The following is a 47,002-nucleotide window of genomic DNA, read 5'->3' on the forward strand; positions in this document are numbered from 1 at the left end:
CTGGAACGCCACGCCGCACGCACCACCGAGGGCCTCTGGACACGCCTGTGCCAGCGCATCTGCGCACTCAACGCCGCCATCTGGCACAACTGGCTCATCGGCGCCCCGATCAAGCGATCACTGACCGCCTACGACCACTGACCGCCACACCCAACAACCCCCATCAACGATCTAGGGGGCGTAGCGGCGGGCGAGGGTGCGGAACGCGAGCTTCGGCTCGAAGTGGCCGGTCTTCTCGTAGCCGAGGCCCGTCTCGGGAGCGAGCACCTTGACCAGGGAGAACCCGGCCATGTCGAGGTCCCTGGCGGGGTCGGGGGAGTAGGGGCCGTCGGGCTCGATGAAGTCGTAGACGAACGCGCCGTACACGCCCTCGGCCTCGTAGACGTCCAGCAGCTCGGAGATGTAGCGGGCCTGCGTCCGCTCGTCCCGGACGAACCCCGGCGGGATGGCGGGCGGGTCCTGCGACCAGTCGACGATGTCGAACCCGTCGCCGCCGCGCTTGTCCGCGCCCCGGTAGGTGCAGCACCCGAACTCGGTGATGACGACGGGCTTGCCGAACCGGTGCAGGGCCCGGACCTCCTGGGCGTAGGTCGCCTCGTTCGTCTCGTCCCGGTACAGGTCGACGCCCACGACGTCGAAGCCGCGCCAGGCGACCTCCTCCCAGACGCCGGAGGTGTAGGTGAGGCGGCCTCCGAACAGCGGCCGGACCGTCTTGAGCGCCCGTGCGAGGAACGCGTTCAACCGCTCGTTGCAACCCTCGCCCGCCGGGGTCCCGAGGTTGGCGGCCCGCTCCCGCCAGTCCTTGCCGGGCACCAGCCCGGCCATGAAGATCGTCAGCTCGCAGCCCACCGAGATGCCGACGCCGGGGTGGGTGCGGCGGAGCCCCTCGGCCGCCTTCGCGACGGCGGTGAGGAACTTCAGCGTCGTCCGCGCGTCCCGGTCGAACTGGCGGGCCTCGAACCACACGAACATGCCCTCCCGCGCCGCGCAGCGCGCCGCGAGCATGAGGCGCCGCAGGTCGGAGCCGAGCAGGATGATGGCGTTGCAGTGCAGGTCGCGGCGGATCGCCCGGATCTCGCGCCGCACGTACGCGGGCTTCCACACCTCGCGTTCGGTGTCGTAGTTGACGCCGTGCTGCGGCAGCCGCCGTCCGCGCGCGGGCGCCGCGTCCGCGGTGCCGGTCATCGCGTCCCAGGCGACGACGGCCGCCCCGGACACGGCCGCCGCGGCCGTCCCGGCGAGCACGGCCCTGCGGCTGATCCGCGCCGTGATCATCTGTGACCCGGTCTTCCGTGGCCCGGTCTTGTCTGACATGTCTGCCCCTCGCTGGTCGAGCCGCCCGCCCCCGAGCCTTCCGGGGACGGGCCGCCAGGGCAGCGGCCACCGGACCATGCCGCGGCGACCAAAGTCGCGGGACGCGGGATCCGAAGGTCGATCAGGCGAGCAGGCCGTGCTCCTCGGCGAGGTCGAGGGCCGCCTGCGCGGCCGGCGCGAGCAGGTGCCGCTCGCCGCGCCCCACGTAGACGTACTCGTCCACCTCGCCCGCCGCGGCCATCGCGCCCCGGTAGGCGGCGGTGAAGCACGCCATGCGGACGTGGGCGAAGTCGGGCTGGTCGTGGGCCGGCGCCCGGATGACGCCCAGCTCCCGGAAGGACGTCCGGTCCAGTTCGAGGTCCAGCTCCTCGCGGACCTCACGGGACAGGGCCGACCAGTCGTCCTCTCCCGGCTCCCGCTTCCCGCCGGGCAGGTACAGCAGGTCGCGGCCCCGGGAGCGGACGGCGAGCATCCGGCCGTCCGAGACCTGGATCCACGCGACGACGTCGAGATCTTCCACGCCGATCAGTCTCCCGCAACCCGGCCGGCGGCGGTGCGGAGGGTGAGGGACCGCACGTCCGCCAGGCCGAAGGTCTCCCGCGCGGAACCCTGGTTCACCGCGAGCCCCAGCCAGCCGGACGAGTCGATCCACAGCAGCGGGGTGCCGGGCGCGACGCCGCCGAAGGTCTCCTCGAACGTCACGCGCAGCGTGCCGGAGGCGGCCCCGGACCACGTGACCTCCAGCGGGGCGCCCGGAGCGAGCTCGCCGAACGCCGCCGCCAGGTCCGTGCGCTCGGCGCCGAGGACGAGGCTGCCGAAGCGGTCGGTGTAGAGCACGGGGGCCGTCAACTCCCCGCCGCTCACCGAGGGCGGCGGGACGTCCAGCGGCTGCGGGTCCACCGGCGCGCCGAGGTCGGCGACGGCGACCCCGGAGGCGATGTGGGCGGCGGCGGGGGAGAAGACGTCGCGGCCGTGGAACGAGGTCGACACCTCGGGCAGCCGGTAGGCGGGGTTCTCCAGCGCGTGCGTCCGGACGGCGCCGCCCAGCTTCGCCGCGGCCGGGACGAGCAGGCCGTTGTCGGGCCCGACCAGCACGTCCCCCCGCCCGGTCTCGATCGCGACGGGCAGCCGGGGTGTGCCGACCCCCGGGTCGACGATGCCGACGTGCACGCCGACCGGCAGGTACGGCAGCGCCTGGCGCAGCAGCATCGCGCCCTCGCGGACGCCGTACGGGGTGATCTCGTCGCTGAGCACGAGCACGTTCGCCGCCGGGGCGATCGAGTAGACGACCCCCGCGCAGATCGCGGTGTAGGCGGCACCGAAATCGGTCGCCAGACTGACGAACGGACGCCTCTCGACCATGCCGCGATGCTATCCACCTGCTCCATTGCGGTGGCTCCAGCGCCTGCGGCGCTCGTTGTGCCTGCGGTGCCCGTCGTACGGTGTCCGTCGTGCCGGGGCGGGTGGTGCCGTGCTCCAGGTGCGGTGCTCGTGGTGACGGTGGCCGTATGCTCCGGGGAGTGCGTGCCGAAGCCCTCGACCCCGTCCTGCTGCGGACCTTCGTGGCCGTCGCCGACCTGGGCTCCTTCACCGCCGCCGCGGCCGCGGAAGGCTATACCCAGTCCGCCGTCTCGCGGCAGATCGCGACCCTGGAGGACGTCTGCGGGGTGGAGCTGTTCGCGCGGGGCGCCCGGGGCGTGCGGCCGACGCCCGCCGGGGAGTACCTTCTCCCGCACGCGCGCGCACTCCTCGAGCGGCTCGCCGACACCGCCCGCGCGCTCGACGGGCTGCGCCGGCTCGACACCGGGACCCTGAGGCTCGGCGCGTTCGCCACCGCCAACGCCGCGCTGGTCCCCCGCGCGCTCGCCCGGTTCCGGGCCCGGCACCCGGGCGTCCAGCCGCTGCTCCGGGAGGGCACGACCGACCGCCTGCTGCCGATGCTGGAGGCGGGCGACCTCGACATCGCGCTGGTCAGCACGCACAAGGTCCCCTCGATCGCCGCCGACGGCCTGGTGGCGCTGCTGGACGACGCGCTGCTCGTCGCGCTGCCGAGCGGCCACCGGCTCGCCGGGCGCGAGCGCGTCCCGTTCGCCGAGCTGGCGGACGAGCCGTGGATCGTCGCCGACGACCCGGAGGCGATCGCGGCGCTGCGCGCCCGGTGCGAGGCCGCCGGGTTCGTGCCGCGGACGCCGCTGCGGGTCGCTGAGTGGATCTCCAAGCTGGGGCTGGTCGCCGAGGGCTTCGGCGTCACGCTCGTCCCGGCGCTGGCGGCGTCCGCCCTGGCGCGGGACGGTGTCGTGCTGCGCGGCGTGGCGTCCGACCAGCCGCGCCGCGCCGTCTACGCCGCGGTCGGACGCCACGCGCGCAGGTCCCCGGCCGTCACCGCGTTCCTTGCGGACCTGCGCGAAGTGGCCGGGGACCTGCGCCCCGGCGAGGGGGCCGGGGAGCCGCGGCTCTAGGGCACCGCTGCGACGATCTCCACCTCCAGCAGGGCGTCGGGGTGGAACAGGCGGGACACCTCGACGGTCGTGCTGGTCGGCGGCGGGCCGGTGAAGTACCGCCTGCGGACGGCGCCGTACTCCCGCAGCCGGTCCATGTCGGTGATGAACGTCCGGATGTTGACCACGTCGCCGAAGCCCGCCCCGTGCGCGGCGAGGATCCGCTCCAGCAGCGAGAGGACCACCTCCGACTGGCGGGTCATGTCGCCGGGCTTGTCCACCTGGCCGTCCTCGCCCAGGGCGATCTGCCCCGACACGTACAGCATCGGACCCTGGGTCACGTACGCGGTGTGGGAGTAGGCGGGGTTCGGCGGAGCCGGAACGGTTTCGGGGTTGCCGAGCGTGAGGCGCATCGTTGGGGTCCTTCTGATGTGGTCGGTGAGTGCGACGAGGTCGTGGCCGCCCAGCCCGGCGGCGAGCGCTGCGTCCGTCCGCGCCCTGACGGCGGAGAGGACGCCCGCGGGCGGGGAGCCGTCCAGGGCCAGGCCGATGTCCTTGGCAGCCAGCGCGAGCGTGAAGCGCGGCGGCTCGCCGCCGGTGTGCTCCTTGAGACGGCGGGCCTGGGGGCTGATGCGCGCCAGCGCGTCGAGGGCGAGACCGGAGTCGACGCCGAGCCGGTCGGCCACGGCCAGCGCCTCGCCGAGGACGGCGAAGCTCCCGACGAGCGCGCCGTTCACCACCAGCTTGAGCGCCGCGCCCGAGCCGGGCGGGCCGACGTGCCGGACCTGTCCGAGGGCCGCCAGCGCGCTGGCGCAGCGGGCGAGATCGTCCTGTGCGGCGCCGGCGAGGATCACCAGCTCGCCCGCCTCCGCGTGCGGGACGCTCCCGGAGACGGGCGCGTCGACGTACCCGATCCCCTCGGGCAGCCGGCTCCGGACGCGGTGGACGGCGTCCGGCCCGATCGTCGACATGTCGGCGATCACGGCGCCGGGCGGCAGGGCGGGGGCGGCGCCGTCCGGGCCGAACAGCACGTCCTCGACGGCGGCCGCGTCGGTGAGCATCGTGACGACCAGCTCGCGGTCGCGGACCGCCTCGGCGGGCGTGCCGCGGACGGCGGCGCCGGACCCCGCGAGCGGCGCGGCCCGGGCGGGCGTGCGGTTCCAGACGGTCAGGTCGTGCCCGGCGGCGGCGAGCCGGCGGGCCATCGGGACGCCCATGCGTCCCAGTCCGAGAAAGGCGATTCGTGTCATGGCGCGATCGACGCTAGGCGCCGGACGGCCATGTCACCAGCGAAGACTTCGCACCTCAGCCATGCCGGGAACGCATGCCTCAGAACGCGAAGGCGGCGGCGACCGCCGCCAGCAGCACCGCCAGACCCGTCGTCATCAGGATCGAGGCCGGGTCGGCGGCGCCCGTCCGGGACGGGAGGCGCCGGTGGTGGAAGCTCATCCGGGTGCGGCGGAACATCAGCGCGGCCCCGCCGCACACGACCGCCGCCGCGAGCACCGTGCCCGTCGCCGACGGGGCGAGCCGCACGCACAGCAGCCCAGCGCCGATCAGCGACAGCGTGGTGCGCGACCACGCCAGCGCCGTCCGCTCCGGCTGCGCGCCCGGGTCCTGGAGCCTCACCGCGTCACCAGGACGACGACCAGCAGGACGACCGCGCAGACCGCCAGCCCGTAGGAGATGACAGGGGCCAGCGCGGGCGGCGGCAGCGTCTCGGCGCGGCGCAGGGCGCGCTCGATGCGCAGCCACCGGCGGAACGCGAGCACCGCGACCAGGGCGCCGCTCCCGGCGAAGGCGACCGCGAGGCCCTGCCGGAGCGGCGAGTCGATCAGCTCGCGGGCCAGCGCGAGGGCGATCCCGCCCGCGACCAGCGCCAGCGCCGTGCGGATCCAGGCCAGGAACGTGCGCTCGTTGGCCATGGTGAAGCGCGGATCGGGGTCGCTGCCCTCGGCGAGCAGGCGGTCGGTCCACCTGCCGGAGGACTTCGGAGATCGTGTCGCGGTCATCGCCTTTCATGTTAGGCGAGGACGTGAATTCCCTAATTTCGGGGCTTCAGCCGGGACATGAATGGTAATTCCGACTGTCTATCCCGGAAATGCCTGGTGGGAGGGGCGGTCACGGATGGGACGGCGTGCCGAACCGGCGTGCCGAGGCGTCCTCCTGGGCCAGCCTGTGCAGGGCCGTGAGGACCTGCTCGTAGAGGATGGTGGAGACGAGCAGGGAATGGACGGTCCGGGCCCGCGGGGCGCCCTCGCCGACCCGCCCGATCTCGTGCTCGGCGACCTCGGCGGCGGCCTTCACGTAGGGGCGCAGGTCCTTCAGGGTGATCGGGAAGCCGAGCCGGCGCAGCGCCACGAACGCGTGCGCCAGCAGGTCGCGGGCGGGGGCGCGGTCGCCGACGTGCCAGCCGAGCTCGCGGACGAGGGCGTCGACGTCCTCGCGGGCGGCCCGCCAGTGCGGGTCGTGCGGGGCGGCGACGTGCGGGCCGACCGCGTGCTGCGTGGTGGCGAACAGCTCGTGCATGCCGACCCGGTCGTCGTCGACGGCGCTGATGATCTCCTGGATCGCCGAGATCGGCAGGTCGCCCACCTCGCGCAGCGCGCTGATCAGCCGGAGCCGCTCCAGGTGCCGCACGTCGTACTCCGACCGCGTCGCGCTCACCATCGAGCCCTTCGGCAGCAGGCCCTCCCGGATGTAGAACTTGATCGTCTGGACCGTGAGTCCGCTCCGGTCGCTGAGCTCGGAGATCTGCACGTTGCACCCCCTTTACCGGAGGCCAACGCTAGCGAGGTCGGACGGGCGGAGACGGGCACACGCCGATGTCCGTCCGGCTTGTGGTGATTCGCGACACGGCCGGATCAGGACGGGCGATCAGGACGCCGTGCGGCGCATGCCCTCGGAGATCTTCTCGGCGGCGGCGGCGACCGGCGCGGCGTGCAGCCGTCCGGGGGAGCGGGTGAGCCGCTCCAGGGGACCGGACACCGAGACGGCGGCGATCACCCGTCCGCCGGCGCCGCGGATCGGGGCCGAGACCGACCCGACGCCCTGCTCGCGCTCGCCGACGCTCTGCGCCCAGCCCCTGCGCCGGACGGACGCCAGCGTCGTGGCCTCGAACTTGGCGCCGCGCAGCCCGCGGTGCAGCCGGTCGGGCTCCTCCCAGGCGAGCAGGATCTGCGCGGCCGACCCCGCCGTCATCGGCAGCGCCGCGCCGACCGGGATGGTGTCGCGCAGGCCGCTGGTGCGCTCGGCGGCGGCCACGCAGACCCGGACGTCCCCCTGGCGGCGGAACAGCGACGCGCTCTCGCCGGTGTGGTCGCGGAGTTGCGCAAGGATGGGCTGTGCGATCGCCAGCAGGCGGTCCTCGCCCGCCGCGACCGCGAGCTCGGCCAGCCGCGGGCCGAGGATGAAGCGCCCCTGCGTGTCGCGGTGGACGAGGCGGTGGTGCTCCAGCGCGACGGCCAGCCGGTGGGCGGTGGGGCGGGCCAGCCCCGTCGTCTGGACGAGCTGCGCGAGCGAGGCCGGGCCGGCCTCCAGCGCGTTCAGTACGAGCACCGCTTTGTCAAGTACGCCGACTCCGCTAGAGTTGTCCATGTCTTGATATTGCCGTCTCGTAATTTGAGATGCAAGTCGAGGTGACCGGGACCACGGCGCGCCGACGCGCCGACGACCAGCACAGGTGAGGTGGAGTGATGGGCCGAACACTGGCCGAGAAGGTGTACGACGCGCACGTCGTACGGCGCGCCGAGGGCGAACCCGACCTCCTCTACATCGACCTGCACCTCGTCCACGAGGTCACGAGCCCGCAGGCGTTCGACGGGCTGCGGATGGCGGGCCGCCAGGTCCGCCGCCCCGACCTGACGATCGCCACCGAGGACCACAACGTCCCGACCACCGACCTGCTCAAGCCGATCGCCGACCCGGTGTCGCGCACCCAGGTCGAGACGCTGCGCAAGAACTGCTCCGACTTCGGCATCCGGCTGCACCCGATGGGCGACGACGGCCAGGGCATCGTGCACGTCATCGGCCCGCAGCTCGGCCTGACCCAGCCCGGCATGACCGTCGTGTGCGGCGACTCGCACACCTCCACGCACGGCGCGTTCGGCGCCCTCGCGTTCGGGATCGGCACCAGCGAGGTCGAGCACGTCCTCGCCACGCAGACGCTGCCGCAGATCCGGCCGAAGACGATGGCCGTCACGGTCGAGGGCGCGCTGCCCGAGGGCGTGACCGCCAAGGACCTGATCCTCGCGATCATCGCCCGGATCGGCACCGGCGGCGGCCAGGGCCACATCGTCGAGTACCGCGGCGAGGCCGTCCGGTCGCTGTCGATGGAGGGCCGCATGACGGTCTGCAACATGTCCATCGAGGCCGGCGCCCGCGCCGGGATGATCGCCCCGGACGAGACCACCTTCGCCTACCTCAAGGGCCGCCCGCACGCCCCGCAGGGCGAGGACTGGGACCGCGCCGTCGAGTACTGGACGTCCCTGCGCACCGACGACGACGCGGTCTTCGACCGGGAGGTCGTGATCGACGCGGCCGAGCTGACGCCGTTCGTCACCTGGGGGACGAACCCGGGCCAGGGCCTGCCGCTCGGCGAGTCCGTGCCCGACCCCGCGTCCTTCGACGACCCCGTCCAGCGCCAGTCCGCCGAGCGCGCGCTGGAGTACATGGGCCTGACCGCCGGGACGCCGCTGCGCGACATCGCGGTCGACACCGTCTTCGTCGGCTCCTGCACCAACGGCCGCATCGAGGACCTGCGCGCCGTCGCGGCCGTGCTGGAGGGCCGCAGGGTCGCCGACGGCGTCCGGATGCTGGTCGTCCCCGGCTCCATGGAGGTCAAGAAGCAGGCCGAGAAGGAGGGCCTGGACGCGGTCATCTCGGCCTCCGGCGCTGAGTGGCGCGAGGCGGGCTGCTCGATGTGCCTGGCGATGAACCCCGACAAGCTCACGCCGGGCGAGCGCAGCGCCTCCACGTCCAACCGCAACTTCGAGGGCCGGCAGGGACCGGGCGGACGCACGCACCTGGTGTCGCCCGCCGTCGCCGCCGCGACCGCCGTCACCGGGCACCTGGCCGCCCCCAGCGACCTCGGCGAAGCCGCCGGGGGGCCTGGGGGGTCGTCCCCCCAGAATGACACTGACCTCTAAGGAAGCACGATGGAAGCGTTCACCACCTACACCGGGCGCGCGGTGCCGCTGCGCCGCAGCAACGTCGACACCGACCAGATCATCCCGGCCGTGTGGCTCAAGCAGGTCAGCCGCACCGGCTTCGACAAGGGCCTGTTCTCGGCGTGGCGCGAGGACCCGGAGTTCGTCCTCAACCAGCCGCGGTACGAGGGCGCGGGCATCCTGGTGGCCGGGCCCGACTTCGGCACCGGCTCGTCCCGCGAGCACGCCGTCTGGGCGCTGCAGCAGTACGGCTTCCGCGTCGTGATCGCGCCGCGCTTCGGCGACATCTTCCGCAACAACTCCACGAAGATGGGGCTGCTGCCGGTCGTCCTGACCGGCGAGCAGGTCGAGGCGCTGCAGGACGCGGTCGAGAAGGACCCCGCCCTGGATCTCACCGTCGACCTGCGCGAGCGCGAGGTCCGCTGGGGCGCGGACACCGCGTCCTTCGAGATCGACGACTACACCCGCTGGCGCCTCATGGAGGGCCTGGACGACATCGGCCTCACGCTGCGCCACGCCGACGCCATCGGCGACTTCGAGAACGCCCGCAACCCGCTGCTCCCCACCACGCTGTAGCGCGGAGCGGATCCGCGACACGCCCGTCCGCGGCGCCGGCCGTCCGGCGCCGCGGACGCGTCGCAACCTGCCCCGATCCTGCCCCGAACGCGCCGAATGCACCCCGGACGAGCCGGTCGGTGCGGGCACGAGGGAGAATTCTCCCAGTGTCCGAAGACCGCCGACCGTTTGGGGACTCCAGATGAGCACGGCCCCGTGGACCGGGCCACAGTGGGACGATCCGACGTTGACGCAGCTCGCATGCCAGTTGCGTGACGCTCATCGGGCCGTGGCCCCGCTCCCGCCGCAGGACCGGCAGCGGCTCATCCGGCACCTGCTGGCGATCACCGATCTGGCGAAACGGGACGCCGAACTGGCCGCTCGCAGGCTGGACGCGTTCCTCGCCGATTTCCAAGACGGCCCCGACGTCGGTTAGCGTGCGCAGTGGCCGGATCCGGTCCGGTCACCGGGCGAGACGGGGGCGAGACCGACAAAAACGCCAGCGACACGCCATCGTTTGCGTGCAGGTGATTGTGTCCATGGTGGAGGTCCCTTAGTTTCGTTCGGGCAAGGGGGGAACTAGAGGAGTAACCCATGAACAAGCGTGAGCTGGTCGACGCCATCTCTGACCGGCTGGGCAGCAAGAAGGCCGCAGCCGAGGCCGTCGACGCCATCCTGGAGGCGATCCAGACCGCCGTCGCCAAGGGCGACAAGGTCGCGATCACCGGGTTCGGTTCGTTCGAGAAGGCCGACCGGCCTGCCCGCACGGCCCGCAACCCCGCAACGGGCAAGACCATCGAGGTTCCCGCGACGTCCGTGCCGAAGTTCAAGGCGGGCGCCGACTTCAAGAACCTGGTGGCCGGCAAGAAGTAAGTGCTTCACCGTCTCAGCGCCCGGGTCCGCACGGCCCCGGGCGCTGATGCGTTTCCGGACCCGCCGATCGGCGCGAGGGGGCCGACGCTCAGGCGGGCGGGGCGGGCAGGGGGAAGGTCGACAGCGTCACCACCGAGATCCGGTCGCCGGCCAGCGCGAGGTTCACCCGCTGGCCGAAGCGCAGCAGCCGCAGGCCGCCCGCCGCGAACGCCTCGGCGTCGAAGGGCAGTTCCGTCCCGTCGTCGAGGAGCACGCTCCCCGAGCGGGTCTCCGCGTCGAACGCCTTCACCGTCCCCTGCATGCCCCAGACTCTAGGCCAACGAGGGCAGCCGGGACGCGACGGCCGTGGTGCGCGGACCGGCGCCGAGGGCGAGCGCCGCGCGGAGGTCGTCCGGGGTGTCGACGTCGCGGCGTACGCTGTCGGTACCCGGGAGGAGGATCTCCCGGGCGCCGCGGGCGCGGTGGGCGGCCCGCGAGTCGCCGCCGAACGCGGGGGAGAACGGGACGCCCGGGCGGGCCGTGTAGAGCGTCGTGCCGACTCCGGCGGCGTCCGGTACGAACGCCTCGGGCGCGGCGCCGGCGGCGTCCAGGACGCGAGCGAGTTCAAGTGGCCGCAAAGCGGGCAAGTCGGCTGAAATCGCTCCGACGCCCGCGGCGGCGGCCAGCTCGCGGCCCCGGCCGGCCCCGTAGACCAGGGCCGGGTTCAGACCGGCGTCCGGCACGTCCGGAACGATCCGGGCGCCGAGGGCGGCGAGCTCCGCCGCCGGAAGGGGATCGTCGGTGACTACGATCACGTCGCGGACCCGGTCGCAGCGCAGCACGGCGGCGACCGTGTCGGCCGCGACGGCGAGCGCGAGGGCCTCGCGGTGCGGCCCGGCCGCGGCCGACATCCGGGTCTTGGCCTTGGCGAGGACCTTCACGGGGACGACGAGCGACCACAGGAGCAGGGGCGTTCCGGACGCTTCCGCGGGGGGTGCAGGTGTAGACATGGCAACTCGACACTATGCGCCCGCAACCGCGACACTTGAGGACACCCCAGGTTCACCTGGGGGACGGATCGAGGGAGGGGCGAGATGAGCGCAGCGAAGCAGGGGGGCGCCCCCTCGCAGGAGGGACGCCCGGGCCACCGCTACTCCCCGGGGTGGCGCATGCTCACGATCGTCATCCTGCGGCCGCTGCTGTTCGGGCTGCTCAAGCGCGACTGGCGCGGCCGGGGCAACGTCCCGCGCAAGGGCGGCGTCATCATCGCCGCCAACCACATCTCCGAGTCCGACCCCCTCGCGCTCGCCCACTTCGTCTACGAGTCGGGCCGCTACCCCGTCTACCTGGCCAAGTCCACGCTGTTCGACGTCAGGTTCATCGGGGCGGTGCTGCGCGGCACCGGCCAGATCCCGGTCTACCGCGACAGCGCCGACGCCGCCCTCGCCCTCAGGGACGCCGCGCAGGCCCTGCGGGACGGCGAGTGCCTGATGTTCTACCCGGAGGGCAGCTGCACCCGCGACCCCGAGCTGTGGCCGATGACGGGGCAGACCGGCGCCGCGCGGATGGCGCTGACGACCGGCGCCAAGGTCGTCCCGGTCGCGAGCTGGGGCGCGCACGAGCTGATGCCCTACAAGAAGGGCGAGCAAACGGGCCTCCGGGGCAGCCTGAAGAAGGGCTTCCACCCGCTGCCCCGCAAGACGATGCAGGTGGTCGCCGGGCCGCCCGTGGACCTGTCGAAGTACGAGGGGCTCCCGCTCGACCGCGACACCCTGCGCGCCGCCACCGACGACATCATGGCCGCGATCACCGCCCTGCTCGGCGAGCTGCGCGGCCAGGAGCCGCCCGCCGAGCCGTACGACCACCACAAGGTGCTGGAGGAGCGCCGCCGCGCAGCCGAAGCCGCCGAGGCGGGCAGAGCCGCCGGGCCCGCGGAGGCGGGCAGAGCCGGCGGGGCCGCGGGCGCGGCCAAGGGCGCGGTTCCCGAGCAGGCGAGGCCTGCCGGGCCGGAGGCCGCCGGGCAGCGCGCCGCCGAGCCGAAGGCGGCCGACTCGTGACCTTCCGTACCGCGGTGATGGGCTCCGGATCCTGGGGCACGACGTTCGCGATGATGCTGCACGACGCCGGGGGCGAGGTCACCCTGTGGGGGCGCCGCCCGGAGGTCGTCGAGGGCATCAACGAACGCCACGAGAACACCGACTACCTGCCGGGCATCCCGCTCCCGGAGGCGATCCGCGCGACCCTGGACCCGGCGGAGGCCCTCCGCGGCGCCGACTTCGTGGCGCTCGCCGTCCCGGCGCAGACGCTCCGGCAGAACCTCGGCGGCTGGGTGCCGCTGCTGCCGCGCGAGGCGGTCCTGGTCAGCCTGATGAAGGGCGTCGAGCTCGGCACCACCCGCCGCATGTCGGAGGTGATCCGCGAGGTCGCCGACGTCCCCGAGGAGCGGGTCGCGGTCTTCAGCGGCCCGAACGTGGCGCGCGAGATCGCCACCGGCGAGCCCAGCGCCGCCGTCGCCGCGTGCGTGGACGAGGACGCCGCGCGGGGCCTCCAGGCCGCCACCATGACGTCCTACTTCCGCGTCTACACCTCCACCGACGTGATCGGCGTCGAGCTGGGCGGCGCGGTGAAGAACGTCGTCGCCCTGTGCGTCGGGATGTCGGTGGGGCTCGGGTTCGGCTCCAACACCCAGGCGCTGCTGATGACCCGCGGGCTGGCCGAGATCGCCCGGCTGGGCGCCGCCCTCGGCGCCGACGAGCACACGTTCGCGGGGCTCGCCGGGATGGGCGACCTCGTCGCCTCCTGCGTCTCGCCGCTCGCGCGGAACCGGACGTTCGGCGAGAACCTCGGCCGCGGCATGACCCTGGACGAGGTCATCGCCGTGACCAAGCAGACCGCGGAGGGCGTGAAGTCGGCCGAGGCGGTGCTGGAGCTGGCGCGCAAGCACAACGTGGAGATGCCGATCACCGAGGCGGTCACCGCCGTCCTGCACCGCGGCATGCCGATCAAGGAGGCGGCGATCTCGCTGATATCGCGGTCTCCGAAGCCCGAGCGGTACGGGGTGTGACGGCGTGACCGCGCCCCGCACCCGGTTCGCTCGTGGCCGACCCGTGCTGATCACCGGTAGGGTCGGGCGTCATGTCCCAGGTTTCTAGGATCCGCGTGGCCGTGGTGTTCGGCGGGCGCAGCTCCGAGCACGCGATCTCCTGCGTCACCGCGGGCGCCGTGATGGCCGCCATCGACCGGGACCGGTACGACGTGGTGCCGATCGGCATCGCCCGCGACGGGCGCTGGGTGCTCCCGCCCGGGGACCTGAGCCTCGCCATCGAGGGCGGCCGGCTGCCCGAGGTGACCGGGGAGGGCGGCGTCCTCGCGCTGCCGTTCGACCCCGACAGCCGCGGCCTGATGGTGATCGAGCCGGGCGCGGTGCCCGCGACCCTCGGCGACGTCGACGTGGTGCTGCCGCTCCTGCACGGCCCCTACGGCGAGGACGGCACGATCCAGGGACTGCTCGACCTCGCCGGCATCCGCTACGTCGGCGCCGGCGTGCTGGCCAGCGCGGTCGGCATGGACAAGGGGTTCATGAAGCTCGTCTGGCAGGCGCGCGGCCTGCCCGTCGGCCCGTACGTGCTGGTCGGCGACCGGGAGTGGCGGCGCGAGCGCAAGCGCAAGCTCGACGAGATCATCAGGGAGCTCGGCCTCGCCGGGGGGACGGCGGTGTTCGTCAAGCCGGCCCGCGCCGGGTCGAGCATGGGCATCACCCGCGTCACCGACGAGTCCGACCTGGAGGCCGCGGTCGAGGCGGCCCGCGAGCACGACCCGAAGGTCATCGTTGAGGCCGCCGTCGAGGGCCGCGAGATCGAGTGCGGCGTGCTGCAGGGCGTGGACGACGGCCCCGCCGAGGCCAGCCTGCCCGCCGAGGTGCTGATGGCGGGCGACCACGACTTCTACGACTTCGAGACCAAGTACCTCGACGGCTCCACCACCATGGCGATCCCGCCGGACCTGCCGCCCGCGGCGATCGAGGAGGTCCGCCGCATCGCCGTGCAGGCGTTCGACGCGCTCGACTGCGAGGGCCTCGCCCGGGTCGACTTCTTCCACACCCCGGACGGCCGGTGGATCCTCAACGAGATCAACACGATGCCGGGCTTCACCCCCGCGTCGGCGTTCCCGCAGATGTGGGCGGCGACGGGGCTGGACTACCCCGCCCTGGTCGACCGGCTCATCCAGACGGCGCTCCAGCGCTCGACGGGCCTGCGCTGACCGCTCTGCGGTGCGGTCGGCGGCGCCGTGTCGTCCGGCTCGGCGGTCGGGGCGCCTTGAGCGCGGTGCGTCAGTCGTAGGGGAGCCAGTCGCCGCCCTTGAGGGTGGACGCGTCGACGGCGTGCGCGCCGTCGGCTGAGAACGTCCAGAGGGTGCCGCCGATGACGAGCGATCGGCTGACGCCGCCCTGGAGCTCGCCCGGGTGCCGGACGGACCCGGCCTCGGTGATGTCGGCACCGGTCACCTTGAGGGCGAGGGCCCGGGGCGCGCCGCCGTCCCGCAGCGCCACCGGGATGACCGTGAGACCGGTCTTCGGCCAGTACAGGAACGCGTGCGGGTCGAACTCCGTCTGCGAGTTCGACCCGGGGAGCCTGTAGGCGCCGATCCGGCGGGGCTTGCCGGAGACGTCGAAGAGGGAGACCTGGAGGCCGCTCGTCCGGCCGGAGGGGTCGGCGTCCTGCCCCACGCCGAGCAGCTTCCCGTCCGCCGTGGGATGCAGGTACGCCGAGTATCCGTTGATCTTGAGTTCGCCGGTGGTGCGGGGGCGCCGGGGGTCCTTGAGGTCGACGACGTACAGGGGGTCGGTCTGCCGGAACGTCACCACGTAGGCGGTGGCGCCCATGAACCGGACGGAGTGGATGCGCTCGCCCTTGCCGAGGCCGTCGAGCCGCCCGACCTGGTCGAGGCGGGAGCCGTGCTGGGCCAGGACGTACACCGAGCTCTGCGACGCCCTGTCGCCGGGTTCGAAGGTGCCGGACGTCGTGGCGAGGCGGAGGTAGCCTTCATGCTCCGACATCGAGTACTGGTTGAGCAGGGAGCCTTTCACCGACCCGGAGGCCGCATACCGGGGGCGTCCGGCACCTCCGACGTCGAACTTGTGGACGTCCGTGCGCGGCTCGACAGCCTTCTTGCGCGGCGACGCGTAGAGCGCCGAGGGCGAGCCGGTGACGTAGAGGCTCTTCCCGTTGCCGTAGACGGTCGAGCCGTCGGCGGCCACCGCGACCGGCAGCGGGTCGGCGAGGCCCTTCGCCAGATCGAACGTCAGCACGGTCAGCATCGAGGAACCCGCGCCCGAGGCCGGGCGGCTGACCTGGTCGCACGGGGTCCGGTACGTCCGGCCGCCCTCGATCTCGAAGGACGGCAGCCAGGCGTCGAGCGGGGACTTCAGCACCGCCTCCCGGTTCGCCTCGGTGGACTTCTTCAGCCCGTTGCCGCCCGGGAAGTAGATGCGCGGCTCCGACCTCACCACCACCCGGACCGTTGAGCCGGTCTGCCGGGCGTCCAGGTAGTCGGCGCCGGCCGTCATCGTCCCGACGACCTTCGGCTTCCCGGACAGATCGACCAGGGTCAGGCGGCTGATCTGCATCGGCAGGGGCCCCGGGTCCGCGGCGCCCGGCACCGTCCCTCTGGGGGCGAAGGCCCTCGTCTGCCGTGTCAGCACGAGCACACGGTCACCGCTCAGCAGCAGCTCCCCGGTGTCGTACCGGGTGCCCTCCGGGATCTTCAGCGTGTGCGTCACCTTGCGCGACACCGGGTCGATGACCCTGAGCCTTCCCTGCGCGAACGCGACGATCCTGCGCCCGTCGGTCTTCACCTGGTCGGGCTCGTCCGCGCCCGGCTCGTGCGAGTTCGTGGCGGAGTGCTCGGGAGCGGGCGCGGAGGACCTGGACTCCCCGGGCGCCCCGCCGGCCATCGGAGCCTTGCCGAGCGCTGCGACGCCGTCGCGGGGCACGGCGCTGAGCCCGTACGGGCCGACCTTGTCCAGGGTGGCGCGGCGCAACTCGTCGTGGAGCGCTTCACAGTCGTCATAGGCGACGAGCCGCACCGGCGGCCTCTCGGGGATCCGGTCGGGGCCCCCTCCTGGCGAGGTGCACCCGGCGGTCGTGGCCAGCAGGAGCGTCGTCGCGACCGGGAAGAAGATGCGCCCGCGCATGGACGTTGGACGCTCGCGTCCGCCGCCCGGTTCCCATGTGCCGCGGGATTTCCGGTGATGGCCGTCTTACGCGGGCGTCAGCACACCGAAACCGTCCGGAAACAGCGGCCCGCCACGATCGGACCACCGCCTGATCCCTGCCGGAAGGAGCACTGCCCGATGCCCTCACCAGCCGTGTTCGACCTCGACGACCCCGGGATGCGGGATGTTCTCGGACACTCCCACTGGCACCCCGACATCGCGGGCGTCGCGGAGGTCATCACGGGCGGCTCCGTCCGGATGGAGTGCCCCGGCCGCGAGCCCGGCGGCGGCGCTCTGCTCTGCGGTCCGCTCGTCGTCGTCGGCGCGGAGCCCGGTGACGTGATCGTGGTGGACGTGCTCGCCGTCGGACGCCCCGGAGGCGGCCGCGACGCCGGCGGCCACCCCGGGATCATCGGCTGCGCGCCGTCCGACCCGGTGGCCGTGCCCGGCGACGCGCGCGGCCGCGACGTCGGCGGATGCCTCATCGCACCGCTCGCCGCCGGGTCGCGCCTCCTGCTGCCGGTGCACGTGCGCGGCGCGAAGCTGTCCGTGGGCGACCTGCACTTCCCGCGGCGCGGCGCCCCGGACTGCACCGAGGCCGGCCGGTCCGGCTGGATCGACCTGCGCGTCAGCCTCACCCGCCAGGGTGTCGAACGGTTCCGGGTGACCGGGCCGATGCTGATGCCCGCCCCGTCCCCGCGGCTCTGCTAACCGTCCCGCCGCGCGCGCTTCTCGTGCCTGGCGATCAGCGTGTCGATCTGGACGCACAGCTTCGAGCCGAGCGGCCAGCCGACGTAGTGGGTCAGGAAGACGCCGATCTCGCGCAGCTCGTCCGGCGACAGCTCCCCGTTGCCCAGCGCCGCCGGGATCTGGATGTCGAGGACGTCGTTCAGCCCCTGACCGGCGAGCACCCCGATGAGGAGGAGCCGCCGGTCGCGCATGCTCAACCCGGGACGCGTCCAGATCTCCCCGAAGAGGTGCTCGACGGTGATACCGAAGAAGTCACCGGGCCCGTCCGAGACCTCCCAGCCATAGACCTGCCGCATCATCTCCAACCCACGCTCACGGCGCCCCACCGGTTCACCGCGCTCACTCGCGTCGTCTGTGGGGGGACGATCCCCCACACCCGCCGACTCGCTTCGTTCACTCGCGTCGTCTGTGGGGGGACGATCCCCCACACCCCCCGACTCGCTTCGCTCACTCGCGTCGTCTGTGGGGGGACGACCCCCCACACCCCCCGACTCGCTTCGCTCACTCGCGTCGTCTGTGGGGGGACGACCCCCCACACCCCCCGACTCGCTTCGCTCACTCATTGGCCTCTCCCACCAGCCCCAACCCCGCGCCGAAGCGTTCGAGTGCGATCCGGGCGAGCGGGGTGTCGACGCCCAGTTCGTCCGCCAGCTCCAGCGCGAGGGAGAGGTCCTTCTCGCCGAGGTCCCGCGTGTGCCGCAGGATGTCGTACAGGTCGTCGTCCGGCTCCAGCGGCGCGGTCGTCGGCCGCAGCATGATCGAACCGGCGCCGCCGGTGATCGCGTCGGTGTGCCGGACGACCCGCCCGAGCTTGCGCAGCGACACCCCGGCCGCCTCCGCGAGCCGCTGCGCCTCGGCGGCGGCGGTGAACGAGATGAAGTGCAGCATGTTGCGGGCCAGCTTCGTGCGGGTGCCCGCGCCGACCGGCCCCATGTGCAGGACGAGGTCCGCCCAGGCGCCGAACGGCTCGCGGCAGCGGTCGAACGCCTCCTGCGTCCCGCCGACCATCACCGCGAGGCTGCCCGCGCTCGCCCCCATGAACCCGCCGCTCACCGGCGCGTCCACCACCTCGATCCCGTACCGCCGCGCCCGTGAGGCCAGGTCCTCGGCGGTCCGCGCGCGGATCGTCGAGTGGATCGCGAGGACCGTGCCCGGGCGGGCGCTCGCCAGCACCTCCTCGCCGACCTCCATCACCTGGGCGTCGTCCCGGACCATGACCGACACCAGGTCGCAGCGCGCGGCGACCTCCGCGACGCTCCTGGCCGCCCGCGCGCCCGCCTTCACCAACGGCGCCACCGCCTCGGCCCGCGCGTCGTACACGACCAGGCCGTCGCCGGCCAGGTGGGCCGCCATCGGCGCACCCATCTGGCCGAGCCCGACGAAGCCGACCGCCATGCGCTCGCCCTCCGGGGGGACGTGCACCTCCCCGCCCGCATCGCTCATGCGCGGAACACCTCGCCGCCGTCCACGTTGATGATCTGGCCGGTGATCCACGCTGCGTCGTCCGACAGCAGGAACAGGCACGCGCCCACGAGGTCCTCGGGCGACCCCATCCGCTTGAGCGCCATCTTGTCCCGGACGATCTTCTGCGACATGTTGCCCGGCACGACCGTCCGGTTGGCCTCGGTGTCGATCGGGCCCGGCGCGATCGCGTTCACGCGGATGTTCATGCCGCCCAGCTCGTGCGCGAGCTGCTGCGTGAGCCCGTTGACGCCGACCTTCGCCAGCCCGTAGAAGCCCGAATACTGCCACGCCGCCGTAGACGACTGGTTGACGATGGAGCCGCCGCCCCGCGCCTGCATGTGGGGGTAGCAGGCGCGCGCGCACAGCAGCGCGCCGTCCATGTTCACCGACATGAACTTCTTGTAGTAGTCCCAGTCGACGGTGAAGAGGAAGTCCAGCTTCATCGTCCCGAAGATGGCGGCGTTGTTGACGAGATGGTCGATCCCGCCGAACCGCTCCACGGCCTTCTCCGCCATGGCCTCGACGGACGCGGGGTCGGACACGTCCGTCCGCACGAACAGGCCCTTGATCTCGTCCGCGACGTCCCGCCCGCGCTCATCGACGTCCGCGACCACCACCTGGGCGCCCTCGGAGGCCAGCGCCCGCGCGTACGCCTCGCCGATTCCCTGCGCGGCCCCGGTGACGACCGCGACCTTCCCCTCGAACCTCATACGCCCTCCGCGATCGCCTTGGTCTCCAGGTACTCCTCGAACCCGGCCACGCCCATCTCCCGGCCGATGCCCGACTGCTTGTAGCCGCCGAACGGGACGTCCGCGCCGTACCAGACGCCGCCGTTCACGCTGACCGTCCCGGTGCGCAGCCTCTTCGCGACCGCGCGCGCCCGCTCGGCGTCGCCGCCGTGCACCGCGCCCGACAGCCCGTACGGCGAGTCGTTCGCGATCCGCACCGCGTCGTCGTCGCCGTCATGCGGCAGGATCACCAGCACCGGCCCGAAGATCTCCTCCCGCGCCGCGCGGGAGTCGTTGGTCAGCCCTGTGATCAGCGTCGGCTCGATCCAGAAGCCCTTGTCCCGGCCCTCCGGACGGCCGCCGCCGCACGCGAACGCGCCACCGTCCTTGACGGCCAGCTCCAGGTAGCCCTCGATCCGCTCGCGCTGCCGCGCCGAGATGACCGGGCCGCAGATCGTCCGGTCGTCCTGCGGGTCCCCGGCGCCGAGCTTCGCCAGCGCCCCGGCGGTGATCTCGACGGCCTCGTCGTGGCGCTCGCGCGGGACGAGGATCCGGGTCGTGATCGCGCATCCCTGCCCGGCATGGGCGACCCCGGCGAACGCCGCGTACGAGCACGCCGCCCGCAGGTCGGCGTCGTCCAGCACGATGAACGCCGACTTGCCGCCGAGCTCCAGGAACACCCGCTTGAGCGTCGCGGCAGCGCTCGTCATCACGTTCCGGCCCGTCGCGGTGGACCCGGTGAAGGAGACCAGGTCGACGCGAGGGTCCTGGGCGAGCTGGGCGCCCAGCGCGTGATCCGACGAGGTGACCACGTTGACCACGCCCGGCGGGATGTCGGTGTCGTTCGCGATGACCTCGCCGACCACCGCCGCGCACCAGGGCGTGTCGGGCGCCGGCTTCAGGACCACCGTGTTCCCCGCCGCCAGCGCCGGACCCAGTTTGGCGAGGTTGATCTGGTGCGGGAAGTTCCACGGGGTGATCGCGCCGACGACGCCCGCCGCCTCCCGGACGACCCGCCGGTGGCTGGGCATCCCCATCGGCTCCGCCCGCCCGAGGTCCTGCTCCCAGGCGTAGCCCTCGACCAGGTCGGCGAACCATCCGAGGTCGTCGACGGGCGCGTCCAACTGGGCCCCGTACGTCAGGAACCGCGGCGCGCCCACCTCCTTGATCGTGAGTTCGCGCAGCTCGTCGGCGCGCCGTCGCAGGCCCTCCCGGAGCTGCCGCAGGCACCGCGCGCGGAAGGCGTGGTCGGTCGCCCAGCCGGTCTCGTCGAACGCGCGGCGGGCCGCCGCGATCGCCCGGTCCATGTCGTCGGCGGAGGCGTCGGCGGCGGTGCCGAGCACCTCCTCGGTCGCGGGATTGATCGTCTCGAAGGCGCCGCCCGCCCCGGGGACGAGCCGCCCGTCCAGCAGAAGCAAGCGATCGGTTGTTCTGGACACGTGTCCAGACTAGCGTTCAGCCCCGGACCGCACGCAAGACGCCCCCACGAATTCGCCAAGTACGCCCGGATATGGAATGTGACCTGGGCCACAATCGTCGAACAATTCGGCGAATACCCAGTGTGATCATTCGATCGCTCATAGTGTCGAACGCATGCCGACACAGGAGCACGACGTCTCGGCAGAGCTGTTCCGCTGGTCCCCCATGCTCGCCGCGGAACTGCTCACCGAGATGGGCGTCCCCCTCGCCGAAGTCCGGCAGGCCAGGGACGTCTCAGAGTCCTTCACCGACCTCAAGACGAAGGAGTACACCGCCGACGCGGCGATCGTCCTCGAAACCACACGCGGCCGGACGGGCGTGGTGGTCGAGGTCCAGCGCAAGAGAGCCGAGGACAAGCGCTGGACGTGGCCGCTCTACCTCGCGACCCTCCGCAACCGCCAGCGCTGCCCCACCGTCCTCCTCGTGATCGCCCCGGACCCCGCGGTCGCCCAGTGGTGCGGAATCCGGATCGACACCGGCCACCCCGGGCACACCCTCACCCCGCTGGTCCTGGGGCCTGAACACGTCCCGCTCATGAAGGACGGCTCCCAGATCGCCGCCGACCCCGCCATGGGCGTCCTGTCCGCCTTATTCCACGGCACGGGCGAACACCAGGCCAACGTCCTGCGAAGCGCCTTCGACGGCGCGAACAAGCTGGCAGAGACCGACGAGGAACACGCCCATCGTTACTATGAGTACGTGCAGGCAGTCCTACCCGAGGCGGCACGCAAGACCCTGGAGATCATGATGCAAACCGAGTCGCCCTACTACGACTCCTTCCTGGCCCGCGCAGCAGTCAAGGGGGAGGCCAAGGGGCTGGCCCTTGCCGTGATCAGGAATCTAGAGAATCGGGGCATCGGGGTGAGTCAGGAGGAGCGGGAGCGGGTCCTCGGGTGCACCGACACGGCGCGGCTGGACGCGTGGCTGGAGCGGTCGCTCACCGTTCAGACCGCCGCGGAGATCTTTGGACGGGACGACGAGTGATCTCGTTCGGCGCATAGCTCTGCTCTGGGCCCTCGTCCGCTTCGGCGGGTGGGGGCCTTGCGGTCTATGTGGGACTGGGCAGCGCCGCTAGGGCGAGGGTCATTTCGTTTCTCAGGGCCTTGGGCTCGGGGAGGGTTTCCTGGGCCAGTAGTGAGGCTCGGGCTGCCTGGAGGGCGGGGGCGGGGAGGGACGCTATCCGGTCGGCCATGGTCTGGGCTGTCTGCAAGGCCTCGCCGGGTGGGGTGAGGGTTGTCAGCAAGCCCCAGTCCGCGGCTTCCCTGGCGGTGATCCGGCGGGCGGTCAGGACGGCCTCCAGGGCGCGTGCCGGGCCTATCAGGCGGGGGAGGCGGACGGTCGCGCCATCCAGGGACGGGAGGCCGTGCTCGAAGTTGAGCAGGCCGAACTCGGCGGTCTCCGAGGCCACGCGCAGGTCGCACCACAGGGCCAGTTCGAAGCCGCCGCCGAAGCAGTAGCCCTCGATCGCCGCGATCACCGGCTTGGACGGGCGGGTGCGCGTGACCGCCATCGGGGGCGGGCCGTCGGGGGTCGGGGCGGGGAAGTCGCCCGCGGCCATCGCCTTCAGGTCGTTGCCCGCGCAGAACGCGCCGCCGGCTCCGGTCAGCACGGCGACCTTCGCGTCGCCCTCCTCGAAGTCGCGGACGGCCTCGGCCAGCCGCCGGGCGGTCGGGCCGTCGACCGCGTTGCGGCGGGACGGGCGGTCGAGGGTGATGACGTGGACGGGTCCCCGGCGTTCGGTCAGCACGCTCATGAGGCGACTCCCTATCTAGATCGATCGTCATACTAGATAGATCGATCTAGCGAGGGCAACGGCTAGGGTGTCGGGCATGACGCGCGATACACGGACCCGGCTGTTGGAGGCCAGTGCCCAGCTGTTCCGCGAGCAGGGGTACTCGGGGACGGGGCTCAAGCAGATCACCGCTGCCGGCGGCGCGCCGTGGGGGTCGCTCTACCACTTCTTCCCCGGTGGGAAGGAGCAGCTGGGGGCCGAGGCGGTGCGGCATTCGGGCGACCGGTACCTGCGCCTGTTCGACCTCGTCTTCGAGAGGGTCGACCGTGATCTGGGGCAGTCGGTCCTCGACATGTTCCGGTTGAGCGCGGAGGCGTTGCAGAAGTCGGACTGGGGCGACGGCTGCCCGATCGCGACCGTGGCGCTGGAGGTCGCCAGCACGAGCGAGCCGCTGCGGCACGCGTGCGCGGAGGTGTTCGCGTCATGGGAGCTCTCGCTCGCGCGGAGGCTGGCGGGCGCCGGGATCGCGGAGGAGCGCGCGAGGGATCTGGCCACCTACGTGCTGAGTGCCTTCGAGGGCGCGCTCGTGCTCAGCCGGACGGCGCACGACGTCCGGCCGCTGGAGGTGACGGCCGGGGTGGTGGCCGGGACGGTGCGGGCCGAACTCGGCTGAGGCCGCGCCTGGATGATCGCGGAGTGTGGCCGCGTGAGCCGTGGGGATGTGCCAGGCTTGTACGGCCGTTCGCCGTCTCAAGGAGATTGTCCCGTGCCGTACGCCGCCCTGCCGGAGCGCATCGGCCCCTACCGGGTCGTCGACCGTCTCGGCGAGGGTGGCATGGGGACGGTGTACGCGGGTCTGGACGCGTCCGGACGCAAGGTCGCCCTCAAGGTGATCCGGCGGGAGTACGCGGCCGACCGGCAGTACCGCGCGCGGTTCGAGGCGGAGGTCTCGGCGGCGAAGCGCGTCCGCCCGTTCTGCACGGCGCCGGTCCTGGACGCCGACCCCGCCGCGGACCCGCCCTACCTGGTGACCGAGTTCGTCAACGGCCCGAGCCTGGACGCCGCCGTGGCGAAGGAGGGGCCGCTGCGCGGCGCCGACCTGGAGGCCGTCGCGGTCGGCATCGCGACCGCGCTGACCGCCATCCACGACGCGGGCGTGGTGCACCGCGACCTGAAGCCCGCCAACGTGCTGCTGTCCACGTTCGGGCCGCGCGTCATCGACTTCGGCATCGCCCGCTCCATGGACGGGACGCGCCTCACCGCGACCGGCGGCATCGTCGGCACGCCCGCGTTCATGGCCCCCGAGCAGCTGGACGGGCGCGGCGCGACCCCGGCGTCCGACGTGTTCGCCTGGGGCGCGACCGTGGCCTTCGCGGCGCGCGGCGGACCGTGCTTCGGCGGCGACTCGCTGCCGGCCGTCATCCACCAGATCATCAGCGGCGAACCCGATCTGAGCGGGCTCGCCGGCACGCTGCTCAAGGCCGTCCAGGCGGCGCTGGCCAAGGACCCCGCGTTGCGGCCGTCCGCCCAGTCGCTGCTGGACGGCCTGATCTCCAGCGGCGTCCGGCAGTCCGCGCCGTCCTCGCAGCACACCCAGGCGCCGGGCCGGCACCGTACGGAGGCGCCGTCGCAACCGCACACGCAGGCTGCGGGCCGGCACCGTACGGAGGCGCCGTCGCAACCGCACACGCAGGCGCCGGGCCGGCACCGCGCCGACGCGCCGTCCCACTCGCGGACGCAGGCGCCGGGGACGCAGGCGTCGGAGGTCGTCCCGCCGCTCGCCGCGGGGGAGGCGGCGGCGCTCGTCGAGGGGCAGTACCGGCAGGCCGCGCAGGCCGGCGACCCGGCCGCGATGCGCAACCTCGCCGTCCTGCTCAGCGGGCAGGGACGGACCGCCGAGGCGGAGAGCTGGAGCCGCTACGCCGACGCGATCGACGCCCGGCAGGCCGTCTACCAGCAGCCGTCCGGCTACCAGCGGCAGGCCGGGTACCAGCAGCAGACCGGGTACCAGGGCCAGCCGACGCAGGCGCCCCACCAGTACCCGGCCGCGCACCATCCGCACGGCAAGCCGCCCATGAACAGCCTCGCGATCTACGCGGTGTCCATGGGCGCGGTGGGGCTGATCACGTGCGGGCTGCCGTCCATCCCCGCGATCATCGCCGGGCACATGGCCTGGGTGCGGCTCCGGCGCTCCGGCGAGCGCGGGCTCGGACTCGCGGTGACGGGGATCGCGCTCGGCTGGATCATGGTCGCGTTCTGGGCGCTGGTCGCGTTCGGCGCGGCCCTGCCGGACGACGGCTGAGCCGAAAAACCCGTTGCCGCCGTCGCGCGGGCGATGGCACCGTGGACGACGTCAGCCCGTCGAAGACGGTGACGCGAGACGTTCGAGAGGAGGACCGGCCATGGCTCTGGAGCAGTATCGACTTCGACTGCCCTCGGCGTCGCACGCCCGCCCCGGCCGGTATCCCGTCTCCTAGAGGCCCCGGCCGAGCCGCCGCGAGCGACGCCCGCCCTTGCGAGTCACGCGCGGCTCTACTCCAACAGGCAGAGAGGCCACTCTCAGGAAGTGGACGTTCCGGGTTCGAATCCCGGGAGCCGCACGCATGCCTCCGTAGTCCAACGGCAGAGACGGCAGCATGAGGTGCTGTGCGCTGGGGGTTCGAATCCCTCCGGAGGTACGGGCGCGGGCCGGGCGGCCCGCGCGAGGGGCGGCGCCGACGTTCGGAGAGTCGGGCTTGGCTGTAACCCAAGTGTCGCTGACTGAGTGGGTTCGAATCCCACCCGCCTCACCCGGTGCCGCGCGCCGTCCGGGACGCCCGGACGTTGCGCGCCGCACTCTTCTGAACTAATGTCTGGACACGTGTCCGGAAAATTCGAGCCCATGACCGAGTCCACCCGGCGCCGCCTCACCGAGCGGCAGGCCGACACGGTGCGGCGGCTGACCGACGCCGCCGTGGTGGAGGTCGGTGAGACCGGCTACGAGGGCCTGACCGTCCGCAACGTGGCCCGCCGCGCGGGCGTGGCGCCCGCGACCGCCTACACCTACTTCGCCTCCAAGAACCACCTGATCACGGAGGTGTTCTGGCGGCGGCTCAGCGCCCTGGCCCCGGTGGAGGCGGACGGGACGCTGCGCGAGCGGGTCGTGGGGACGCTCCGCGAGATCGCGCTGCTGGTGTCGGACGAACCGGACCTCGCGGCGGCGTGCACCACCGCGCTGCTCGGCACCGACCCCGACGTCCGCGAACTGCGGATGCGGATCGGCTACGCGATCCGCGAACGGCTCCGCGCGGCGCTGCGCGAGCACGACGACCCCAAGATCCTCGGCGCGCTGGAGCTGGCTTACACCGGCGCGCTCGTGTACGCGGGCATGGGATACACGTCCTACGCCCGCATGGCCGACCGGCTCGCCGAGATGGCGGAGCTCATCCTCCCCGAGATCCCCGAGTGAGGTGACGGCCGTGGACCCTGCCGCGCAGGTCTCCTACAGCCCGTTCGACTACGCCGTCCACGAGGACCCCTACCCCCTCTACGCGCGCCTCCGCGAGGAGGCGCCCCTGTACCGCAACGACGAGATCGGCTTCTGGGCGCTGTCCCGGCACGCCGACGTGTCCGCGGCCTTCCGCGACCACGCGACGTTCTCCAACTCCCACGGCGTCTCGGTGGAGCCGAGCGCCTGGGGCCCGCACGCGCACCGGACGATGTCGTTCCTCGCGCTCGACCCGCCGCGCCACACCCGCATGCGCGCCCTCGTGTCGAAGGGCTTCACACCCCGGCGGGTGAAGGAGCTGGAGGACGGCATCCTCGACCTGACCAGGCGCCATATGGAACCGGCCCTGGAGAAGGGCGAGTTCGACTTCGTCGCCGACTTCGCGGGCCTGCTGCCCATGGACGTCATCTCGGAGATGATGGGCGTCCCCGAGGCCGACCGGGCCGAGGTGCGCCGGCTCGCGGACACGGTCGTCCACCGGGAGGAGGGCCTGAACGACGTCCCGCCCGCCGGGATGGACGCCGCGCTCACCCTCGTCGGCTACTACCAGGACATGGTCGCCGAACGGCGTCGCAAGCCGACCGGCGACCTGACCTCCGCGCTGCTGGACGCCGAGATCGACGGCGACCGGCTGACCGACGAAGAGGTCATCGCGTTCCTGTTCCTGATGGTGGTCGCCGGGAACGAGACGACCACCAAGCTGCTCGCCAACGCCCTGTACTGGGGGGCGCGCAACCCGGACCAGGCCGCCAAGCCGCTCCGCGACCCGGCCCGCGTGGACGACTGGATCGAGGAGACGCTCCGCTACGACACCTCCAGCCAGATGCTCGCCAGGAAGGCCATGCGGGACGTCGAGCTGCACGGACGGCGGGTCCGCGAGGGCGACCGCATGCTCCTGCTCATCGGGTCGGCCAACCGCGACCCGCGCGTGTTCGCCGACGCCGAGACCTACGACCTCGACCGCGACACCTCGCAGCTCGTCAGCTTCGGCGGCGGCCGGCACTTCTGCCTCGGCGCGAACCTGGCGCGGCTGGAGGCGCGCATCGCGCTGACCGAGTTCGTCCGCCGCGTCGGCTCCTACGAGGTCGACCACGCGAACGCCGAGCGAGTGCACTCGGTGAACGTCCGCGGTTTCGCGGCACTGCCCGTACGTGTGGAGGTGCGCTGATGCCCAGGTTCGAGCCCCATCCCGAACGGCGCGCGGCCGTGGTCGCCGGCGCCTCGTCGGGGATCGGCGCGGCGACCGCGACGGCGCTGGCGATGGCCGGGCACCCGGTCGCGCTCGGCGCCCGGCGCGTCGACAAGTGCGAGGAACTGGCCGCGACGGTCCGGGCCGGCGGGGGAGAGGCGTTCGCGCACCCGCTGGACGTCGCCGACTCCGACTCGGTCAAGGCGTTCGCCGCGGCGGCCGCCGACGCGCTCGGCCCCATCGAGATCGTCGTCTCCAGCGCGGGCGACCTGTCCGCTGGACGCCTCCACGAACTCGACACCGCCGAGTTCCTCGCGCAGGTGCAGGTCCACCTCGTCGGCGCGCACCGGCTCGTCTCGCATTTCGTCCCGCAGATGGTGGCTCGGAGACGCGGCGACATCGTGTTCGTCTCCTCCGACACCGTCCCCGCCCCGCGCTCCTGGACGGGCGCCTATGTCGCGGCCAAGAACGGCGTGGAGGGCATGGCCCGGACGATGCAGATGGAGCTTGAGGGGACGGGCGTCCGGGCGTCCATCGTCCGGCCCGGACCGACCGCGACCGGCATGGGCATGAGCTGGGACCCGGACACGACCGGCGCCGTCCTGGAGGACTGGGTGAAGTGGGGCCACGCCCGCCACCCGTACTTCCTGCGCCCGTCCGACGTCGCCGCCGCCGTCGCCGCGATCGTCGCGGCCCCGCGCGGCGCTCACCTCCGGCTCGTCGAGGTCCAGCCCGAAGCGCCGCTGGAGGAACCGTGAGCCCGTCAGCGGGGACGGTCGATCAGATCTGGCCCTCGGGCTTCGCGGGGATCGTCGCCTTGATCGCGGGGCCCAGCTCGATCAGCACGTCCCCGGCCGGGTTGTACTTCGGGGGCACGGTCACCTCGACGTAGGCCTGGCGCCCCACCGCGGTGAAGGTCACCGGGCGGCCGGCGGGCTGCCCGAACCAGTCGATCCCGTTGATGGTCACCAGCTCGGACGTCGGGCGCAGCGTGGGAGGCCGCGGGACCCCGCAGCGCAGCGCGATCGCGGGGGAACCCCAGGCGGCGGTCAGCGGCGAGTCCGGGGAGGTGTCGCGGCGCTTCTGCCCGTGCACCTTCTCGGGCAGCCGCAGCCCCTGGCACAGCCGCTGGATCGCCGCGTCCGGGCTCGGCACCGGAACCTGCACCGCCCCGTCCCCGCACGCCCCCGCGAGCAGCGCCAGCCCGCCGAGTACGACCGCGACCCGCACGGCTGCTGCCGTGGGGCGCTCAGATGTGGACGATCGGGCAGGTGAGGGTTCGCGTGATGCCCTCGACCGCCTGGATCTGCGCGACGACGAGCTTGCCCAGCTCGTCCACATTCCGCGCCTCCGCTCGGACGATCACGTCGTAGGGTCCGGTGACGTCCTCCGCCCGAGTGACACCCGTTATGCCGGAGATGTGGCTCGCCACCTCGGCTGCCTTACCGACTTCGGTCTGGATGAGGATGTAGGCCTGCACCATCACGTCCTCCCCAAGCGGAGAATCAACCGTCGGACGGTTCACCGTATCGTGTTACGCGCCGCCACGGGCGGTCGGGGTACGGCGTGCCCGGTGGGAACCGGGAGAAACGCGGGAAAACGGGGGAACGGCGCGGATGGGGACGATCGGCGAGCTGGGCGAGTTCGGCCTGATCGGCCGGTTGACCCGGCGGCTGCCGCAGGGGCCGGCGGTCCGGCTCGGCCCCGGCGACGACGCCGCGGTGATCGCCGCGCCGGACGGCCGCGTCGTCGCCACCACCGACCTCCTCGTGGAAGGACGGCACTTCCGCCGCGACTGGTCCCGCCCTTACGACATCGGGCGCAAGGCCGCCGCCCAGAACCTCGCCGACGTCGTCGCGATGGGCGCGCGTCCCACGGCGCTGCTCGTCGGTTTCGCGGCCCCGGCCGATACCGACGCCGACTGGGCCGAGCGGCTCTACGACGGGCTCGCCGACGAGTGCCGCGCCGCGGGGGCGTCCGTCGCGGGAGGCGACGTCGTCGCCGCGCCGCAGGTCACCCTCGCGGTCACCGCGCTCGGCGATCTCGGCGGCGCCGCGCCGCTCACCCGGTCCGGTGCGCGACCGGGCGACGTCGTGGCCGTCCGGGGCAGGCTCGGCTTCGCCGCCGCCGGCCTCGCGCTCCTGGACGCCGGCCTGGACGGGCCCGAGGAGTTGATCGCGGCGCACCGCCGCCCCGAGCCTCCCTACACCGCCGGGGAGGAGGCGCGGACGCACGGCGCCACCGCCCTGCTCGACGTGAGCGACGGGCTCGTCCAGGACCTCGGGCACATCGCCGAGGCGAGCGGCGTCCGGATCGACGTCGACTCCGCGTCCGTGCCCGTCTCGAAGATCCTCGGACCGAACGGGGCGAACTACGCGCTCACCGGCGGCGAGGACCACGCGTTCGCCGGAACCTACCCGGCGGGCGCCGTCCTGCCCCCATCCTGGACACGGATCGGGACCGTCGCCGAAGGGGCCGGCGTGCGGGTGGACGGAGGCGAACCGCCCGCCGGCGCGTGGGACCATTTCCCAGGCTGAACGCCCCGCGTACGCAGCGCGTACAGCCGTGTGCGTTGACGCATCCGGTAGGCATGCTTGGTGCGGGTTTGGTATACATCCTGTGATCGAAGAGGGATGGGATGGGACGACACTCCAGGCTTGAGCAACCGGACGACGACCCCGTACCGGGCGCCGAAGCGTCGCGAGGGCCGTACTACGGGGCCCCGGTCGACCCCTCTTACGACATCTTCTCCGGGCCGACCGACGACCGGGTGTACGTGTCGCCGCACGACCGGGTGAGGTCGGGTCCGCCGCCCGTCGCCGAACGCCAGCACGACCCGCCCTCGGACCCGTACCGGTTCGACCCGCTTCCCGGGGACTACCCCGGCGACTACCCGGGCGCTCCCACGGCGGCGTTCCCCGAACTGCCGCGCGAAACGCCGCCTCCCGAATTCGGGAACACGTCCGACCCGCTGGAACCCGAGGATCCGTCCGACTCCTCCGGCAAGCAGGGCTGGACGAAGCTCGTCTCGGTGCTCCCGCTCCCGCTGCTCCCCATCGTCGCGCTGGTCATCGCCGTCGGGATCGTCTCCTATGCGCTGAGCACCCAGCAGATCTCCCTCAACTTCGCGGGCGGCACCCCGAAGACCAGCCAGACCGACCCGCGCGACAACCAGGTCTCCCAGCGCGGCCCCGGCGAGCGCGCCAGCCGCGGCGCCGGCCGCCCCGACGGCCTCGTCATCGGGTTCCGCGTCGCCTCCCGGACGCCCGGAGGGTTCAAGGCCACCGCCACCATCGCCAACAAGAGCCAGGTCCCGGTCGGCAGGTGGGCGCTCGCCTTCAAGATTCCGAACGCGTCGGTCACCGCCGTCAGCGGCGCCACCGTCGTGCGGACCGGCACGGTCGGCTTCGTCCGCGGCCGCACCGGCATCGCGCCCGGCGGCACGGTGCGGATCGTGTTCACCGCCAAGGGGACCCCGGCCAAGCCGACCAGCTGCATCCTCAACAAGCTCCCCTGCACGCTGGTCTGAGCTCGCCGCTCCCGGCAGATCGCCATAAAGTGGGCGGTATGACGCGCTCCGCCCTCGCCCCGCCCCTCGTGCTCACCATCGCGGGCTCGGACTCCGGCGGCGGCGCCGGCATCCAGGCCGACCTGAAGACCATGCTCGCGCTCGGCGTCCACGGGATGAGCGTCATCGCCGCCGTCACCGCGCAGAACTCCCTCGGCGTCCAGGGCTACTGGGAACTGCCGCCCGAGGCCGTGCGCGCCCAGCTCGACTCGGTGCTGTCCGACATCGGCGTCCACGCGATCAAGACCGGCATGCTCGCCTCCACCGGACTGGTGGAGATCGTCGCCGAGGCCCTCGCCGCGTCCGACGCCCCGGCCGTCGTCGACCCGGTCGGCGTCTCCAAGCACGGCGACTCGCTGCTCGCGCCGGACGCGGTGGACGCCGTCCGCTCGGTGCTGCTGCCGACGGCGACCGTCGTCACGCCGAACCTGTACGAGGTGGAGCAGCTCACCGGCGTCAAGGTCGTGGACGAGTCGGGGCTGCGCGAGGCGGCCGAGGCGGTCAAGGCGCTCGGCCCCGCATGGGTGCTGATCAAGGGCGGCCATCTGCCCGGCGAACCCGCCGACCTGCTGTTCGACGGGGAGCGGGAGCACCGCTTCACCGCCCCGAGGCACGACAACCGGCACACCCACGGAACCGGCTGCACGCTCGCGTCCGCCATCGCCTCGTACCTGGCGCTCGGCGACGACGTCCCGGCGGCGGTGGCGAAGGCGAAGGAGTACGTGACGGGCGCGATCGCGGCGGGCTTCCCCCTGGGCGCGGGCATCGGGCCCGTCGACCACGCCTGGCGGAACCGCCACTGAGTGCTCTTCGGCAGCACGCGGGGTGGCACTGGAAGGGAACGCAAAAGTCGGCTCACCGGAAGATTCCGATGAGCCGACCGAAGCCGTGAAGCGGGACGAACCGATGGGCCGCCCCGGGAAGGCTCAGACCGTCGGCTTGACGACCTTGCCGGCCTTGATGCAGGACGTGCAGGCGTTGATCCGCTTGGTGCTGCCGTTCACGACGGCGCGCACGCGCTGGATGTTGGGGTTCCAGCGGCGCGGGGTGCGGCGGTGCGAGTGGGAGACGCGCATGCCGAAACCGGGTCCCTTGCCGCAGACGTCGCAGACGGAAGCCACGGGAAACTCCAAGTGGTGTCGATGCTCTGATCGGAGCGCCACCCCGGTGCCGCCGCGGGCGGGCCGGGCATCATGGGCGCTCACTGATGAGCGCCACGGAAGTGGCGCGTGGACCAGACTAGCCGACTGCCAGTCGGGTTAGCGAATCGGCGGCGCCGGGACACGGCGGCGCGGAAGGGAGCACGGTGGCCCTGGACGATGCGGCGGTCCTCGACGGCGCGGCGGTGCGGCGGTGGTGCAGGCTCGCGGCGGAGGCGCTCGGGCGGACGAGAGCCGAGATCGACGCGCTCAACGTCTTCCCCGTCCCGGACGGGGACACCGGCACCAACCTGCACCTGACCGTCATCGCGGCGGCCGACGCCCTCGACGAGCCGCCGGCCGGCGCGGACCCGTGGCGGACCCTGGCGCAGGGGGCGCTGCTCGGCGCGCGCGGCAACTCCGGCGTGATCCTGAGCCAGGTGTTCCGGGGGCTCGCCGACGTCCTCGGCCCGCTGGAGGCGCCGGACGGCGCGTCCTTCGCCGCCGCCCTCGACCACGCGTCCGTCCTGGCCCGGGGGGCCGTCGAGCATCCCGTCGAGGGCACGATCCTCAGCGTCCTCGCCGAGGCCGCCGCGGCCTCCGCGACGGTTTCCGGCGCCGGGCTCCCCGAGACCGCGAGGGCCGCGGCCACGGGCGCCCGGCAGGCGCTGGGCCGCACCACCGGCCAACTGGACGTGCTGGCCCGCAGCGGCGTCGTGGACGCCGGCGCGGCCGGGCTGTGCGTGGTGCTCGACGCCCTCGTCGCCGTGGTCACCGACGAGTACCCCGAGCGGTACGAGATCCCGGCCCGCACCGCCGGGACGCCCCCGCCCGCCGGAGAGCCCCCGGCGCCTCAGGGCTCCGGCTACGAGGTGATGTACCTGCTGGACGCGCCCGACGGCGCCGTCCACACCCTGCGCGAACGCCTCGACGGCCTCGGCGACTCCCTCGTCGTGGTCGGCGGCGACGGGCTGTGGAACGTCCACGTCCACGTGGACGACGCCGGAGCCGCCATCGAGGCGGGCATGGCCGCGGGACGCCCGCACCGGATCCGCGTCACCTACCTGCACGCCGCCGAGGGCCCGCACGCGCCGCACACCGGCCGCGCGGTGATCGCCGTCACCGCCGCCGACGGGCTGGCCGCGCTGTTCGAGGAGTGCGGGGCGCGGGTCGTGCGGCGCGAGCCCGGCGCCGTCCCGCCGCTCGCGGTGCTGGCCGAGGCCGTCCTCGCCGCCGGCGACGAGGTGGCCGTCCTGCCGAACGAACCCGAGGTCCTCGCCCTCGCCGAGGCCGCCGCGGAGCGCGCGCGGGACGGCGGGGCGCGCATCGCGGTGGTCCCGACCAAGGCGTCCGTCCAGGGGATGGCGGCGCTCGCCGTGCACGACCCGCTGCGCCGCTTCGACGAGGACGTGATCGAGATGACCCGCGCCGCCGGCGCGACCCGCTTCGGCCATCTGGAGGTCGCCGCGCAGGAGGCGGTGACGAGCGCGGGCCTCTGCCAGCCGGGCGACGTCCTCGGCCTGATCGAGGGCGACGTCGCGATGATCGGCGCGGAGCTCGCCGCGGTGGCCCGCGACGTCCTCGACCGGATGCTGTCGGGCGGCGGCGAACTGGTGACGCTGATCGCCGGCCGGCACGCCCCGCCCGGCCTCGCCGCGGAACTGGAGGACCTGCTGCGCGTGCGGCACCCCGACGTGGAGGTCGGCGTGTACGCCGGCGACCAGGAACGCTACCCCCTGCTCATCGGCGTCGAGTGAATCCCGTCGCCCCCATCGGCTAGAAAAGACCCGTGGCTAACCTCGACGAGCCGTTGCGCAAGGTCCTCGGCGACAAGACGGCCAACGCGCTGAAGAAGGGCCTCGACCTGCACACGGTCGGCGACCTCCTGCACCACTACCCGCGCCGCTACGCCCACCGCGGCGAGCTGACGCAGCTCAGCGGCCTGCAGGACGGCGAGCACGTCACGGTCATGGCGGAGGTCGTGAAGGTGCAGGGCCGCACCCTCACCCGCAGCCCCGGCTACGTCCTGGAGATCACCGTCACCGACGGCACCGGCCTGCTCAAGCTCAGCTTCTTCGGCCGCAAGGGCTCCTACCGGCCCGAGAAGGAGCTGTCGCCGGGCACCCGCGGCCTGTTCGCCGGGAAGATCAGCACCTACGTGCCCCGCAGCGGCAAGACCGTCCGGCAGCTGACCCATCCGCAGTACAAGGTCGTCCACGAGAAGGGCGCCGAGGAGGCCGCGCAGGAGTGGGCGGACGAGATCATCCCGATCTACCCGTCCACCAAGTCGCTGCCCATCGAGGCGATCAGCACCTCCGTCGAGACCGTCCTGGCCCAGCTCGACCTCCCCGACGACCCCGTGCCCGAGGCGCTCCTGCGCCGCCGCCGCCTGATCGGCCTGCGCGAGGCGTACGAGGGCATCCACCGCCCCCGCACCTGGGACGAGCTGGGCCGTGCCAAGGCGCGCCTCAAGTGGGACGAGGCCTTCGTCGTCCAGATCGCCCTCGCCCAGCGCCGCGTCGCCGCCGCGGCCCTCCCCGCCAAGCCCCGCCCTCCGTCCTTCGGCGGCATCCAGGCGGAGTTCGACGCGCGCCTGCCCTTCGAACTCACCAAGGGCCAACGCCAGGTAGGCGACGAGATAGCCGCCGACCTGGCGAAGAGCCACCCCATGCACCGCCTCCTCCAAGGCGACGTCGGAGCGGGCAAGGCCCAGCCGCTAGACTCCGAGGTGCTGACGCCGAGCGGCTTCCGGCGGATGGGGGACCTGGCGCCGGGAGACGAGGTGATCACGCCCGGCGGCGAGGTCACCGTGGTGACCGGGGTGTTCCCGCAGGGAGAGCGTGACGTCTACCGGCTGGTCATGTCCGATGGCACGTCGGTGGAATGCGACGACGAGCACCTCTGGGCCGTGAAGACGGATACAGGATGGCACCGGGGAAGCCCGCTCAAGGTGTTGACGACGAAGGAACTGCGGGAGGACCTCCTGCGCAGGTCCGGGGGCAGCAAGTGGTACGTCCCCCTGGTCGAAGCGCCCGAGTTGGACACGCCCGCGGACCGTCCGGTCGACGCGTACCTCTTGGGGCTCCTGCTCGGCGACGGATTCATGAAGTACGGGCGGGTGGAGATCTCGACCCGCGACCAAGAGGTCATCGACGCGGTCGCCTTGCTCGTCCCGGACGGGTGCAGGCTGCGCCGCAGGCAGGACCGCCCGCTCGACTGGTCGATCCTCGGCGAGCGTCGCGGGGCCGGGAACCCGTTGATCGCTGCGCTCCGCGACCTCGGCGTCTACGGGAAGGGGGCTTGGGACAAGTTCGTCCCCGCCGCGTATCTGAACGCTCCGATCAAGCAGCGGCACGCCCTGCTGCAAGGTCTGCTCGACACCGATGGGACGCTGCGGGCCGAGGGCAGGGACGTCAGCCTGCTCTCCGCGTCGAAGCACTTGGCCGAAGCAACCGCATGGCTGACGCGCTCACTGGGCGGCTACGCACGGTGCCGGGAGGTCCATAAGGCGGGCAAGCGGTACTGGATGACCAGCGTCGCGTTGCCGAACGCCTACCCGCCTTTCAGGCTGCCCCGCAAGGCCGAAAGGCTCCGGCCCCGCACGAAGTACGAACGTCGGCGCAAAGGTATCCGCGCCATCGAGTACGCGGGCCGCAAGGACGTCCAGTGCATCTCCGTCGCCCACCCCGGGCGCCTCTACGTCTCCGATGGCTGGACCCCCACCCACAACACGGTGGTCGCGTTGCGGGCGATGTTGCAGGTGGTGGACGGGGGAGGGCAGGCGGCGCTGCTGGCGCCGACGGAGGTGCTGGCTCAGCAGCACTACCGGTCGATCACCGGGATGCTCGGCGATCTGGCGCAGGCGGGGCAGATCGGCGGGGCCGAGCACGCCACCCGGGTCGCGCTGCTGACCGGATCGCAGGGGGCGAAGGCCCGCAAGGAGGCGCTGCTGGACGCGGCGTCCGGCGCGGCGGGGATCGTCGTCGGCACCCATGCGCTGCTGCAGGAGACCGTCCAGTTCGCCGACCTCGGGCTCGTCGTGGTCGACGAGCAGCACAGGTTCGGCGTCGAGCAGCGCGACGCCCTGCGCGAGAAGGTCGACGGCGGCCGCCCGCACGTCCTGGTCATGACGGCGACGCCGATCCCGCGCACGGTGGCGATGACCGTCTTCGGCGACCTGGAGACCTCGGTGCTCGGGCAGCTCCCGGCGGGGCGGTCGCAGATCCAGACGCACGTCGTCCCGCCCGAGAAGCCGGCGTTCCTCGCCCGCACCTGGGAGCGGATCAAGGAGGAGGCGGCGAACGGCAGGCAGGTCTACATCGTCTGCCCGCGGATCGGCGAGCAGGAGGGCGACGAGGGCGACGCCGTCGTCGCCGAGGAGGGCGACCGCCGGTCCCCGCTCGGGATCATGGAGGTGCTGCCGAAGCTGGAGGAGCTGCTCTCCGGGCTGCGCATCGGCGTCCTGCACGGCAAGCTGCACCCGGACGAGAAGGACGCGGTCATGCGCCGCTTCACCGCGCGGGAGCTGGACGTCCTGCTCGCCACCACGGTCATCGAGGTCGGCGTGGACGTGCCCAACGCCACCGTCATGGTGATCATGGACGCGGACCGGTTCGGCGTCTCCCAGCTCCACCAGCTGCGCGGGCGCGTCGGCCGCGGCTCGCTGCACGGCCTCTGCCTGCTCGTCACCGACGCCGCGCCGGGCGGCAAGGCTCGCGAACGGCTGGACGCCGTCGCCTCCACCACCGACGGGTTCAAGCTGTCCCGGCTCGACCTGGAGCAGCGCCGCGAGGGCGACGTGCTCGGCGCCGCGCAGGCGGGGCGCGCGTCCAGCCTGCGGCTGCTCACGCTCCAGCGGGACGAGGACGTGATCCGCGACGCCCGCGAGGAGGCGACCGCGCTCGTCGAGGCCGATCCGGACCTGTCGAGCCACTCCGGCCTGGCCACCGTCCTCGCGTCCCTGCTCGACGAGGAGCGCGCAGACTTCCTGGAGAAGACGTGATCGATTGCATTTCTCTCCTCCTTCGGGCCTGGCGGCCCTCCATCGTCGAGAAACGCGGGCGATCGCTGGCATCGCTCCGTCTCGCCTTGCGGCTCGCTGCGCGATCAGATTCTCGCTTCGCTCGAATCTGCCTTCGGACGCGATCGCGGGCCCCAGGTTGTCGCGTGGTGCTGTGGTGGCTGAGGTCGTCGCAGTAGACGGTTCCTGCCGCGGTGGTGCTTGGGGGTGAGCTCACACCGCCGGTCCTCCGGGCCGCCGGTGAGGTCGTGGCGCGAGGCTCGCTGCCCGCCTACCATGCTTAGACATCCGTGTTCATCCGAATCCTCTCCGTGCAGGCCTCAGCCCCTGGTCCAACCTCCAACGACCTGAATGGTCGCGATCGCGTCCGAAGGCGGGTTCGAGCGAAGCGAGAACCTGATCGCGCAGCGAGCCGTCAGGCGAGACGGAGCGATGCCAGCGATCGCCGCAGTGTCCGACGATGGAGGGCCCCTCAGGCCCGAAGGAGGAGGGCACTGCGATAGGCACAGCAGGGCCGCCAGGCCCGAAGGAGGAGAGAAAGGCAATGGAACTGCTGCCTGGGGATCCTGCTTGGCTTGGGCGTTATGAGCTTGTTGGGCGGTTGGGGGAGGGCGGGCAGAGCGTCGTCTATCTCGGGCGGCGCGAGGACGGCGGGCAGGCGGCGGTGAAGCTGCTGCGCGACCAGCTCAGCCGCAGTCCCGAGTGGCGGGCGCGGTTCGAGCGCGAGATGCGGATGATCGGGCGGGTCGCGGGGTTCTGCACGGCGCAGGTGCTGGACGCCGACATCTCCGGCGACCTGCCTTACGTGGTCAGCGAGTACGTGCCGGGGCCGTCGCTCAGCGGGCTCGTGAACGAGCGGGGGCCGCGCACCGGTACCGACCTCGACCGGCTGGCGATCGGCACCGTGACGGCGCTCGCGGCGATCCACCGCGCGGGGATCCTGCACCGCGACTTCAAGCCGTCCAACGTGCTGATGGGGCCGGACGGGCCGCGCGTCATCGACTTCGGCATCGCGCGGGTCGTCGGCGCGGCGTCGGCTAAGGGGAGCGGCGTCGTCGGGACGCCGTCCTACATGGCGCCCGAGCAGGTCACCGACACCGAGCTCGGCACCGGCGTGGACATGTTCACCTGGGCGGCGACGATGCTGTTCGCGGCGACGGGGCGGCACCCGTTCGGCAACGACACGATCTCCGCGGTGTTCCACCGGATCCTGAACTACGAGCCCGACCTGTCGCCGCTGCCGGAGTCGCTGCGCGGCGTCGTCGCGGCGTGCCTGGCCAAGGACCCGGCGAGGCGTCCCGAGGCGGAGCAGGTGCTCCTGGACCTGCTCGGCGGGCAGTCCGTTCCGCAGGACGAGGGGGCGCTCAGCACCGGCGCCCATTTCGCCGGGGACGCGCGCGTGCCGGTGACCGTGGCGGGCCCCGAGCGGCCGATCGGCACCGGTTCGGGCGGGACGCGCCCGCCCGAGCCGGTCCGCCCCCGGCGGCGCCGCGGGCTCGGGATCGCCGCGGCCGTCGCGGCGCCGCTGATCGCGCTCGCCGCGGGCGGGACGGCGTGGGTGCTGCTGGCGGACGGCTCCGACACCGACCACGCGGAGGCGGGCACCGGCTCGGCGGCCCCGCCTCCCGCGGCGGCCGAGGCCGTGGGGCCGGCCGCCCAGGCGATCGAGGCGGTGCTCGGCTTCGACCACGCCCGGTTCGAACAGAACGTGGCCGCGGCGCACCGGGTCTCCACGCCCCGGTACGGCGCCGACTACGACCGGCAGCTCGCGACGCGCAAATACCGCGACGAGCTCACGGCCAAGAAGGGCTCGGTGACGGCGGACGTCGTCGACGCCGCCGTCGTGTCCGCCGCGTCCGGGAAGGTCACCGTGCTGTCGTACGTCAAGCGGACGGTCCGCGCCGAGAACGCCGATCCGTCCCGGCTCCAGGACCCGATGCGCGCGACCATGGTGAGGCAGGGGAGCGGGTGGCTGCTCGACAGCCTGTACTCGCTGAAGGCGGGCTCTCCGCGCGCCGACACGTCGGGCGCGTCCTGGCCCGGCAAGGAGGCGCGGGCCGCGTTCGACGCCGTCTCCCGCGACCCGTCGGTCGCGCGTGGGACGCCGCTGGAGGTCGGCCTGCGCGGGGGCGGGACACGGAACGAGATGACGGCGCTGGTTCTGGTCGGCGAGTGCAAGGGCGGGTGCACCGACGGTGATGCGGTCGCCGTTCGCCGACTCCTGCTGGAGCGGGCTGGGAGCGGCTGGAAGGTCGGGCGGTCCGAAGGACTCTGAACGGCGGGCCTCTGAACGGCGAAAGGGGCGCCTCCGCATGGAGGCGCCCCTTCGGTGAGCGGCTCAGGACTCGCGGGCGTGGCGTCTGCGGGTCGCCGCGACGGCGGCGCTTCCCGCGGCGATGGCGGTCAGGCCGAGCGCCACGAGCGGCAGCGCCTCGGTGCCGGTGAAGGGAAGCCCCTTGGGCGGCGTGAACCCGGCGGCGGCCGTCGGGTTGCCGGGGCCCATTCCCGGAGCGGACGGGATCTGCGGCAGCAGCGGCGAGGAAGGCAGCGACGGAGGCTCTGGGGAGGGGCTCGGAGGCGTCGGCTCGCCGGGCGGCGGGGGCGGGGGAGTCGGCGGGGTCGGAGGCGTCGGGGGAGTCGGCGGCGTGGGCGGTGTGGGAGCCTCGCAGCCTCCGCCCACGCAGACGCCCGCGGACACGTTGGCCGAGACGGGCGTTCCTCCCGCGGGGGTCACCGACGCGCCCAGTTCGGTGCGGGCGCTGAGGAGCCGGTTGCCTCCCGAGACCGCGGCTCCCGTCTTGAGCGAGAGGGCGGTGCCGCCCGCGGGCGACGCGGCGCGAGCGTCGAGCCGGGTGGCCGCCTTGACCGTGGCGTCGTCCAGCGACGCGGAGGCGCCGGTCCGGAGCCGGACGCCCGCGCCGGCCTTGGGGGTGCCGACGCCCGCGCCGACGTCGAGGCCCGCGCTGGCGGTCCTGGTGCGCTCGTCGTACTTCAGCGTGGCGCCGAGCCGGAGCTCGACGGCGGGCTCGGCCTTGCCGGCCCTCGGCGCCTTACGGGCCTTCTTGAGGGTCGTCGGGCTCTTCGGAGTCTTCGGCCCGGCGGTCTGCGGGTGGGGCGCGAGCCGGGCGAGGGGCTGGGAGGTCTCGGCGTGCGAGACGCCGCTCATCGCGGCGATGCCGAGCACCGTCGCACCGGCCGTCACCGCCAGTCTCCTACCGTGATGCACTGGTGCTCCTGGGTCACTGGGTTGCACAACCTGCGAGCACGTTTGCACGTGAAGTAGTCGCTGTGAACCGCGTTCGTGTCATTTGGGTAGAGGTTCACAAGCGGTCGGTAGTTGGATTGTGCAACATTCTTGGGAATCGTCCGGGGGTGAACCGGGCGAGGCGCGAGCAGCGGGGGCCGCCCCCGATACTGGGACGGTGAGCAGGGTCATCGCGGGCATCGCGGGAGGGCGGCGGCTGGCCGTCCCGGCGGGACGGGACACCAGGCCGACCAGCGACCGCGCCAGGGAGGGGCTCTTCTCCACGGTGCTGGCCCTGCTCGGCCCGCTCGACGGGCTGCGCGTCGCCGACCTGTACGCGGGCTCGGGCGCGGTCGGGCTCGAAGCACTGTCCCGGGGCGCCGCCCATGCGCTGCTGGTCGAGTCGCATCCGCGCGCGATGAAGGTGATCCGGCAGAACGCCGAGTCTCTCGGGCTGCCCGGCGCCGTCCCCTGCGCGGACAAGGTGGAGCGGGTCGTCCGGAAGAAGCCGGACGAGCCCTACGACCTGGTCTTCGCCGACCCGCCGTACGCGCTGGCGGACGCGTCCGTCACCGCCATGCTCGAGGATCTGCGTGACAACGGGTGGACGTCCCCGGACGCGCTCGTCGTCGTGGAGCGCGCCGCCCGCGGCCCGGCGCTGGAGTGGCCCGGCGGCTACGAGGCCGAGCGGGAGCGGCGCTACGGCGAGGCGGTGTTCTGGTACGGCCGCGCGGTCGCGCTTTGAGGCCGCATCGGGCAGCGGTATTCGGGTAGAGGGATCCGCATGAAGCCCGGGATCGACCGCGCGGTGGCGCGCACCTGGGTGCTCAGCCTGCTCCTGATCCTCGCGCTCCTGGTGAACGTCACCTACGTCCAGGGCTTCCAGGCGCAGGAGCTGCGGGACGACTCGCTCAACGCCCGCCAGTTCGAGGACCGCTTCAAGATCGACCGGGGCCCCGTCGTCGCGCGCGGCGAACGGCTCGCCTGGTCCGAGCAGGTCGGCGGCGACCGCTTCCAGCGCCGCTACAAGGACGGCGCCGCGTTCGCGCCGATCACCGGGTACTTCTCCGTGTTCTCCCAGACCGGCCTGGAGGAGGCGGAGAACCACTTCCTGGACGGGACCGACGCCCGCCTCGCCACCTCCAACCTCGTCGACAAGCTGATCGGCAAGCACGTCCCCGGCGGCACGGTGGAGGCCACCGTCGACCCCGACGCGCAGCGCGCCGCCTACGAGGCGCTGAAGGGCAGCGGCGCCCGCCGAGGGGCCGCGGTCGTCCTGGACGCGCGCACCGGCGCGGTGCTGGTGATGGCGTCCACGCCGTCCTACGACCCGAACGAGGTGTCGACCCTCGACCGGGACAAGGCCGCGAAGGCGTTCGCCCGCCTCGGCGACCAGCCGCGCAAGCCGCTGCTCAACAAGGCCGCGTACGAGCTGTTCCCGCCCGGCTCCACGTTCAAGACCGTCGTCGCCGCGGCGGCGCTGAGGGCCGGGACGAGCGAGGACACGCGGGTCAAGGCCGGACGCAGCTACCGCCCGCCGGGCGCCGGGCAGGCGATCAACAACGACGCGGGTGACATCGGCGGATCCTGCGACCTCGCCCGGATCCCCCTGATCGAGGCGTACGCGCAGTCCTGCAACACGACGTTCGCCTACATGGGCGCACAGAAGCCCGGGAACGACGCCGTCAACGCGCAGGCGGGCAGGTTCGGGTTCGGGGAGCGGATCGAGTTCGCGGACGGCCTGAAGAGCGCCCCCAGTTCGTTCCCCAAGACCGACCAGCCCTCGCTCAGCGCGCTCGGCTCCATCGGGCAGGGCAGCACGGTCGCCTCGCCGCTGCAGATGGCCATGGTCGCCGCCGCGGTCCTCAACGACGGGGAGGTCATGCGTCCCCGCCTGGTGGACAGGCTCCGCGCCCCGGACGGCTCGACGGTCGACAAGATCTCGCCCCAGCGGATGTCCCGCGCGCTCACCGGCGACCAGGCCGAGCAGATGCGGGACATGATGGAGGCCGTCGTCGAGCGGGGCACCGGCAAGTCCCTGCGGGGGACCTCCGTCCTCGGCGGCAAGACCGGCACCGCCGACGTCGAGGGCGCCTCCTACAACGACCGCTGGTTCATCGGGTTCGGCCCGCGCAGAGACCCCAGGTACGCGGTCGCGGTGATGACGGAGGCGTCCGGGTACGGCATCGAGTCCGGCCCGATCGCCGCCGGGATCCTGGACGCCCTGGGCGGCTGAGGACGGCCCCGGCGAGCCCGGTGGAAACCCTGCCGAATGCGATTTGGTACGTTCACGCCGCAGGTCAGAAACCGGGACCGAAGGGGTTCGCGCCGTGCGCCGTGTCGTCTGTCCGGGATCGTTCGACCCCGTCACCAACGGGCATCTCGACATCATCAGCCGCGCCTCCCGCCTCTACGACGAGGTGGTCGTCGCCGTGCTGATCAACAAGAACAAGAAGAGCCTGTTCACCGTGGACGAGCGCGCCGACATGATCTCCGAGGTCACCCGGGAGTACGGCAACGTCACGGTCGACACCTTCTACGGGCTCACCGTCGACTACTGCAAGGAGCAGGACATCCCGGTCATCGTCCGGGGTCTGCGGGCCGTCAGCGACTACGAGTACGAGTTGCAGATGGCCCAGATGAACCACCGGATCGCCGGGGTGGAGACGCTGTTCATGGCGACGAACCCCGAGTACGCCTTCCTGTCGTCCAGCCTGATGAAGGAGGTCGTGCGGTTCGGCGGGGACGTGTCCGGCCTCGTCCCCGACAGCGTCCACGACCGGCTGGTGCAGCGGCTCCAGCACGAGGGCTGACCGTCCGGCGGCGGGCCCGGCCCTGGTGGCCGGGGCCGCGAGTTGGGTCAGCGGCCCGTGTTCGGTACCCTGGGACATCGGCCATCACAGGCGGCCGCCGTTCACCATGCCTCACGAAAGCAGGAATCCGCTGACACGCCACGACCCCAGCGCCCCTCTCAAGCTCGACACCCGAGCTCTGGGCAGGCAACCCGGGTCGTCGCGGGAGGAGCACCTGTCCGTGCCGGCACCGGAGAATTTCGGCGTCGAGATGGTGGGCGTCCCCGAGGGCGCCGCGATCGAGCTGGACCTCCGGCTCGAAGCGGTCCTGGAGGGGGTGCTCGTCACCGGCACGGCGACGGTCCCCCTGAAGGGGGAGTGCTCCCGCTGCCTCGATCCGATCGCCTCGACCTTCGAGGCGGACTTCCAGGAGCTCTTCGTCTACGACGACACCCGCTCCGGCGGGAACGCCGACGACGACGAGCTCCGCCTCGAGGGCGACATCATCGACCTCGAACCGGTCCTGCGGGACGCGGTGGTGCTCGCGCTGCCGCTGTCCCCGCTGTGCCGGGACGACTGCCCGGGCCTGTGCCCGGACTGCGGTGCACGGCTCGCGGACGTCGGGCCTGACCACCACCACGACGTCGCCGACCCCCGGTGGGCGGCGCTGCGGGACCTGGCCGGCGACATGGCGCCGGCCGCCCCCGACCGGGGGAACGGGAGCTCCGGCTCCCGTGCTTCATCGGACCGACGAGAAGGAAAGCAGGAGGGCTGACGTGGCCGTCCCGAAGCGGAAGAAGTCGCGCAGCAACACGCGGCACCGGCGCGCGCAGTGGAAGACCGCCGCGCCGAACCTGGTCGAGTGCCCGACGTGCCGCGACCACAAGCTGCCGCACACCGCGTGCGCGACATGCGGAACCTACGACCGGCGGCAGGTCATCGCCCCGTCGGCCTGAGTCTTCTCGCATCATGGGGGGCGGATCCGCGCGAGCGGCCCGCCCCCCACGGTGCGGCAGGACAAGCACCCCGACCACCCGGCGCGCGACGTCGGCGTGGTGACCGGCGCGGAGACATGCGCCCGGAGCCGTGGTGCACGCCGGGATCAAACCGACCGGCGCGCACCTCGTCTTCGCGGACCCTCCCGCCGAGCGTCCTCGCCGTCCCGGCCACCGGCCGCGCGCCGCAGAGGCGACCGCGCGCTGCGCGGTGCACGGCCTGCGAGGAGGGCCTGTGAGCGCTAAGAAGAACGAACCCGCGCCGGACCGCGCGGAACTGACCGGCGCCCTCGGCGTCGAGGTGGGCGACGAGCTGCTCGAACGCGCCCTCACCCACCGTTCCTACGCCTACGAGAACGGCGGCCTGCCCACCAACGAGCGCCTGGAGTTCCTCGGCGACTCGGTGCTGGGCCTCGTCGTCACCGACACGCTGTTCCGCGGCCACCCCGACCTGCCCGAGGGGCAGCTCGCCAAGCTGCGCGCCGCCGTGGTCAACATGCGCGCCCTGGCCGGCGTCGCCCGCGGCCTCGGCGTCGGCGCCCACATCCGGCTCGGCCGCGGCGAGGAGGGCACCGGGGGCCGCGACAAGGCCTCGATCCTCGCCGACACCCTGGAGGCGCTGATCGGCGCCGTCTACCTCGACCGGGGCCTGGAAGAGGCGTCCGCCCTGGTGCACCGGCTCTTCGACGGGCTGATCCAGCGGTCGGCCGGCCTCGGCGCCGGCCTGGACTGGAAGACCTCGCTGCAGGAGCTCACCGCCGTCGAGGAGCTCGGCGTCCCCGAGTACCACGTCGCCGAGAGCGGCCCCGACCACCAGAAGACCTTCCGCGCCTCCGTACGGGTCGGCGGCCAGGCCTACGGGTCCGGCGAGGGCCGAAGCAAGAAGGAGGCCGAGCAGCACGCCGCCGAGGCCGCCTGGAACGCCATCCGGGAGATCGTCGTCCAGCGCGAGGCGGAGGCTCAGGCCGAGGCGGTGAAACAGGCGGGGGCGCAGGCCGGGCCGCCGGCGCAGGGCGCGGACGCGGCCAGGGAGGCCGGGCAGGCGGCGCAGGCCGGTGCCTGAGCTCCCCGAGGTCGAGGTCGTCCGGCGCGGCCTCGAGAGCTGGACGACCGGCCGCACCGTCGCGTCCGCCGAGGTCCTGCACCCGCGGTCGGTGCGCCGGCACGCGGCGGGCCCCGCCGACTTCGCCGGGCGCCTGGCCGGACGCACCATGCTGGCCCCGCGGCGCCGCGGCAAGTACCTGTGGATCCCGCTCCAGGGCGAGGAGGGCGGCGACCCCGGCGAGGCGGTGCTCGCGCACCTCGGCATGAGCGGCCAGCTGCTCGTCGGCGAGCCCGACCGCGAGCGCGAGAAGCACCTGCGGATCCGCGTCGAGTTCGACGACAAGGGCCACGACCTCCGCTTCGTCGACCAGCGGACGTTCGGGCACCTCATGGTCGCCGACCTCGTCCCCGACGCCTTCGACGCGCGGACGCTCGTCCCCGAGCCGATCGTGCACATCGCGGCCGACCCGCTTGAGGACGCCTTCGACGCGGAGGCCTTCTACCGCGCCCTGCGCCGCCGCAAGACCGGGATCAAGCGGGCCCTGCTCGACCAGTCCCTCATCAGCGGGGTCGGCAACATCTACGCCGACGAGGCGCTGTGGCGCGCCAGGCTGCACTGGGCGCGGCCGACCGACACGATGACCCGGGCCGAGGCCGCGCGCGTCCTGGAGGCCGCACGAGAGGTCATGGGGGCCGCTCTGGCGGTCGGCGGGACGTCCTTCGACAGCCTCTACGTGAACGTCAACGGCGAGAGCGGCTACTTCGAGCGGTCCCTGGACGCCTACGGCCGGCGGGACGAGCCCTGCCGCCGCTGCGGCACCGCGATCCGCCGCGACGAGTTCATGAACCGCTCGTCCTACAGCTGCCCGGTGTGCCAACCGCGCCCGAGGCGGGCACGGTACTAGCGGCGCCGAGGGGGGAGCGATGAACGGCGACGAGAACGACGACGAGATCGTCCGGCTCACGGCCTGGGTGCGCGGGCGCGTCCAGGGTGTCGGGTTCCGCTGGTGGGTGCGGTCGCGGGCCCTCGAACTGGGCCTCGCCGGCAGCGCCACCAACCTCCGCGACGGCCGCGTCGAGGTCGTCGCCGAGGGCCCGCGCCGCGGCTGCCGCCGGCTCCTGGAGCTGCTGGACGGCGACGTGCCCGGCGGCGTTCCGGGACGTCCCGGCGCCGTCACCGGCGTCACCGACCGCTGGAGCGCGCCGCGCGGCGAGGCCGCCGGGTTCCACGAACGGTGACCGGGTAGGGAGTACCGGTTTGTACCTGCTAAACTAGTAGAGGAAGGTTGTTACTGGCCTGTGATGTGCGCCTTGACCGGCGCAGCGGCCGGTGCGACTCTAGACGGTACGCGCACCGACTTGAGCAGTTTCCCGTGCGCGATCCCTGCTGGTTACTCAGCGTGGAGGACCCTTAGTCATGGCGAAGGCTCTACTCGGCCACGTCGGCGGTCCCGACCCCCGGATGGTCGCGGAGATGCGGCGCCTTCAGCAGCGCGTACGTGACCTGGAGGCCGAGCTCGTACGGCTCCAGGCGGAGAACGACGCGCTTGCGACGGCGACGGACGACGAAGTGATGTCGCTGCCGGTGAAGGAACGCGAACCGGCTCTTACTTGATTGCTTTTTTCTCCTCCTTCGGGCCTGGCGGCCCTCCATCGTCGTAAAAAGCGGGCGATCGCTGGCATCGCTTCGTCTCGCCTTGCGGCTCGCTGCGCGATCAGGTTCTCGCTTCGCTTGAACCTGCCTTCGGACGCGATCGCGACCATTGAGGTCGTCGCGTGGTTGCGGCGGTGGTTGAGGTAGTCGCGGTGCCTGTTGTTTGCAGTGCTCTC

Annotated in this window: 49 protein-coding genes, 3 tRNA genes and 3 pseudogenes; 35 read left to right on the plus strand and 20 right to left on the minus strand. The window is 72.9% G+C overall.

Translation table 11 applies throughout. From position 1 onward, the window contains the following. A pseudogene (locus tag ABWI07_RS44510) lies at positions 1-141 on the plus strand (IS982 family transposase); the annotation flags it as partial. A gap of 30 nt (positions 142-171) precedes the next feature. Here ABWI07_RS44510 and ABWI07_RS26525 read toward each other — a convergent pair. The 3 genes from ABWI07_RS26525 to ABWI07_RS26535 all read right to left on the minus strand — a co-directional run bounded on the left by ABWI07_RS26525 (position 172) and on the right by ABWI07_RS26535 (position 2,676). Continuing rightward, on the minus strand, positions 172-1,314 hold the full coding sequence (locus ABWI07_RS26525; protein WP_200841701.1) for a glycoside hydrolase family 113 protein: 1,143 nt from the start codon (positions 1,312-1,314) through the stop codon (positions 172-174). 121 nt (positions 1,315-1,435) lie between these two features. Beyond that, positions 1,436-1,834 (minus strand): NUDIX hydrolase, encoded by a 399-nt coding sequence (locus tag ABWI07_RS26530; RefSeq protein ID WP_149257854.1) that lies wholly within the window; start codon positions 1,832-1,834, stop codon positions 1,436-1,438. A 5-nt stretch (positions 1,835-1,839) separates the two neighbouring features. Further along, the gene (locus tag ABWI07_RS26535) at positions 1,840-2,676 is read right to left on the minus strand and encodes an SAM hydrolase/SAM-dependent halogenase family protein (RefSeq protein ID WP_149257853.1); all 837 of its coding nucleotides are present in this window, start codon (positions 2,674-2,676) and stop codon (positions 1,840-1,842) included. Between the two features lie 158 nt (positions 2,677-2,834). Here ABWI07_RS26535 and ABWI07_RS26540 point away from each other — a divergent pair, with 158 nt between their 5' ends. After that, the gene (locus ABWI07_RS26540) at positions 2,835-3,773 is read left to right on the plus strand and encodes a LysR family transcriptional regulator (RefSeq protein ID WP_353820135.1); all 939 of its coding nucleotides are present in this window, start codon (positions 2,835-2,837) and stop codon (positions 3,771-3,773) included. Here ABWI07_RS26540 and ABWI07_RS26545 read toward each other — a convergent pair. From ABWI07_RS26545 to ABWI07_RS26565, 5 genes are all read right to left on the minus strand, one after another. Next, positions 3,770-5,002 carry an NAD(P)-binding domain-containing protein gene (locus tag ABWI07_RS26545; RefSeq protein ID WP_353820136.1) on the minus strand — a complete coding sequence of 411 codons (1,233 nt, stop codon included), beginning with the start codon at positions 5,000-5,002 and terminating at the stop codon, positions 3,770-3,772. The two genes, ABWI07_RS26540 and ABWI07_RS26545, sit on opposite strands and share 4 nt — an antisense overlap. A gap of 79 nt (positions 5,003-5,081) precedes the next feature. After that, entirely contained in the window at positions 5,082-5,381 is a 300-nt protein-coding gene (locus tag ABWI07_RS26550) for a DUF202 domain-containing protein (protein WP_149257850.1), read from the minus strand. After that, a complete protein-coding gene (locus ABWI07_RS26555; RefSeq protein ID WP_149257849.1) occupies positions 5,378-5,764 on the minus strand; it encodes a YidH family protein in 387 nt (128 codons plus the stop codon). The genes ABWI07_RS26550 and ABWI07_RS26555 overlap by 4 nt, the downstream gene beginning before the upstream one ends. A gap of 109 nt (positions 5,765-5,873) precedes the next feature. Next, the gene (locus ABWI07_RS26560) at positions 5,874-6,512 is read right to left on the minus strand and encodes a MerR family transcriptional regulator (RefSeq protein ID WP_353820137.1); all 639 of its coding nucleotides are present in this window, start codon (positions 6,510-6,512) and stop codon (positions 5,874-5,876) included. A 117-nt stretch (positions 6,513-6,629) separates the two neighbouring features. Further along, positions 6,630-7,349 (minus strand): IclR family transcriptional regulator, encoded by a 720-nt coding sequence (locus tag ABWI07_RS26565; protein ID WP_141577631.1) that lies wholly within the window; start codon positions 7,347-7,349, stop codon positions 6,630-6,632. Positions 7,350-7,447: 98 nt separating this feature from the next. On the opposite strand from ABWI07_RS26565, the gene leuC reads away from it, so the two are divergent. The 4 genes from leuC to ABWI07_RS26585 all read left to right on the plus strand — a co-directional run bounded on the left by leuC (position 7,448) and on the right by ABWI07_RS26585 (position 10,348). Beyond that, entirely contained in the window at positions 7,448-8,899 is a 1,452-nt protein-coding gene (gene leuC / locus ABWI07_RS26570) for a 3-isopropylmalate dehydratase large subunit (RefSeq protein WP_149257847.1), read from the plus strand. Positions 8,900-8,908: 9 nt separating this feature from the next. Further along, entirely contained in the window at positions 8,909-9,496 is a 588-nt protein-coding gene (gene leuD, locus ABWI07_RS26575) for a 3-isopropylmalate dehydratase small subunit (protein ID WP_353820138.1), read from the plus strand. A gap of 181 nt (positions 9,497-9,677) precedes the next feature. Beyond that, positions 9,678-9,911 carry an SCO5555 family protein gene (locus tag ABWI07_RS26580; protein WP_149257845.1) on the plus strand — a complete coding sequence of 78 codons (234 nt, stop codon included), beginning with the start codon at positions 9,678-9,680 and terminating at the stop codon, positions 9,909-9,911. Positions 9,912-10,069: 158 nt separating this feature from the next. Beyond that, positions 10,070-10,348, plus strand: coding sequence for an HU family DNA-binding protein (locus ABWI07_RS26585; protein WP_026403810.1), 279 nt, complete (start codon positions 10,070-10,072; stop codon positions 10,346-10,348). 88 nt (positions 10,349-10,436) lie between these two features. On the opposite strand, the gene ABWI07_RS26590 is transcribed toward ABWI07_RS26585, so the two are convergent. Beyond that, positions 10,437-10,649: a cold-shock protein gene (locus ABWI07_RS26590; RefSeq protein ID WP_149257844.1), complete on the minus strand. Its 213-nt coding sequence runs from the start codon at positions 10,647-10,649 to the stop codon at positions 10,437-10,439. Positions 10,650-10,659: 10 nt separating this feature from the next. Then, positions 10,660-11,337 (minus strand): 2-phospho-L-lactate guanylyltransferase, encoded by a 678-nt coding sequence (gene cofC / locus ABWI07_RS26595; protein WP_353820139.1) that lies wholly within the window; start codon positions 11,335-11,337, stop codon positions 10,660-10,662. Between the two features lie 84 nt (positions 11,338-11,421). Between cofC and ABWI07_RS26600 the strand changes: the two genes are divergently transcribed. From ABWI07_RS26600 to ABWI07_RS26610, 3 genes are all read left to right on the plus strand, one after another. Then, positions 11,422-12,384 (plus strand): lysophospholipid acyltransferase family protein, encoded by a 963-nt coding sequence (locus tag ABWI07_RS26600; RefSeq protein WP_353820140.1) that lies wholly within the window; start codon positions 11,422-11,424, stop codon positions 12,382-12,384. 17 nt (positions 12,385-12,401) lie between these two features. Then, a complete protein-coding gene (locus ABWI07_RS26605) occupies positions 12,402-13,391 on the plus strand; it encodes an NAD(P)H-dependent glycerol-3-phosphate dehydrogenase (RefSeq protein WP_149258085.1) in 990 nt (329 codons plus the stop codon). A 71-nt stretch (positions 13,392-13,462) separates the two neighbouring features. Then, positions 13,463-14,587: a D-alanine--D-alanine ligase family protein gene (locus ABWI07_RS26610; protein ID WP_353820141.1), complete on the plus strand. Its 1,125-nt coding sequence runs from the start codon at positions 13,463-13,465 to the stop codon at positions 14,585-14,587. Positions 14,588-14,657: 70 nt separating this feature from the next. On the opposite strand, the gene ABWI07_RS26615 is transcribed toward ABWI07_RS26610, so the two are convergent. Then, entirely contained in the window at positions 14,658-16,520 is a 1,863-nt protein-coding gene (locus tag ABWI07_RS26615; RefSeq protein WP_353820142.1) for a beta-propeller domain-containing protein, read from the minus strand. Between the two features lie 159 nt (positions 16,521-16,679). Here ABWI07_RS26615 and ABWI07_RS26620 point away from each other — a divergent pair, with 159 nt between their 5' ends. Then, positions 16,680-17,252 carry an acetamidase/formamidase family protein gene (locus tag ABWI07_RS26620; RefSeq protein WP_353820143.1) on the plus strand — a complete coding sequence of 191 codons (573 nt, stop codon included), beginning with the start codon at positions 16,680-16,682 and terminating at the stop codon, positions 17,250-17,252. Here ABWI07_RS26620 and ABWI07_RS26625 read toward each other — a convergent pair. The 4 genes from ABWI07_RS26625 to ABWI07_RS26640 form a co-directional block, all read right to left on the minus strand. Continuing rightward, entirely contained in the window at positions 17,249-17,590 is a 342-nt protein-coding gene (locus ABWI07_RS26625) for a carboxymuconolactone decarboxylase family protein (RefSeq protein ID WP_149257838.1), read from the minus strand. The genes ABWI07_RS26620 and ABWI07_RS26625 overlap by 4 nt on opposite strands. 256 nt (positions 17,591-17,846) lie before the next feature. Continuing rightward, positions 17,847-18,734 carry an NAD(P)-dependent oxidoreductase gene (locus ABWI07_RS26630; RefSeq protein ID WP_353820144.1) on the minus strand — a complete coding sequence of 296 codons (888 nt, stop codon included), beginning with the start codon at positions 18,732-18,734 and terminating at the stop codon, positions 17,847-17,849. Beyond that, complete coding sequence (locus ABWI07_RS26635) at positions 18,731-19,465, minus strand: SDR family oxidoreductase (protein ID WP_353820146.1); 735 nt, start codon at positions 19,463-19,465, stop codon at positions 18,731-18,733. The genes ABWI07_RS26630 and ABWI07_RS26635 overlap by 4 nt, the downstream gene beginning before the upstream one ends. After that, positions 19,462-20,922, minus strand: a complete 1,461-nt coding sequence (locus ABWI07_RS26640; RefSeq protein ID WP_353820147.1) for an aldehyde dehydrogenase — start codon at positions 20,920-20,922, stop codon at positions 19,462-19,464. The genes ABWI07_RS26635 and ABWI07_RS26640 overlap by 4 nt, the downstream gene beginning before the upstream one ends. A gap of 154 nt (positions 20,923-21,076) precedes the next feature. On the opposite strand from ABWI07_RS26640, the gene ABWI07_RS26645 reads away from it, so the two are divergent. Beyond that, a complete protein-coding gene (locus ABWI07_RS26645) occupies positions 21,077-21,946 on the plus strand; it encodes a hypothetical protein (protein ID WP_353820148.1) in 870 nt (289 codons plus the stop codon). 64 nt (positions 21,947-22,010) lie between these two features. Here the strand turns inward: ABWI07_RS26645 and ABWI07_RS26650 are convergent, their stop codons facing one another. Beyond that, positions 22,011-22,715 carry an enoyl-CoA hydratase-related protein gene (locus ABWI07_RS26650; protein WP_353820149.1) on the minus strand — a complete coding sequence of 235 codons (705 nt, stop codon included), beginning with the start codon at positions 22,713-22,715 and terminating at the stop codon, positions 22,011-22,013. Positions 22,716-22,791: 76 nt separating this feature from the next. Between ABWI07_RS26650 and ABWI07_RS26655 the strand changes: the two genes are divergently transcribed. From ABWI07_RS26655 to ABWI07_RS26690, 8 genes are all read left to right on the plus strand, one after another. Next, complete coding sequence (locus ABWI07_RS26655; RefSeq protein ID WP_353820150.1) at positions 22,792-23,367, plus strand: TetR/AcrR family transcriptional regulator; 576 nt, start codon at positions 22,792-22,794, stop codon at positions 23,365-23,367. Positions 23,368-23,460: 93 nt separating this feature from the next. Beyond that, positions 23,461-24,996: a protein kinase domain-containing protein gene (locus ABWI07_RS26660; protein WP_353820151.1), complete on the plus strand. Its 1,536-nt coding sequence runs from the start codon at positions 23,461-23,463 to the stop codon at positions 24,994-24,996. A 224-nt stretch (positions 24,997-25,220) separates the two neighbouring features. After that, positions 25,221-25,294, plus strand: a tRNA-Leu gene (locus ABWI07_RS26665). A 5-nt stretch (positions 25,295-25,299) separates the two neighbouring features. Further along, a tRNA-Leu gene (locus ABWI07_RS26670) sits at positions 25,300-25,372 on the plus strand. Positions 25,373-25,399: 27 nt separating this feature from the next. After that, positions 25,400-25,483, plus strand: a tRNA-Tyr gene (locus tag ABWI07_RS26675). Positions 25,484-25,575: 92 nt separating this feature from the next. Then, the gene (locus ABWI07_RS26680) at positions 25,576-26,142 is read left to right on the plus strand and encodes a TetR/AcrR family transcriptional regulator (protein ID WP_200841699.1); all 567 of its coding nucleotides are present in this window, start codon (positions 25,576-25,578) and stop codon (positions 26,140-26,142) included. 10 nt (positions 26,143-26,152) lie between these two features. Continuing rightward, positions 26,153-27,349 (plus strand): cytochrome P450, encoded by a 1,197-nt coding sequence (locus ABWI07_RS26685; protein ID WP_200841698.1) that lies wholly within the window; start codon positions 26,153-26,155, stop codon positions 27,347-27,349. Then, positions 27,349-28,128: an SDR family oxidoreductase gene (locus tag ABWI07_RS26690; protein WP_149257828.1), complete on the plus strand. Its 780-nt coding sequence runs from the start codon at positions 27,349-27,351 to the stop codon at positions 28,126-28,128. Before ABWI07_RS26685 ends, ABWI07_RS26690 begins: the two co-directional genes overlap by 1 nt. Positions 28,129-28,150: 22 nt before the next feature. Here the strand turns inward: ABWI07_RS26690 and ABWI07_RS26695 are convergent, their stop codons facing one another. Beyond that, positions 28,151-28,600: a DUF3515 domain-containing protein gene (locus tag ABWI07_RS26695; RefSeq protein ID WP_353820152.1), complete on the minus strand. Its 450-nt coding sequence runs from the start codon at positions 28,598-28,600 to the stop codon at positions 28,151-28,153. A 19-nt stretch (positions 28,601-28,619) separates the two neighbouring features. Then, positions 28,620-28,853, minus strand: coding sequence for an Lrp/AsnC family transcriptional regulator (locus tag ABWI07_RS26700; protein WP_149257826.1), 234 nt, complete (start codon positions 28,851-28,853; stop codon positions 28,620-28,622). Between the two features lie 133 nt (positions 28,854-28,986). Between ABWI07_RS26700 and ABWI07_RS26705 the strand changes: the two genes are divergently transcribed. The 3 genes from ABWI07_RS26705 to thiD all read left to right on the plus strand — a co-directional run bounded on the left by ABWI07_RS26705 (position 28,987) and on the right by thiD (position 31,741). Beyond that, entirely contained in the window at positions 28,987-29,907 is a 921-nt protein-coding gene (locus ABWI07_RS26705; RefSeq protein WP_353820153.1) for a thiamine-phosphate kinase, read from the plus strand. 101 nt (positions 29,908-30,008) lie between these two features. Continuing rightward, the gene (locus ABWI07_RS26710; protein ID WP_353820155.1) at positions 30,009-30,899 is read left to right on the plus strand and encodes a cellulose binding domain-containing protein; all 891 of its coding nucleotides are present in this window, start codon (positions 30,009-30,011) and stop codon (positions 30,897-30,899) included. 38 nt (positions 30,900-30,937) lie between these two features. After that, positions 30,938-31,741, plus strand: a complete 804-nt coding sequence (gene thiD, locus ABWI07_RS26715; RefSeq protein WP_353820156.1) for a bifunctional hydroxymethylpyrimidine kinase/phosphomethylpyrimidine kinase — start codon at positions 30,938-30,940, stop codon at positions 31,739-31,741. A 123-nt stretch (positions 31,742-31,864) separates the two neighbouring features. Here the strand turns inward: thiD and rpmB are convergent, their stop codons facing one another. Beyond that, positions 31,865-32,059 carry a 50S ribosomal protein L28 gene (gene rpmB / locus ABWI07_RS26720; RefSeq protein WP_030164391.1) on the minus strand — a complete coding sequence of 65 codons (195 nt, stop codon included), beginning with the start codon at positions 32,057-32,059 and terminating at the stop codon, positions 31,865-31,867. Between the two features lie 185 nt (positions 32,060-32,244). Between rpmB and ABWI07_RS26725 the strand changes: the two genes are divergently transcribed. The 4 genes and pseudogenes from ABWI07_RS26725 (at position 32,245) to ABWI07_RS26740 (ending at position 39,372) form a co-directional block, all read left to right on the plus strand. Further along, positions 32,245-33,834, plus strand: a complete 1,590-nt coding sequence (locus ABWI07_RS26725; RefSeq protein WP_235036610.1) for a DAK2 domain-containing protein — start codon at positions 32,245-32,247, stop codon at positions 33,832-33,834. Positions 33,835-33,866: 32 nt separating this feature from the next. Beyond that, positions 33,867-35,540: pseudogene (locus ABWI07_RS26730) on the plus strand (OB-fold nucleic acid binding domain-containing protein); the annotation flags it as partial. Between the two features lie 267 nt (positions 35,541-35,807). Beyond that, positions 35,808-37,079, plus strand: a pseudogene (locus ABWI07_RS26735) (ATP-dependent DNA helicase RecG); the annotation flags it as partial. Positions 37,080-37,641: 562 nt separating this feature from the next. After that, positions 37,642-39,372: a serine/threonine-protein kinase gene (locus tag ABWI07_RS26740; protein ID WP_149257821.1), complete on the plus strand. Its 1,731-nt coding sequence runs from the start codon at positions 37,642-37,644 to the stop codon at positions 39,370-39,372. A 63-nt stretch (positions 39,373-39,435) separates the two neighbouring features. On the opposite strand, the gene ABWI07_RS26745 is transcribed toward ABWI07_RS26740, so the two are convergent. Next, positions 39,436-40,299 carry a hypothetical protein gene (locus ABWI07_RS26745; RefSeq protein ID WP_353820157.1) on the minus strand — a complete coding sequence of 288 codons (864 nt, stop codon included), beginning with the start codon at positions 40,297-40,299 and terminating at the stop codon, positions 39,436-39,438. Positions 40,300-40,519: 220 nt separating this feature from the next. On the opposite strand from ABWI07_RS26745, the gene rsmD reads away from it, so the two are divergent. The 9 genes from rsmD to ABWI07_RS26790 all read left to right on the plus strand — a co-directional run bounded on the left by rsmD (position 40,520) and on the right by ABWI07_RS26790 (position 46,787). Next, a complete protein-coding gene (gene rsmD / locus ABWI07_RS26750; protein ID WP_149257819.1) occupies positions 40,520-41,086 on the plus strand; it encodes a 16S rRNA (guanine(966)-N(2))-methyltransferase RsmD in 567 nt (188 codons plus the stop codon). A gap of 39 nt (positions 41,087-41,125) precedes the next feature. After that, positions 41,126-42,577 carry a peptidoglycan D,D-transpeptidase FtsI family protein gene (locus ABWI07_RS26755; protein ID WP_353820158.1) on the plus strand — a complete coding sequence of 484 codons (1,452 nt, stop codon included), beginning with the start codon at positions 41,126-41,128 and terminating at the stop codon, positions 42,575-42,577. Between the two features lie 94 nt (positions 42,578-42,671). Further along, positions 42,672-43,154, plus strand: a complete 483-nt coding sequence (gene coaD, locus ABWI07_RS26760) for a pantetheine-phosphate adenylyltransferase (protein ID WP_149257817.1) — start codon at positions 42,672-42,674, stop codon at positions 43,152-43,154. A gap of 106 nt (positions 43,155-43,260) precedes the next feature. Beyond that, complete coding sequence (locus ABWI07_RS26765; protein ID WP_149257816.1) at positions 43,261-43,908, plus strand: YceD family protein; 648 nt, start codon at positions 43,261-43,263, stop codon at positions 43,906-43,908. A 1-nt stretch (position 43,909) separates the two neighbouring features. Further along, positions 43,910-44,089: a 50S ribosomal protein L32 gene (gene rpmF, locus ABWI07_RS26770; RefSeq protein WP_149257815.1), complete on the plus strand. Its 180-nt coding sequence runs from the start codon at positions 43,910-43,912 to the stop codon at positions 44,087-44,089. Positions 44,090-44,363: 274 nt separating this feature from the next. Further along, on the plus strand, positions 44,364-45,191 hold the full coding sequence (gene rnc, locus ABWI07_RS26775) for a ribonuclease III (protein ID WP_235036608.1): 828 nt from the start codon (positions 44,364-44,366) through the stop codon (positions 45,189-45,191). Then, on the plus strand, positions 45,184-46,077 hold the full coding sequence (mutM, locus tag ABWI07_RS26780; RefSeq protein WP_149257814.1) for a bifunctional DNA-formamidopyrimidine glycosylase/DNA-(apurinic or apyrimidinic site) lyase: 894 nt from the start codon (positions 45,184-45,186) through the stop codon (positions 46,075-46,077). Before rnc ends, mutM begins: the two co-directional genes overlap by 8 nt. 19 nt (positions 46,078-46,096) lie before the next feature. Continuing rightward, positions 46,097-46,411: an acylphosphatase gene (locus ABWI07_RS26785; protein WP_149257813.1), complete on the plus strand. Its 315-nt coding sequence runs from the start codon at positions 46,097-46,099 to the stop codon at positions 46,409-46,411. Between the two features lie 178 nt (positions 46,412-46,589). Further along, positions 46,590-46,787 (plus strand): hypothetical protein, encoded by a 198-nt coding sequence (locus ABWI07_RS26790; RefSeq protein WP_141577590.1) that lies wholly within the window; start codon positions 46,590-46,592, stop codon positions 46,785-46,787. The last annotated feature ends 215 nt before the right edge of the window (positions 46,788-47,002 follow it).

Source organism: Actinomadura sp. NPDC000600, assembly GCF_040492135.1.
Classification (GTDB): domain Bacteria; phylum Actinomycetota; class Actinomycetes; order Streptosporangiales; family Streptosporangiaceae; genus Spirillospora.

Bases quoted from the DNA above. Each gene is read 5' to 3' on its own strand.
- ABWI07_RS26525 (WP_200841701.1), bottom strand. From the start codon at position 1,314: ATGTCAGACAAGACCGGGCCACGGAAGACCGGGTCACAGATGATCACG.
- ABWI07_RS26535 (WP_149257853.1), bottom strand. From the start codon at position 2,676: ATGGTCGAGAGGCGTCCGTTCGTCAGTCTGGCGACCGATTTCGGTGCC.
- ABWI07_RS26545 (WP_353820136.1), bottom strand. From the start codon at position 5,002: ATGACACGAATCGCCTTTCTCGGACTGGGACGCATGGGCGTCCCGATG.
- ABWI07_RS26555 (WP_149257849.1), bottom strand. From the start codon at position 5,764: ATGACCGCGACACGATCTCCGAAGTCCTCCGGCAGGTGGACCGACCGC.
- ABWI07_RS26565 (WP_141577631.1), bottom strand. From the start codon at position 7,349: ATGGACAACTCTAGCGGAGTCGGCGTACTTGACAAAGCGGTGCTCGTA.
- leuC (WP_149257847.1), top strand. From the start codon at position 7,448: ATGGGCCGAACACTGGCCGAGAAGGTGTACGACGCGCACGTCGTACGG.
- leuD (WP_353820138.1), top strand. From the start codon at position 8,909: ATGGAAGCGTTCACCACCTACACCGGGCGCGCGGTGCCGCTGCGCCGC.
- ABWI07_RS26580 (WP_149257845.1), top strand. From the start codon at position 9,678: ATGAGCACGGCCCCGTGGACCGGGCCACAGTGGGACGATCCGACGTTG.
- ABWI07_RS26585 (WP_026403810.1), top strand. From the start codon at position 10,070: ATGAACAAGCGTGAGCTGGTCGACGCCATCTCTGACCGGCTGGGCAGC.
- ABWI07_RS26590 (WP_149257844.1), bottom strand. From the start codon at position 10,649: ATGCAGGGGACGGTGAAGGCGTTCGACGCGGAGACCCGCTCGGGGAGC.
- cofC (WP_353820139.1), bottom strand. From the start codon at position 11,337: ATGTCTACACCTGCACCCCCCGCGGAAGCGTCCGGAACGCCCCTGCTC.
- ABWI07_RS26600 (WP_353820140.1), top strand. From the start codon at position 11,422: ATGAGCGCAGCGAAGCAGGGGGGCGCCCCCTCGCAGGAGGGACGCCCG.
- ABWI07_RS26605 (WP_149258085.1), top strand. From the start codon at position 12,402: ATGGGCTCCGGATCCTGGGGCACGACGTTCGCGATGATGCTGCACGAC.
- ABWI07_RS26610 (WP_353820141.1), top strand. From the start codon at position 13,463: ATGTCCCAGGTTTCTAGGATCCGCGTGGCCGTGGTGTTCGGCGGGCGC.
- ABWI07_RS26615 (WP_353820142.1), bottom strand. From the start codon at position 16,520: ATGCGCGGGCGCATCTTCTTCCCGGTCGCGACGACGCTCCTGCTGGCC.
- ABWI07_RS26620 (WP_353820143.1), top strand. From the start codon at position 16,680: ATGCCCTCACCAGCCGTGTTCGACCTCGACGACCCCGGGATGCGGGAT.
- ABWI07_RS26625 (WP_149257838.1), bottom strand. From the start codon at position 17,590: ATGATGCGGCAGGTCTATGGCTGGGAGGTCTCGGACGGGCCCGGTGAC.
- ABWI07_RS26630 (WP_353820144.1), bottom strand. From the start codon at position 18,734: ATGAGCGATGCGGGCGGGGAGGTGCACGTCCCCCCGGAGGGCGAGCGC.
- ABWI07_RS26635 (WP_353820146.1), bottom strand. From the start codon at position 19,465: ATGAGGTTCGAGGGGAAGGTCGCGGTCGTCACCGGGGCCGCGCAGGGA.
- ABWI07_RS26645 (WP_353820148.1), top strand. From the start codon at position 21,077: ATGCCGACACAGGAGCACGACGTCTCGGCAGAGCTGTTCCGCTGGTCC.
- ABWI07_RS26650 (WP_353820149.1), bottom strand. From the start codon at position 22,715: ATGAGCGTGCTGACCGAACGCCGGGGACCCGTCCACGTCATCACCCTC.
- ABWI07_RS26655 (WP_353820150.1), top strand. From the start codon at position 22,792: ATGACGCGCGATACACGGACCCGGCTGTTGGAGGCCAGTGCCCAGCTG.
- ABWI07_RS26680 (WP_200841699.1), top strand. From the start codon at position 25,576: ATGACCGAGTCCACCCGGCGCCGCCTCACCGAGCGGCAGGCCGACACG.
- ABWI07_RS26690 (WP_149257828.1), top strand. From the start codon at position 27,349: ATGCCCAGGTTCGAGCCCCATCCCGAACGGCGCGCGGCCGTGGTCGCC.
- ABWI07_RS26700 (WP_149257826.1), bottom strand. From the start codon at position 28,853: ATGGTGCAGGCCTACATCCTCATCCAGACCGAAGTCGGTAAGGCAGCC.
- ABWI07_RS26705 (WP_353820153.1), top strand. From the start codon at position 28,987: ATGGGGACGATCGGCGAGCTGGGCGAGTTCGGCCTGATCGGCCGGTTG.
- ABWI07_RS26710 (WP_353820155.1), top strand. From the start codon at position 30,009: ATGGGACGACACTCCAGGCTTGAGCAACCGGACGACGACCCCGTACCG.
- thiD (WP_353820156.1), top strand. From the start codon at position 30,938: ATGACGCGCTCCGCCCTCGCCCCGCCCCTCGTGCTCACCATCGCGGGC.
- ABWI07_RS26740 (WP_149257821.1), top strand. From the start codon at position 37,642: ATGGAACTGCTGCCTGGGGATCCTGCTTGGCTTGGGCGTTATGAGCTT.
- ABWI07_RS26755 (WP_353820158.1), top strand. From the start codon at position 41,126: ATGAAGCCCGGGATCGACCGCGCGGTGGCGCGCACCTGGGTGCTCAGC.
- ABWI07_RS26765 (WP_149257816.1), top strand. From the start codon at position 43,261: ATGCCTCACGAAAGCAGGAATCCGCTGACACGCCACGACCCCAGCGCC.
- ABWI07_RS26785 (WP_149257813.1), top strand. From the start codon at position 46,097: ATGAACGGCGACGAGAACGACGACGAGATCGTCCGGCTCACGGCCTGG.
- ABWI07_RS26790 (WP_141577590.1), top strand. From the start codon at position 46,590: ATGGCGAAGGCTCTACTCGGCCACGTCGGCGGTCCCGACCCCCGGATG.